The organism is Halobacteriovorax sp. DPLXC-1, assembly GCF_036903125.1.
GTDB lineage: Bacteria > Bdellovibrionota > Bacteriovoracia > Bacteriovoracales > Bacteriovoracaceae > Halobacteriovorax_A > Halobacteriovorax_A vibrionivorans.
In genome coordinates this window covers 865,074-922,744 of record NZ_JAYMCO010000001.1, presented here as the reverse complement: position 1 = coordinate 922,744, position 57,671 = coordinate 865,074, and the positions used below count along the sequence as shown (strand labels likewise).

The window sequence follows — 57,671 nt, the reverse complement described above, 5'->3', positions numbered from 1 at the left end:
AGCTCCTGCCCAAGGAACAATGGACTCTTATGGGGTAAAATGTCATTACAACCCTCAACCATATGAAAAACTTAAAATTAAATTATGTATTAGAAGTGAAAGCGGTACTTGTAGTTACCGAACTGTTACTTTCGGCGATATTGCCACTGATAAAGTTTCAAAGGTTAAAGAATTTTCAGGAAGCTATATTCCAAATACAGCAGGACCTGTTGTTATTGACGTTCTTGACGTTCAATGGGATTGGTCATGTCAATACTACCTAAATCAAGGCTACAGCAGTGATGATCCAGCTATTGCTGGATATTGCCAGATGTCTTCTGTTTGGCAAAATGATTGTGTTTCTTTTGATCTTCAGTTCTCAACTGATTACACAAAAGACTTCCCACCATCTGCACCTAGAATGTAATTCTAAATTTCTTAAAATAAATCAAGTGCGAGGTTTCTTTTCATAGCAGAAGAAACCTCCACCATTAGACCTGGACATGTCACATTAACTTCAGATAAACGATTTCCTAGAATATCAAAGGCGACTAAGTCTACTCCGTCATTCATAAGCTTCTTACAAACTTCTTCACACTCGTTCTTAACTTTTGGATCTAAGTCCACAGCAGAATACTTAGCACCTTGTGCAATATTGGCCAGGTACTCACCTTCTTGTGGAACCTTCAAGATTGTTCCTATCTCTTTTGCACGATAGAATATTGAGCGAATTTCGCCAGCGTAAACTGACTCATCAAATTGTTGCACAACAACTGGGCCTTTAAACTCATCGCATTTGGCCTTAAATTTAGCCTCTAGCTCGTTTACACTGATTTTTTCAACACCTATTCCCTGATAAAGATCAAGAGGCTTTAAAATCAATTCTCGTACGCCTTGCGCGCTAATTTTTTCAACGAAGCTCTTCACTCCATTTAATGACGTTCCAACATAGCTCTCAAGACTATTTTCTAATAAGTAAGCTTCTAGCTTTTCATTATGTTTCATAATTCCAATTGGATTATTTTTAACCTGAACAGCTGTCTTACTTTCTAAAAAGTCGAGCATCCATAAATATCGCTGATAGCGTGAATCATATGGTGGATCAATTCGCATATGAAGTATTACTTCATGAGATAGAGTTACCTTCTCTTTCTCATTTACTTGGAAGTTTTCAATGTAGAAGTTTTCATTGATGTCACCAGTGATTTTATAACAATCAAAGCTAACCTGACCTACATTTTTAATGTAGAAGTCATCTTCAAATAAAACAAAGACTTCGTTTCCTTTTTCTTGTGCCGTTAAGGCCATAAGAATAGTGGAATCTTTTTTTGTGACTAATTTCTCAATTGGATCGATAAAGAATATATGCTTCATAATTAGAAGATAGCATTTATTTCATTATTTGGAATTATTTTTAAATAGATACTCTTCAAAACTTAACTCAGTATCGATATCTTCAAACTTTTGATACTTTGCTTCAATATCGGTCAATAGCTTTCTAAGATCACCTTGAAATTTTTGAGCGTAGTCTTCAATATAGGACTGGCTCTTTTCATAAGTCATAAATGCTGCAAGAGATGCACTATTCCACTTCATTTTCTTTGGCCAGCACTTCTTGGCGTTAAGCTCTAGGCATAGCTCTTCTAACTCACGAGGCATCGTCTCATTTAGGTATTGGTCTTTCTTGGCCTGCCAATCTTCACTGCTACGAAGAATTTCTTTAAGTTTCTTAGCGTGTTCAGTAATTGAAGCCTTAAGTTTTGAATTCAGTTTGAGATTCTTTAAGTATTCATCTAGCTTTGGGTCATCTTTGTAATACTCAATAAGCATCTGTTTACCAAAGTAATTAGCGAGATTCTCATTGAGGTCCACTTCATTCTTAACAAAGAAGATTGTATGAAATAGTTCATGAAAAATAGTTTCAGTTAAACTATATCTTCCATACTCAAAGAATGAAGATAGTATTGGATCATCAAAGTTTCCTAAGGTTGAGTATGCCAGCACATCTCTCACATAGGTTTCGTAACCCGATTCTTCCAACTCACGTGCAAATTCTCTAGCAGAGCTTTCTTTGAAAAACCCCAGATAAGGAAAACATCCATAAAAAGTAAAACATTCTTTGCGAGGCTTAACTTCATTTGGTCTTGAAGCTATAACTAAATAAGTTACGGCACGAGTTTTAAGTAGAGTTGTTTGTGAATAGATCTCTGTTGGCTTTTTATCCCAGTAATTATAAAAATACTTTTTGTAAGTTTCGATTTTCTTGATTTTTTCTTTATACTCAGGCTTTACTTTGGGATCCAAAAGAACGTCTTTATTATCTCGTGCGCTCCATAAGATATCAACTTGTCCTATCCCCTGCTCTGTTAAATAGCTTATTTTTGCACATGATATAAAAGAGGTCGTAATCGTAAGAAGCAGTCCAAGTCTTAAAAAATCCATGAGATCCCAGCGTTATATGAGAGTTGATCTCGTGCTTCTTCAAATTCAAAGGCACGAAATACAGTTTTAACAGACCCTTTTAATGAAATGAATCGTGTTAATCTAAATTTTAACGCAAAGGCAGCAAACATGGCACTATATTTTGTCTTATCTTCCTGAGATTCAATTAGGTAATCAGTAGATGTATCAAGATCTGTAACAAGTGTTCTTGATTTTAAAGTATATTCTTGATGACTCCAGCCAAGAGATAAGAGAGGTTGTATAAAAGACTTTCGACTTGAAAAAGCCTGCCTTATCCCTATTCCATAACTACGAGTTTCGATATTAGTTGTCTCATTTTGAATAACAAGGCCTGAACTAACACCACTATTGTCATACTTTCCATAGATTTCATTCTCGGAATGGGCGATATTAAATTCTATTCCTGTATAGGTTAGAAAATAGAAAGTTAAAGAGCCTGCATAAGTTCTTGTTCGATCAAAGGACTCTCTATTTGAGCCCAAAATATTCTTATTATAATTGAAATCGAGATCAAGCTCAGTCATTCCAAAGGAAAGTGAAGTTATAAAGCTTAAAATAAAATACTTAATTAACGTCTTTTTAATCATAAAATATCCTCATAGATATCTTACAACTTTAAAGCTCACTAATAGTCATTTAGGCAAAGAACTCCAAACCCTTGTTATTTCGGGCTATTGTAAGCGTCTTCCTAAGTCTTGAAGAAGTTCACCCTGACATGAAAGAGCTGTTGTACTGATACATTTCACATCAACCCAGTGCCATTTTAGATTAAGATCTTCTGGTCCCTTGAAGTGAATCACGCGATTACAATTCGTTCTCCCCTTCCACTTAGTCTCACCTTTCATTGTATTTGCCCCTTCTACAAGAACACGATACGTCTTTCCAACCATTGTAGAGCGGATCTTTTCCTGGATAGAAAGTTGGAAGGCCTGAACTTCATGCAATCGAGATTTTCTAATTTCTTGTGTTAAGAAGTCTTCCATCTTAGCTGCACGAGTCTTACTTCTTTGAGAGTAGACATAAGAATAGATGAAATCAAATTGAGCTTTCTCAAGTAGATCTAGTGTTTCTTTATGTTCTTCATCTGTTTCATTTACAAATCCACAGATAATATCAGTAGAAAGAACGATTTCTGGCTGGGCCTTACGAAGTTTCTCTAATAGACCAAGGTAATGTTCTTTCGTGTACTCACGATTCATTCTTTGAAGTACGGTATTTGAACCTGATTGAACAGGCAGGTGTAAGTGTTTTGATAATTTCTTAGCTTCACCATGAGCAGCGATAAGATCATCACTTACATCATATGGGTGTGAAGTCGTATATCTTAGAATTTCTAGGCCATTAATTTGATCTAATTCCATAATTAGATCAGATATACGCTCTCCATTTTCTTTTCCAAACGAGTTTACGTTCTGACCAAGAAGCATAACCTCTTGAATTCCTTGATATTCAACGAGTCTTCTTACGTCCTCAACAATTTCGGCCTGCTTTCTAGAACGTTCGCGACCACGTGTATAAGGAACGATACAATAAGTACAATATTTGTCACAGCCTTTGATAATATTAACAAATGCCTGTGGTGTTCCGTGATTAATCTTTGTTTCAATTGAAAAATTAGAAGAGCGGTCCCAAGTATTAACGGAAAACTTATTATCTCCCGCATAAGTTCGGTAAACCATATCGTTAATTGTATCAATAGTGTCTGGACCAAAAGCAAAATTCAGGTGTTTGAATTTTTTTACAAGATCCTTTCCTTCAGTTTGGGCAACACAACCACCTACTCCAACAACTAATTCTTCACCTTTCTTCTTTTTTAAGTGTTTCAACTCACCTAATTGTGAATAAAACTTATTATTTGCAAGTTCTCTTACTGCACACGTATTAAAAAGTACTAAACTTGCTTCATCTAGATCTTCAGTATGTGAAAAATTGAGATTTTTTAAATGAGCAAGAATTCTTTCAGTGTCATGATAATTCATCTGACAACCGTAAGTTTTCATCCAAACTTTACGAGGTGGAAAATCCACATCACCTAATCGAATGATACGATCTCCAGTATTTTCGTCTAAGAATGATGTTGCTACGTGATTTTGCTTACTTACACCTAAACCACTTGGAGAATTTAATTCGTTAGTCTGATTTTCCATAAAAACCTCATTTGCCCAGAGACGCCGCTAGTAGTACGGGCCAAAAGTCCTGAACATTAGTATATAAATAGCTGAAATTACGATAAAACCTAGCGAAAAGCTATGAGATAATATCTCATAAACTACTGAAATCATTAGAATTTTATTACCGAATCAGCTATAAAATCTGGCGATAATATGGTCTTTTTTTAGATGTTTTTGAGTGAAATGTAAATGAGATAAGTAAAATTGACCCAGAAATGCAAAGGCCCGCTATAAATAGCGGGCCCTTTATGAATTAAGAATAAATGTTCTTATTTCTTTTTTGCAACTTTTTTCTTAGTAGCTTTCTTCTTAGTCGTTTTCTTCGCTACTTTTTTCTTTGTTGCTTTCTTTTTTGTAGCTTTTTTAGCAGCTTTCTTCTTAGTTGCTTTCTTTGCTACTTTTTTCTTAGTAGTTTTTTTCTTTGCTACTTTCTTCTTTGTTGCTTTTTTCTTAGTAGCTTTTTTAGCAGCTTTCTTCTTAGTTGCTTTTTTCTTAGCTACTTTCTTCTTAGTTGCTTTTTTCTTAGCTACTTTCTTCTTAGTTGCTTTTTTCTTAGCTACTTTCTTCTTAGTTGCTTTCTTTGCTACTTTTTTCTTTGTTGCTTTTTTCTTAGTTACTTTTTTCTTTGTAGCTTTTTTCTTAGTAACTTTCTTTTTTGTAGCTTTTTTCTTTGCTACTTTTTTCTTTGTAGCCTTTTTAGCTACTTTCTTTTTTGTAGCTTTTTTAGCTACCTTTTTCTTAGTTGTCTTTTTAGTAGTTTTCTTTTTAACTGCCATTGACATCCTCCTGGTTTTTTCAATACTTATATTTATGGTAAACATTATTTTATTTGTGTGCAAACAAAAAATAACATTTTGATTAGCATAAGTATCTTTTTTATTTCCCTATGTTCTTTTTTAACTTCGGATTAATTTGGAAATTACTTTAAATTATTTTTAAAGAAAACAGCGAAACAAGCCGACAGCACGGCTTTTTCAAAAAACATAAAAACTTGAAAAACAAGTTATAGACGTTAGTTACAACTTTGAGTTTATAAAAAAATTAACTGAATATTTTTTTCATTTTTTTTTCAAAAAAGAAGCAAAAACTGCCCTTTCAGGGCAGTTTCGCAATTTTTAAAAGTATGTATTTGGGAAGAATTTAATGATTAAAAAGATTAAAAAAGAAGTTTTAGCTCATCATCTTCAACAGTAACTTCAATCTTTCCACCTTGAGTAAGTTTACCGAATAAAACCTCTGTTGAAATTGGCTTCTTAAGCTTCTGATCGATGATTCGAGCAATTGGTCTTGCCCCCATTTTTTCATCAAAACCGTTTTCTGCAAGCCAGATTTTTGCTTTTTCTGTTAAAACGATCTCAATATTCTTAGCTGCTAACTTCATTTCGAGTTGAGAAACGAATTTTTCAACAATCTTAACAATGTACTCAGTAGAAAGTTTCTCAAAATGGACAATTCCATCTAAACGGTTACGAAATTCAGGGCTAAAAAAGTTCTTTATGGTCTGATCTCGCTTACCTGTATTCTTTGCAGAAGTCTTGGCAAGTCCGATTGCTCCACTGTCCATTTCCTTGGCCCCAGCGTTCGTAGTCATGATTATCACTGTGTTTGTGAAGTCAGTCGTTCTTCCTTGGGAGTCTGTTAATGACCCATGATCCATAACCTGAAGAAGGATATTATAGATATCAACATGTGCTTTCTCTATTTCATCAAGAAGTAACACAGAATGTGGGTTTTTCTTAACAGCATCTGTTAAAAGTCCACCTTGGTCATGGCCAACATAACCTGGAGGCGAACCAATTAGCTTACTGACTGAATGTTTTTCCATATATTCAGACATATCGAAGCGTTCTAGATGACAACCTAACTGATTTGCTAGTTGTTTTGCTAATTCAGTCTTACCAACACCAGTAGGTCCAGCAAAAAGGAAGCTTGAAATAGGCTTTCCTTCATCTCCTAAACCTGATTTTGCCATGTAAATTGCTTGTGATACTTCATCAACAGCATGATCTTGGCCAAAAATAAGCATTTTAAGGTTCTTATTTAGGTCTTTTAGCTTATCTTTTTCAGTTGTTTCAACTGTAAGCTTAGGGATATTTGCCATTTTTGCGACAACATCTTCGATATCTTTCTTAGTAATTGAAGATTTCTTCTTCTTTTCAGGACGAATTTGATTTAAAGCACCTGCTTCATCGATAGCATCGATTGATTTATCAGGGTTCTTCCTATCCATTAAGTAACGAGAAGTTAGAGCAACTGCTTCTTTTATGACATTATCAGAGATCTTTACACCATGATAAGTTTCAAACTTCGGCTTTAATCCCTTTAAAATTGCAATTGTGTCTTCATTTGATGGTTCATCAATATCAATTTTTTGGAATCTTCTATTAAAAGCAGGGTCTTTTTCAATGAATTTACGATGTTCGGCATATGTAGTTGATCCGATTACACGTACAACTCCACGACTTAAAGCAGGCTTTAATAAGTTTGATGCATCCATACTTCCGCCAGATGTTGCTCCGGCACCCATAACCGTATGCATTTCATCGATAAAAAGAATCGCTTTTTTGCCATCTTTATCTAGCTTTTCAAGGTCTTTAATAACACCTTTTACTCTTTGCTCGAAATCACCTCTAAATTTTGCACCAGCAACGAGTGCTGCCATATCTAAATTAAAGATTGTTGTTCCCTTTAACACTTCTGGAACATCTTCTTCAACAATTCTCTGAGCTAGGCCTTCAACAATGGCGGTCTTACCAACACCTGCTTCACCAACAAGAAGAGGGTTATTCTTACGTCGACGACATAGAATTTGAACAATTCTCAATGCCTCTTCTTCTCTTCCAACTAAAGGATCAATTCTGTTCTCACGTGCTTGCTCATTTAAATTAATTGTAAACTTTGCAAGAAATGAGTCTCCTTTCTTAGATCTTGATGAGACATCCTCACCTTCAACATATTCAATTCGAGGAATTTCTTCTCCACCTTCTTCATCATCTGAGCTCAATCCATGAGAAATCGCTTTCACGACATCAAATCTTTCAATTCCCTGCTTCTGAAGAGAGTAAAGAGCGAAGCTTTCTTTCTCTTGGAATAGTGAAACAAGAAGATTTATTCCTAAGATCTGGCTTTTCCCACTTGATTGAACATGGATAGCAGCTCTTTGAATAACTCTCTGTAGAGACATGGAGATCTCTGGTTGATATGTGATCCCATTTTCTCGTGCTAATTCTCTCAGTTCATCATTAACAAATTGTTGTTTTGATAAAGAATCGATTTGATCTTCCGTTAGAATACTAAAGTTTGATTCATCGTGAATAAACTCATTGAGTTCACTCTCCATTTCATCAAGATTACCACCACAATATTCGATGATCTCTCTCACATTTTCATCAGATAATAAGGAGAGAAGAACATTTTCTAATGTCAGATATTCATGCCTAAGAGTATTCGCCCTTTGGATCGATTCGTTAATGATGGTTTCAAGTTTTTTTGACATCATTTTCTTTGCTCCTGTGCCTATTCAGGCTCAACGGTACATAATAGTGGATGACCTTCTTTCTTGGCCTCCGAGAGCACCTTGTTCATCTTAGTCTCGGCCACTTCATAGGAATATGTGCCGCAAACTCCGCGGCCATTATTGTGAACATCAAGCATAATCTTCATCGCCTCTTCTTGGCTTCGATTGAAAATATGCATCAATATCCAAATAACAAATTCCATCGTCGTATAATCATCATTATGAAGTACGACATGATATTTTGATGGCTTTTTTACTCTAACTTTATCAGCTACAGCAATATCCCCATCCTCTTCAGTACTAAAGATGGGAGTAAAAATACTCATGTCAATATTAGCGTCTTTTTTAAAATTCAAATTATCTTCTCCACTTCATCAATGATTTTTCTTTCTTTTCTATTATCGCTTATGTGTGCTAATCTTTTCAAGGAGTATACGACTGAAAAATCACTAAAAAAGGTCACTTATGAACTTCTTCGACTTCTTTAAACAAAATAAGAAAACAGATTCAATTAATGATATTCACGACTTCCTCAATAGCACTTTTCCTCACATGGATGAAGAGCGCCTCGTCATTCTCTCTTGTTTCGCTGGACTACTTGCTCGTATTGCCTATACAGATTTCAATGTTTGCCAACGCGAAAAAAGCGAAATGGAAAAAATACTACGAGATGTAACAAATCTAACAGAAGACGAAGCAAAACACGTCACTGAATATTCAATAAAAATGATGAAACAACTTTCTGGTCTCGATACTAGAAGTTATTGTACACCACTTGTCGATATTCTCTCACAAAATGAAAGATATAAAGTATTAAAAGCCTTATTTGCAATTGCTGCTGCCGATGGTGAAGTTGATCGCGTTGAAAGTAACGAGATAAGCTATATTGCAAATTCTCTAGTTCTCGAAAAAAAATATTTCCTTAGCGCACAAGCTGACGTCAAAGAGTATTTAAAAACTTTGCAAGTTTAAAACTATTCTCTACACTTATATAAGTTACTAGAATAATTAAACAAGGAAGTTAAATGAAAGAGATGAATAATTCTTCAACAGAAGAATTTAAGGGGAATTTTAATTTTGCTAGCATCTTAGATAAGAACGAAAAGAAGATTGCAAAGAGTCCTATTTCTAATCTTCTTCAATCCACGACTCAAACTGTTATAGATCGTGAAGAAGAAAATACGGACAATTCTAATGGTAAAGATCAATTATATAAGAAAATAGAAGAATTAGAGCGCAGATTTGAAACAAAAGAAGTAAATGAGAAGTTTGAAAGACTAGAATCACTTCTTCAATCAATTATCATTAACCAAAAAAGTGTCAAAGAACAAATTGAGTACAAACCTCAAGAAGAGAACCTTCCAACGGCAAGAGACAACAAAAGTATTATCATTGCCAGTGGAATCTTATCAATTGCCATTATCCTTGGGGCGTTTATTTATACTCCTTCAAAAGAGATTAAGCCTGCGCCAAAACAAGCAATCAAAGAAGTCATAACTAAAAAAGAGTTCTTCACACCTATTAAATATTTAAACCTTAGAAGTATTCCAAGTACCAAGGGAACAAAGCTTCAAGTAGTAGCGCCAAATACTCGTGTTGAAGTCCTAAAAACTGATGGAGATTGGGTTCAAATTGAATACCGCGATTATTTAAAAAACACTCTTCATACAGGTTGGGTTTACGATCAAAAGAATTTAAAATCTATATAATTTCAACAAGATACAGGGGCTTAACGGCCCCTACCCTTGACACTCTCCCAACTGCTCCCATCTTTATGTTACACAATTAATAAATGAGGTAACATGTTTCCAATATTGCTATTATTATTTACTGTGGTTCCGGCCATTGAGATCTACCTACTATTTTCGATCGGTGGACAAATTGGTGGTGCCAATACATTTCTTGTTGTTGTACTAACAGGGATCATAGGTGCAGCACTAGCAAAGTCTCAAGGCGCAGCTCTTTTAGCAAAAATCCAAGGTGAGCTTTCTCAAGGTCGAGTTCCAGCTTCAAGCTTTATTCACGGACTACTTGTTTTTGGTGGTGGTCTACTTCTTTTAACTCCAGGTTTTTTAACAGATATTCTAGGCCTATCGATGGTTCTTCCTCTTACAAGACATCTTTGGGCCATGTATATGAGAAAGTTCTTTCTTAAATCAATTCAAACAGGAAATATGCAATTTTACTCCTTCAAAAATGGCGGTGGATTCTCATCATATAGTGGAAATGCTTACAATACTCGAGCTCGCTTTGAGGAACAGTTTGAAAAGGCCCAGGATAATCGTGAAGAAAGTCATGGAGCACGTCAAGTTGACGCAAACACCTTTGAAGTTGACTACGAAAAGAAGTAAGATTTCCTTATGACAGATAAATTAATTGTAGACCTAAATGATATTAAAGAGGCTCGTCTTAATATAGAAAATCGAATTATTAAGACTCCTTTAACCTATTCAACAACTTTAAGTGAGAAATTCAATTGTGAAGTTTATTTAAAACTAGAAAACTTACAATTAACTGGAGCATATAAAGTTAGAGGAGCACTTAATCGCCTCTCAAAACTTTCAGAAGAAGAAAGAGAAAAAGGTGTCATTGCATCTTCAGCAGGAAATCATGCTCAAGGGGTTGCTCTTGCGGCGAAACAGCTCGGTATAAAAGCGACAATTGTAATGCCGGAATCGACTCCACTTGCAAAGATACAAGGAACAAAGAAGTTTGGTGCTGAAGTAATTCTTCACGGTAATTTCTATGATGATGCCTATCAAAAAGCTTTAGAGATCCAAAGAGAAAATGGCCAAGTCTTTATTCATCCATTTAATGATAAGGATATTATTGCGGGACAAGGAACAATTGGGCTTGAGATCTTAGATGAACTAAGTGATGCCGATATTATTGCCGTTCCAATTGGTGGCGGAGGATTAATTTCAGGAATCGCCACTGCAATTAAAGAAAGTGGTTCAAAGTGTCACGTTGTTGGAGTTGAAGCATCTGAGATGCCGGCCATGAAACAATCTCAAGAAAAAGGCAACATCACAACAATTGAAAAGAAGAAAACGATTGCCGATGGAATCGCTGTAACAACCGTTCTTGAGAATACCTTTGATATTGTAAAAAAATATGTTGATGAGATAGTAACAGTCAAAGAAACTGAAATCTCTCATGCTATCGTTACTTTATTAGAATACGAGAAGATATTAACAGAAGGCGCTGGAGCCGCATCAGTGGCCTCTCTCCTCTATGATCAATTAAGTGATATAAAAGGAAAAAAAGTTGTTCTTGTAGTTAGTGGTGGAAATATAGACCTAAATATTCTTGATCGAATTATTGAAAGAGGACTTGTAACATCTGGGCGCTCTTGTTCAATTGTTGTTAATGTTCCCGATACACCGGGTACAATTGCACATATCGCAAGTATCATTGGTGGCAAAGAAGCCAATATTTTAGAAATTCACCACAATAGGGCCTTCACAACAAGTGTTCTTGGAGAAACAGAAGTTGAATTTACACTTGAAACGAGAGGACATTTGCATATTCGTGAAATTGTTGATGAACTGACGTCAAAAGGTTTCAGTGCAAAGCGTGTATAAAAGGATGGCCTGTGACAGAATTTAACTTTCTAAAAACAACAAGAGAAAATGAAGAGCACCTAGAAAAGAGCTCATTTGTAAAAAATGATATTCGTTTTGATATTCTTGATACAGGAATAATTAAAGCAATTCCTAAGCTTTCTTCAACAGAAGATGCTTTTATCATTTCCTGTGGGATTCACGGCAATGAAACGGCCCCAATTGAATTTACAAATGAAATTCTCAATAAACTGGTTGCAGGCTCTTTAAACTTAGTGGCTCCAACCCTATTTATATTTGGTAACCCAAAGGCCATGAATATAGGTAAAAGGTTTAGTGAATACAACCTCAACCGATGCTTTAACGGTGCATATAAGGACTTAGATGAATACTATGAAAAGTCACGAGCAGAAATTATTGAAAAGGTCTGTTTTGATTTTTATAAAGAGGTAAAAGATAAAGACCTTTTTCACTTCGACCTTCACTGCGCTCTAAAAAAGAGTATGATTGAAAGGTTTGCTCTTGTTCCTAAAAACGAAGAGCGTAGACGTGACGATGAATTCAACCTAATTTTAGCTAATATGGGAATCGAAGCGTCACTCTTTTCACACAAAGAATCAACCGTATTTAGCTCATTTTCATTTACTAACTTTAATGCATTTAGTGCAACTGTAGAGCTTGGCAAAGTCTATCCTTTTGGACAAAACCCACCTGGAAAGTTTCAAGCGGCACAAGAGACTATCGAAAAACTATTAAGTGGACATGAGTTAGAAAAGAAGAAAGCACCAAAGGCATTTACAATCTTTGAATCAATTAATAAAGAATTTGAAGACTTCAAATTTACTTTTGAGGAAGAAGAAAGTGCAAATTTCACCCCTTTTAAAAAAGGTGAGCATATATTTACACAAAATGAACAACCTTACCTTTGCCCGGAAGAAAATTTACGAATGATTTTTCCCAATTCAAAGGTGATACTAGGACAAAGAGCATTATTACTAATCAAGGAACTTGAATAACTGATCAGGAGAAAATATGAGTGATTTTTTAATCGTTGCTGCAAGTGACGGAATGAATTTAAAAATGGCAGAGACACTAGAAAGCCTGTCTAAAGATACGGATGAATCATTTGAAGTTGTAAAATTAAGTGACTTCAACCTTCCTCTTTATACGACTCAAGAAGAGGAAAATGGAATTCCAGAAGACGGGAAAAAGCTAACTGAGAAATTTATTGCTGCAAAGGGATTTGTTTTTCTGACACCAGAATATAATGGCTCTGTTTCACCATCTTTTGTCAATGCAATCGCATGGGTATCTCGTTCGGGTGGAGAATCTTGGAGAGAAGCGTTTGTTAATAAGCCAGCTTTAATCGGAACTCACTCCGGAGGTGGCGGCCAATACGTTCTAGGAGCTATGTTAAATCAACTTTCATTTATTGGTATGAATGTCCTAGGTCGTAAATTACTTACAAATTATGGCAAGCCATTAAATGAAGACGCAGCAAAAGGCGCACTAGAAGAATTAGTAAAAATTGCAAAATAAGAAATGAAAAAGGCTCCTTTTTGGAGCCTTTTTTATTTTTGACATGATTTTAATAAAACGAGTTTTTCAGGTGGTTCAATGACCATTGCACATCCCCCAACCTTCTGAGACTTAGAAGTTGTATTTAACATAAAAGTAATTCTATCTTTAACAACACTACTATTACCTTTTATATCAACCACATTTACCTGATAAGAAGCACGATATTGAAAAATCTCTTTATCAATTAATTCGACCTTCTCTATTTTGATATTCGATTTTGAATCTAGAATATATTCTAAGTTTTTAGGATCATCATAATCAGGATCATGATTGAAACGATATTCTTTAAACTCTTCTTTTAAACACTGTTTTTTTGCACCTGTAATAAGACGAATTCCACTCATTTCGATAGAAATTAAATCCTTTGCAACTGTCTTTGGATCTTTATTCTTTGGACAAAGATCACTTGCACTTACAGATATAAATAAAAAGGCCGCTATGAGTATTTTAGTAACCATCATTTAGCCTCCTTTCTCCAAAGCACTGATTAATACATTCTTCACCCTTGAGTTTACCATAGTCTTCATAATAACAGGCAGGGTTGCCAGAATCATGACGAAGAATACTAAAACGTCCACTTCTCATCTTTTGTGAAGAAGCTCTTCCCTGCACTAGTCTCGTACAGGCCGTTCTTGCTTGTGCCAGCAAATTATTGAACATTGTTGAACGCTTAGTTGCATGAATCTTAGCTGAGACTCTTGCTGGCCCATAATTATTTAGGGCACCACTGTGAATATATGTAAAATCAAAATCATTAATCGTTATCGAATTACAGCTATTTGATTCTGCGGCACCGCGAATCCCAAGAGGGTCAGGCCCTGCTGTATCCACCATAAGAACATGGCTTCCCTTTAAGTTTATAATATCACCTGACTGAATCGAATATGGAAGATCAAACTCCACAGGCTTTACACATGAATCTGAATTATCTGAAGCGTAATGAAGAGATGTCGTCGTCAGTGAATTAAAGTCACGATCTGATTTATTAAACTTTAGTCCTTCCGCTGCAAATGCGGCCGAAATAAACTCAGAACAATCGATACCAGAAGCTTGAACATTATTTTTTGCAACACCTTGACCTCTTGTAAAGAGATTGATTTCACGACTTCTTAGTCCCTTTCTTGAGCCATAGCCATAAACAGGAGGCCTCTGAGTTGTATCGATACATTTCTCCGAAGGAAACTCAGGATCTTTATCCAGCTGACTTAATATTGCGTGAGAGTTAACCATCGCATTTCGATTAGTGATAACTCTTTGTCTAAAATTACTTCCATCAGTCAAGGTTGCTGGACGAGTAGAAACTCCACTAAGCCTTGGTGTCGTTTCATCCATAACAAAATCAATTGCATCACAACTTTGATATATCGTTGCTAAGACTCGTCTGGCACCCATAGAGCCTCGAGTATAAAGAGTTCCATAGGCATAATCCTTATCAGCCTCTTCGATTCGACATTGACCATTAAAAGACAGGCTCTCATTAATATAATTATTAACCTCATTAGATGAAGGAAAGTTTGTATAATCATCAGTTAGATCTTCCATCGCCTCTTGTGATGATCTGTCTTTAATTGGCCTTCCATCCGGACCAATGACATCGTCAACAGCATCAAGAATATCTGATTCTTTATAGATACGTTCGGCCATCATCTGAGATTGACCATTTTGAATTTGGTCACCAGTCATCTGACATGACGTACTCACGGCCAAAATTATGAATATAGAAATAATGTGTTTTAAACTCATCTAAGTTCTCTCATCTCGGTAACTTATCGGTAAATTTCACCATAACTTTAAATGTGATATCAGCAACTTAGCTACATCACTCAATAGTATTCATGGGATGTAAGAACTTGTTACAAATTACTTATGACGCTACCCTGTACTTTTTACACATAACGTTGATAGAAGGATGCACGCACAAAAATAAGGAAAGAAAATGAATTTTAACTTCAATGTATTGCTCACTCTTACTCTACTTCTATCATCTGTTAACACTCTTGCTATTGATAAGGTTGTTTACGGTGAAGATAATCGACTAGATCAATACGAAGTAATGAATCAAACAAAGCTAGATCTTCAAAGATCAACTCTAGCAATGATTCCAAAAAACAAATTAAAGAAACAAAAAAATCAAGACTCAGATACATACAAGGCCATCGACTCTAAAATCAACCTTTGTGAAGGCGAAAGATTTAATAAACAAGTCGACGTTGCAGATTGTTCAGGCTTTCTAATTGAAAAAGATGGAAGACAATATGTTGCAACGGCTGGTCACTGTGCAACTTCAGTAACAGATTGTTACGACAATTATTGGGTTTTTGATTATTCAAAAAAAGATCCTCGCGACGATGCTAGAACAATTGAAGCAAAGAATGTTTATTCTTGTAAGAGAATTGTTGTACAAAAACTTAGCCGTTACACAGGTGAAGACTTCGCCCTAATTGAATTAGATAGAAGAGTTGAAGATCGTGCACCACTTGAATACCGAACGAAGAAATCTGAAAATATTAGAAAAGGTGAAAAAGTATTTGTTATTGGACACCCATCAGGTCTGCCTTCAAAAGTAGCTGCAGGAGCCTATGTACGTGATGATAGCGACTTCTATAGCTTCGAAACAAACCTAGATACATTCTCTGGAAACTCAGGTTCAGCAGTATTCAACGAAGAAACAGGAATCGTTGAAGGAATCCTAGTTCGTGGAGACGAAGACTACAAATACAATGCTCGTAAAGATTGTTACGAAGCAAATGTTTGTAAAATGGGTAGCTGTGGTGGTGAAGAAGTATTCAGAATGAATAGAATTCTCTACCTAGGAAGATAAACCTATAAAGAAAACTTACCTTCCAAGCAAGAGTTCACACGTTCTTTTGCTTGGTTGAGATCCTCATTAAAAACTGCTCCAACTTCAATCGATAGATTCTCAAGAAGCATTTCAAGGTATTTCGACTCTGCTGCGCCTTTGTCACTAATTTGTAGTAGCTGTTGAATATTAGTTACAAAAGTATCAATATCTTGTTTTTGGATATTAGACTTAAAGAAGTTAATACGATCCTTTTTAGAGTCAAACTCTAAAGGCTTACTCTCTTCAGTAATACGATCAAGAGTTTTACTTAATTCATTTTCAGAACTTAAAGGGCGAAAAGCATCTTCTTTTACCGTTGGAATCATTGTAGTTGAGCGACCTTCAGTAGACTCAATAATATAAAACTCTGCACCACTCATATCTTTAATTTCTGTTATAACACCAACACCAAAGTTTATTGATACTACTTCTTGTCCGATTTCTAATTTTGGCATAATTCCCCTTTCGTTAGATAATTATTATATCACACTTGAATTCGATTTTCTCTAAGGCATTTGATTCGTAACGAGACACGTCAAATGACACCATTAGCTTTCTAGATAATGAGTAAAGTGATATAAGCCTTTTAATATACATAAGTACAAGGGGTATTAAGAGTGAATAATAATTCTTTTCAACAGGCAATATTAGAAGGTATTCCTAAGGTTTTACCAAAATATAAGAAATATGAAGAAGATATTAACCACGCACCTAAGCGCAAGAAAATACTTAATCAAGAAGAAGAGAAGCTTGCCCTTAAAAATGCACTACGCTACTTCCCAAGTGATTTACATGCTGAACTAATTCCAGAGTTTAAGGAAGAGCTTGAAAAGTACGGTCGTATCTATATGTATCGCTATCGCCCTGATTATAAAATTCATGCGCGATCGATTGATGAGTACCCTCACAAGTCAAAACAAGCAGCGGCCATCATGCTAATGCTTTCAAATAACTTAGACTATGCTGTAGCTCAACACCCTCATGAGCTAATCACTTATGGTGGAAACGGTGCCGTTTTTCAAAACTGGGCCCAGTATCTTTTAACAATGCAATATCTTGCGACAATGACAGATGAGCAAACACTCGTTCTCTACTCTGGTCATCCAGCAGGATTATTTCCATCCCACAAAGATGCTCCAAGAGTTGTTGTGACTAATGGAATGATGATTCCAAATTACTCAAAGCCAGATGACTGGGAAAAATTCAATGCATTAGGAGTAACTCAATACGGACAAATGACAGCAGGTTCATTTATGTATATTGGGCCACAAGGAATTGTTCACGGAACAACTATCACTGTTTTAAATGCTCTAAGAAAAATTTCTAAAGAGGCCGTTACTGAAACAGCTGGTAAAGTTTTTGTTACTGCAGGACTTGGTGGAATGTCTGGAGCGCAACCGAAAGCCGCGGTTATCGCAGGTTGTATCGGTGTTGTTGCGGAAGTTAATCCAAAGGCCGTAAAGACTCGCCATGAGCAAGGATGGGTTGATGAAGTTTTCACTGATCTTGATGAGCTAATGGCAAGAATTAAAAAAGCACAAGATAATAAAGAAGCTGTCTCACTTGCTTACCAGGGAAATATCATTAACCTTTGGGAGAAAATTGCTGACAGTGATCTTCATATTGATATTGGCTCTGACCAAACTTCTCTTCATAATCCTTGGGCCGGAGGTTACTACCCTGCTGATCTTTCATTTGAAGAATCAAATGAGATGATGGCAAATAACCCAGAACAATTTAAAGTTGAAGTTAGGAAGAGTTTAATAAGACACGTAAACGCGGTTAATAAACTTGCAGATAAAGGAATGTACTTCTTTGACTACGGAAATGCATTCTTACTTGAAGCATCTCGCGCAGGTGCTGATATTATGAAAGAAGGATCTACTGAAGACTTCAAGTACCCTTCATACGTTCAAGATATCATGGGCCCAATGTGCTTTGACTATGGCTTTGGTCCATTTAGATGGGTTTGTACTTCTAGCACTCAAGAGGATCTTGATTTAACAGATCAACTTGCAACAGAAGTTCTTGAAAGACTAATGCAAGAGTCACCAAAAGAGATTACACAACAGATGCAAGATAATATTACTTGGATTAAAGGTGCTAAAGAGAACGATCTTGTGGTTGGCTCAAAAGCACGTATCCTTTATGCTGATAGTGATGGAAGAATTGAAATTGCTCTTGCCTTTAATAAGGCCCTTCGTGAAGGAAAGCTTAAGGCACCAGTAGTTCTAGGTCGTGACCACCACGATGTTTCAGGAACAGACTCTCCTTTTAGAGAGACATCAAATATTTATGACGGTTCTCGCTTTACAGCTGATATGGCCGTACAAAACTTCGTTGGTGACTCATTTAGAGGAGCAACTTGGATCTCTCTTCACAACGGCGGAGGTGTCGGTTGGGGTGAAGTTATGAACGGTGGTTTTGGAATGGTTCTCGATGGAAGCGAAGATTGTGATCGCCGTATTAAGTCGATGCTATTTTGGGATGTCAATAACGGAATTAACCGTAGAAGCTGGGCCCGTAATGAAGGTGCAACTTTTGCAATTAAGAGAGCGATGGAAAAAGAGCCTCTTTTAAAAGTCACTCTACCAAATCTCGTTGATGATAAGTTATTATAATAAAAAAGAGAGCTCCCATAAGGGAGCTCTACTTTTATTCTATGCCACAGCTCGATAGTTAAGGCTAAAGGGGTAATATATCTCCTGGGCATCTTTATTAATTATATCTTCGACCAAAGATATAAATTCAAATTCATCTAATCCATTTAAGGAAGCAGCAGTCCAGATTGGTGTTAATTTCTCTGAGAATAAATCGGCATTAAAATCACCATCAATCGTAGTTTCTAAATAGATACCTTGAACTTCATTTCTTGCTTCATTTAAAAATGTTTGCTTAAAATTATCTTTTTGCATTAAACGTCCCCTGAAAAAATAAGTAGCGTGTACTTCATTTCTACAAATCTATTTTGCTACAATTTTTAAATACTAATAATTTTTTTGGATACTCGTTTAATTTCAGGTACTTCTGAAAATGAACAATAAATGATCTTTGCTTTTGTCAAAAAAATTTCGTCACTTTTTCATGGCACCAAACAATTTCAGTTTAAGCCCTTTCAAAACTAACGATATCGTTAGGCTTTTGTCGCTCTTTTCCCATTGTTTTCTATTTCAATTCAATTTATATTGGCCCCATGAAAGGTATAATTCTTCTAAGTATTGCATGTGCGATTTGGGGTATGGGCTTTGCCGGAACTCGCTTTACTCTTGTTGACTATTCACCAGTATGGTCAAATTCTCTACGCTATATTTTTGCCGGTCTTTTCGCTTTATTAATCCTTCTCTTTAGAGGTGATTTTAAAAAGTTATCAAATAACAAAGATGAAGTTATCGGTGGATTAGTTTGCTCAGCGCTACTAATGACTGCTCTTCAACTGCAAACAGTTGGGATTGCACTAACAACAATGGCCAAATCAGGCTTCTTTACAGTCTTTTATGCCGTTATTACGCCAATTATTGCGGTTATCTTTCTTGGACAACGTGTTCGTAAAACCTTCTGGCTCCTTCTCATGACTTCAATGCTTGGGATTATGATGATGAATGGTATGGACTTTAATAATTTTAATATTGGTGATGGTTTTGTCATCGTATCAGCAGTCTTTTTCTCTCTTCATATTATAGCAACAGATCGCTATGCAAATAACGTGGATGCAATTCGTTTTAACTTTCTCCAATGTATCTTCATGGGGATTATGGGATTAGTTTTTGCTCTAATTTATGAAGGAGCAACAAGTCTTGAAGTTCTCTACTCTGCAAAGGCGCTAAGCTTCCCTTCTGCACTATGGGGATTCTTAATCGTCTCTATCTTTTCATCACTAATTGCTTTTTCTCTACAAATAGTTGCACAAAAAACAATCCCTGCTCATATTGTAGGTTTAGTCTTTTTAAGTGAATCAATTTTTGCGGCCTTATTTGGCTACCTATTCTTTAAAGAGACCCTGGACCCTACGGCCATGTTAGGAGCTTTTGTCATTGTAATCTCAGTAGCTCTTGTACCGCGTTTCACTAATATTAAAAAAGAAGATGATAATTCAGATGGTGTTTTTGATGAAATAGAAAATACCGGGGTATCGTCTGTTGTCAACGATACCCGAGTATTATGAAAGTAAAATACAGCAATTAAGCTGCAAGCGGTATATCGTCAGTGAATGGGAAAACGACGTTATCAAAGTGAGTTGGAATAATTTCAGAAACTAAAGTTGAAAACTCATCTTCAGTTAGTCCATTTATTTGGGCATCGGACCAAATAATCACTAATTTCTCATTAAAGACGTCACAGTTGAACTCGCCTTTAATTTTTGATTGAGAGACGATTGATTTAATTTCATCTCTTGCATGGGCAATAAAAGTCTCTCTAAAGTTTTCAATATTCATTTATAAACTCCTCTTCCTTCACTCATGATTGTTGAGCTATTAACTATTATGCGCAAGAAATGTCGAATTCTGAGATAATCTTTACTTTTATGTGATTACAGTACTCTATCTACTGCAACTGGGGATGAGTCGTAGTTAATTTATTTATTGAACATGATCGCGATTGCCTAGATCTTGCGCCACTGTCAATAAAAACATGAGCTTATATTCTCAACAATTTTAGATGAGACAAGATGTTAAACCCTTCTTCTTCAAGTATTTTTGATGATATTCTTCTGCCTTTACGTAATTTTTAAATGCTTCTAATTTAGTTACAACGGGATTTGGGAAGCGATTACTTTCATCAAGCTCTTTTATGGCCTTTTCACCTTGAACTCTCTGATCCTCATCCAAATAGAAGATTACACTTCGATATTGGCTACCTACATCTACTCCCTGACGATTAAGTGTCGTTGGATTATGGTTTTTAAAGAAGACATCCAAGAGATTTTCAAATTTGATGACATTAGGATTGTAGGTAATTTTAATGACTTCAGCATGGCCAGTTGTATCAGTACACACTTCTTCATATGTTGTTTGATCAGACTTACCACCAGCATAGCCAACTTCTGTTTCAACTACTCCAGCTAACGTTCGGAAGGTCTCTTCAACACCCCAAAAACACCCTGCGCCAAAAACAGCTATTTGATTTTCATTTGATGTCTCATTGCTCATTGCAAACCTCCGATTTATTTCGTAATTTATCCCAAGTATGAGCAAGAAAACAAGAAAATTCTTAGAAAAGAAATTAGAGAAAGAACTAGAGATAGCCAAAGAAAAAGCTGTTCACGGACAACATAAAATTATTATTGTCTTGGACCACTTAAAGGGTGGCTTCAACATAGGAAAGATCCTTAGGTCATGTGAAATATACAGTATTTATGAAGTCCATATTGTTGGAACGAAGTTCTTCGATGTCACAATTGCAAAGGGCGCTCTTAAAAGAGTGAAAACATTCTTTTTCGATGAGATTGAAGAATCAATTGAGCGAATAAATGAACTTGGTTACACTCCTCTCACTCTAGATTCAAAAGCAGAAACATTTCTAAATAAATGCGACCTTCCACAGAAGTCAGCATTTATCTTTGGTCACGAAGAATTTGGGCCACTGAAAGATATGCCAGGAATAAAAAGGTTAAAAATAAAACAATACGGTCTAACTGAATCTTTAAATGTTTCAATAGCGGCAAGTATTGTTATGTACGAATACACAAATCAACACGCAAGCGAGTAATTAAATATGATTGAAACAAATGGCCTCACAAAGAAATTTGTAAGTTACAAGAAAGAAGAAGGTTTTAAAGGTAGTGTAAAGTCTTTCTTTAATAGAAGCCCCATTACAAAATATGCAGTAAAAGACTTCAGCTTCAAAGTCGAAAAGGGTGAGATCAAAGGTCTCTTAGGTCCAAACGGTGCCGGTAAAACAACTCTTATGAAAATGTTAACTGGAATCATCGTTCCCTCTGATGGAGAGGTTTCAATTGCAGGTTATAAGCCGTGGCAAAGAGATAAAGAATTCCGTAAGAAAATAGCCCTTGTTATGGGGCAAAAGTCGCAACTATGGTGGGATATTCCGGCCATGGACTCATTTAAGTTACTTCAAAAATATTATGAAATACCAGATGATATGTTTAAGAAAAAACTTGGCTATATGGGAGAGCTTCTTGATGTAACGGAACTTTTTCATATTCACGTAAGAAAGCTTTCTCTCGGTGAGCGTATGAAGCTTGAACTAATGGCCTCTCTTTTACATGAACCAGAAGTTTTATTTCTCGATGAACCAACTATTGGACTTGATCTTGTGGCCCAAGAAAATATGAGAAACTTCTTAAAAGAATATCACGCAAAAAATGACCTATCGATTATTTTAACATCGCATTATATGGCCGATGTACAAGCTCTTTGTAAGGACCTTGTTCTTATTTCAAAGGGGCAGAAAGCATACGATGGGCCTCTAAAGAATTTGGAGAAAATTCTTGGTGATAAGAAGTCTGTTTACTTTAGCTTTGATAAGTCAATTGATAGCAATGAAGAGTTTTGGACTAAGCTAGATTGTGATTTCTTTGATCACAATACAAGTGTTGAATTGAGAGTAGATAAAGAGGAGCTATCACAATTATCCGCTGCAATTCTTTCTAAGTATCCAGTTATCGATTTTCATACAGAAAAGCTTCCTATTGAAAAAGTAATGAAAAAGATTATGGCAAATCCGGAGATCTTAAGTAATGTCTAATCTTATTAAGTGGTGGCAAACAATTAAAATTTCTGTAGTGAAGTATACGGCATACCGCCTAAACTTCTTTTTACAAATTATTGGACCTGCTATTGTCTTCCTATTTATTAAATACAATCTTTGGACGGCAATTTTTGAAAGTACAGGTCTTGATACTATTAAAGGCTATACTCTTAGTGCAATGTTAACTTACCATGTATGGGCCTTTGTTGTCTCACAACTTGCACAGGGCCACACTGCTCTAAACCTAGCACTTGATATTAGAATGGGAAGAATATCAACTTATCTCATCTACCCTTTTAACTTCTGGGAGTTCCACACGGCATCATTCATTGGATTTCAAATGATTCAATTATGTGTCACAGGTTTTGCAATATTCTTCTTTTCTCTTATTGGAATCCTACCAAATATAGACTTTATAACTCTTTTAAATGGAGTTGCAGTTTGCCTATTTGTAAGTCTATTTTGGTTTTCTCTACAATACCTAACTGGGGTTATGGCCTTCTGGCTTGAAGAGACATGGATCCTAAGGGTTATGCTTCAAATGATTACAGTGTTTTTATCCGGAGCAATTATTCCTTTAGAACTCTATCCAGACTTCTTTAGAGAGATTCTAATGTACACACCATTCCCTTATCTAACCTACTACCCGATTAAAGTCTTTATGGGAGAGCCAGTTAGTTACTCAACGTTCTTTAGCGTATTAAGTCCTTGGCTTATAGGTGTTAGCGTAATCTGTACATTAGTCTGGAAACGTGGAATTAAACTTTATACGGCAGCGGGGATGTAATGAGTTTTAAAAACGAATGTAAGCACTACTTAAGCGTTTATTCAAAGTTTGTCTCGACAAGTACTTCAGTAGCAATGAGCTTTCGTACTAGCTTTGTTCTCATGATCTTTATGGATCTCTTTTTCTTTGCTTCAGCATATTTCACACTAGACTTTATCTTTGATCACGTTGATCAAGTGAAGGGCTGGAACAGAAATGAGTTCATGTTATTTTTGACATATATGCTTTTAATGGATTGCTTTCATATGATTATCTTTAGTCAAAACTTTTGGCGCTTTAGTGATGATCTAAAATCTGGTCAGCTCGATTATACAATCCTGCGACCTCTCAACTCAATTTTCAGTGTCTTCTTTCGCTATGTACGCCCATCATCTCTTCCGACATTGATTCCAGCGATCTCTATATTTTGCTACTATGCTAATGCCAACGGTTTTACTTTAATACAATGGCTTCTTGTGCCCCCATTACTTATCCTATCATTAACATTACTAGCAGTTATTGAATTCGTTATAAGTTGTGCAATGTTTTGGCTTGTTGAGGGAGTTGGAATAAATTTCTTTAGAATGCAGATGCAACAATTATCACGTTGGCCAGATCTAATCTATGGAACAATGACAAAGAGAGTTTTTTCTTTCTTTATTCCAATTCTGCTAATTGGCTCTGCACCAGTACGCTTCCTACTAGATATGAATAAGTGGCACTACCTTCTGATCATGGTAGGAGCAACGATAATCTTTTGGTTTGTTTTAAAGATTCTTTGGGAAAAAGGCCTACAAGTCTATGATTCAGCCTCTTCGTGACAAAGGAAGAGTACTCATAAACTTGAGGCCAGATTATTTTAGGCAGCTTTGGGGGCCGCTTCATCGCCAAGTATGGCAGTTTCAATTTCATCAATTGATTTATTAACGTGAACAACTTCATTTAAAAGTTTTCCAGCAACTTTAGACGCTTCCTCAGCAATACCAGTATTAGATCTTGAAGACAGATCAATACTTGAGATAGAGCTTTGAAGCTCCTCAATACCTTTTGCTTGTTCAAAAGTAGCCGTTGAAATCTCGTTGATGGCCTTTGTAACATCATCAACACTTTCAACAATACTCTCTAGAATATCACCACATTCTCCCGCAACCTTAGTTCCAGAGTTAACACTATCTCTAACTTTTGAAACAAGTGAGTTAAGTGTTTCATTAGATTCAGTAATCATACGATTAACTTCCTTTACACTTGAACTAACCATTTCAGAGATATCAACAGAAGCGTGTCCACTCATCTCAGCAAGCTTACCGACTTCTTCGGCAACCACTGAGAAACCTTTACCAGACTCTCCTGCCCTTGCAGCTTCTACTGATGCATTAAAAGAAAGAAGTTTTGTTTGAAAAACGATATCATTAATAACCTGTGTTCTTTCTTCAATTTGTTCAATTAGACTAATAATCTGCTGCATCTTTTCTGTATTTGAGCCCAACTCTTCAACCATTTCGACAATATCGCTATCAATTCCATTCATTGAATCAATCATTTTCTTAACGATCTTCTGTCCAAAAGCAGCTTTATCTAAACTCTCTTTTGCAAGTTCAGTAGACTCTTGAGCATTATTTGAAGTCACCTTTATCATGGAACTTACTTGCTCGATTGCCGCAGAAGACTCTTGTAAAGAAAGGTCTTGGTTTCGAGAAGAAGATGTTAGATTATTTGACGTAAGTGAAATATTATTTGCACTTTTAGTCATAAAGTTTGAACTCTTTGTTAAACGCTCAAGAGTTTCTCTAATGCGTAAAGAAATCTTATTAGCGTAAACAACACCGGCACTAAGGCCTAGAATTACCCCAATAATTGATACAATGAGAAGTGTATAATTAAGAGAGCTTACAGTCTGATTAAATGCGGCCGCAGAAGTTACGACTTCTTGAGAAATCTCTTTAGTGTAAAGATCCAAGGCGACTTGATAGCTTTCAGCGGCCTCTGGACAATGTACATGAAAGATTTCTAATAATTCTTTTCTCGCTTTAACACTTCCGTCTTTTGCCAATTCAATAGCTCTAGCACCAACCGCTTTAAAATTAATCCACTCCTTTTCAAGATTATTAAAGATCTCTTTTTCTTTTTCATCGTGGATTTTTGACTTTAATTTCTTGGCGGCATTATCGTATTTTGCAATCATCTCAAGAGTAGAGTTGATCGCAGCCTCATTTTCTGAAGCGGTATTATTCTCAAGTCCTAATGTACGAACAGCAATTCTTGTTTTCTGATAGCTAACATCCATTTCGTTGAGAAGAATACTGCGTGGAATAATATCGCGACTAAATTCATGAGACTCATCGCTCAATTTTGAGATTCCAAAATAGGAAACAGTACTAATCGAAATACTAACAATTGATAAAAAGACACATAGTAAAATTAATTTAAACTTAAAACTTTTGTTCATTTATCACCCCTAGTTAACGCAACTATCGGGCAATAAGATCAGCAACTTAAGCTTTGTTTCTATAGTTAACCTTAATTCAACTGTTAACCCTTGTAAATTCAACTGTTAACCTTCTAAGTTAAATAATGGCCTTTTATAAATAAAAAAATCTAGTGAGATTCTATCTTGTCACAGGCCCCTTGATGCTTAATTGGAACACCCTTGCATCGAGCATTACATGAGCTACCATAAGTTTTTCCATCAACACCACAAACAGGTTTCCAAATCATAGGACATACACAAGTAGATGGTTTAGGCGGAGAAACATGAGAAGGCTTATTTTTCTTTTTTTCAACAACTTCACAAGCACCATTCTTTATATCAGTTGCTCCTGAAGACTCTGCCATACAAGCATTTGTATAAGTAACTCCATTGGCACAAACCGGAAGGTAATCTTTAGAACAAAGAAGAGCATATATTTGAAACTGAGATAAAATTAAAAGAAGAGATATTATTTTCATAAATAAATTATAACACAAAGGCTTCAAATGGCCTTAATCTTGGAATTTCATGCGCATCATGTTAATAATAGTGCCCTAAACGACTAGAAAAAGGATAAGTACATGGAAAACTTTATTGATCAAATTATCAAAAATTTAAGTGCCAATGGTTTCCCTCAAAAGAAGGTTTCTCTACCAACAGAGAAAATGTATGAAATCGCAGACTCAAAAGGTCTTAGTCTAAATAAAGTTCTCGACGAACTTCGTGAAAAAAAGATGATCGGTAGTGAAATTGGTCCAGAAAAAATCATCTTCTCAATGGAGAAGTTTGAGAATCAAGAAGATATGTATGCAAAGGCACAAGAGATGATGTCTCAAATGTCACCTGAAGAAATGCAGAAGATGCAAGAGATGGTTCAAAATATGACACCAGAGCAGCGTGAACAAATGATGGAGCAGGCCCGTAAGATGGGGATGCTCTAATAAAGTCATTCTTTAGCCTCCCACTTTCACAACTAGAGTCCTTTGTAATTGAGCATGGGTTTACAAAAGTCCATGCTCAAACAATTTATACTCAAGTTTATAAACACAGTAAGAAGTCGTTTCACGAAATTGAAGGCTTACCAAAGAAGCTCTACCCTCTTTTAGAAGATAACTTTATTTTTGATTTTCTTGAAATAGCAAAGGTTCAAGAGTCTATTGATGATAAGACCATTAAGTTACTTTTTAAGCTTAGCGATGGACGCACAGTTGAAACCGTTTGTGTCCCCTTTCAAAAGAAGTACACTCTATGCCTATCTTCTCAAGTTGGCTGTTCAATGAAGTGCTCATTCTGTTTTACAGGAACACAGGGCCTTACTCGCTCCCTTAAAGAAAAAGAGATCATTCTTCAATATATTCAAGCGTATAACTTCATTAAAGAAAAGTTTAATGGCCATCAAGCGGCTCCTAATATTGTCTTTATGGGCCAAGGTGAACCACTTCATAATATTGAAGAAGTAGCACAGGCAATTTCAATCCTGAGGATAAATGAAGGTATGGGCCTAGGTCCAAGACAAATCACTCTTTCAACAGCAGGCTATTTACCAGGGATAAAACGCTTTAAGGAATTAGGTAGTATCAACTTTGCTCTTAGCTTCCACTCACCATTTAATGATGAAAGAAGTGAACTTATTCCATTAAACAAGGCTTACCCTATTGAAAAACTAATTGAGGAATTAAAAGGCCTTAAACTTATGAAGCGCCAATACCTTACTTTCGAGTACCTTGTTATCAAGGACTTAAATCATAGTAAGAAGCACTTAGAAAAGATTGGAGAGCTTTTAAAAGGAATGCCTGTTATCTTCAATCTCATTCCATTTAATGAATTTCCTGGTGCCCCTTATAAAAGGCCACTGATGGAATCTGTTGAAGAATTTAAGGTTGGCCTAATGGAGCTTGGCTTTCATGCAAAAATAAGAACGACTAAAGGAGATGACATCCTGGCGGCATGTGGCCAGCTTACATCTGAAGAGCTAGAGGAAGCGCTCTGCTAAGTCAGCTTCAGGAATAGGACAGACATCAAGTTCTTCCCCAATAATATAACGATTCTTTGCTATAAACTGATAAATTCCATCACGAATGAAACGCGGGATAAAACGAAAGAGTTTAAAATATGTATGACCCAGCGTCACCATGATATTAATGGCCGCATCAGACTTCGTTGAAATCTTACCATCTTGATAGAAAACGACAGTTGATAAATTCTTAACGAAATCTTGTTCTAGATAATTTAGCGCCTTCTCATCTTGGAGATGACAGAATTTGATCCGTTTCTTACGATCAATTCGATAAATAAATTTGATGATGCCATTACAAATCAAGCACTTACCATCGAGAAAGACGATATTCATGGTTTATATCTTACACTAAAGTCATTCAATAATCTAAATTGTAAAAATTATATTGAGACACATACTGATACATAGTTCATCTTTCTTATGCTAGATTTTGGCCAACATTAATCAAATATTTGAGAGAGAATTTATGAAGAACGCCCTACTTCTAACAACACTTGTATTTACCTTAGCTGGTCTCACTTCTTGTGGTGATCGCTCTTCCCTATACGACAACACTGGCCCAACATTAAATAGCCAAGGCCTTGGTGGAGTCTCAATTGCATCAGCTCTAAATGAAGCACCTTTTGTATGTGATCGATATTCAAAAGATGGATGTATAGATGAAGTCTTACTGATGGGTAAATTAAATCGTGGGCGACTTCAAACATGTGCATCGTTCTTTGTTGGTGATAACTTAGTTGCTACAGCAAAGAAATGTCTTCCAAGACAAGAAAGAGATCAATCATTTGGAGACTGGATGGCATCTGCATGTAAGCAAATTGCTTTCAAGGATTTAAAAGGCTTCACTTACACATGTGACTCAATTGAAAACCAAAAATATTCTGAAATTGTTCTAGTTAATACAAAACAAAAAAGTAATGTTGGATTCCTAGAAACAACATTTGATGGTGTTAAGTTTGGAGATAAGAATAAAACTTTTGAAATAACTTCATTCTCAAGAGGTGGAACAACAAATTACGCACTCTCAGAAGGAAAGTACACTCGAGCAAAGAAAGAATGTAAAGGTATTACAAATTCACTACTTACTACAATTAACGGAACAAAAGATTCTAAGAACTTTGTTCTTTCTAATTGTGCAATCGACTGGAACTCAACAGGTGCTCCAGTAATTGTAGATGGTAAAGTAGCTGGTATGCTTCATGGAAAGATTGAAGGTGATGCTGATTTCGGTGCAAAAGTAAGTGAAAGAGACGGTGTTGCTCTTGCTGAAAACTTTGCATGTCAAACAAAGTTCAACCCTTCAACTCCAGCTGACTGTAACCTACACCATGATACTCACAAGCGAAATGCTCTAACTAACTTAATTCAAGAAGCGCTTGTAAATAATGGTTCAACTTTTGAATCTTCATCAAAAGATATTACAATTTTTAGAAAAGATGGAGATCTATTAGTTCTTGAAACTCAAAAGCCAGCTCTATGTTCTTCAGTTGGAGACACAGGTAGCTTCCAAGCATGTAAGGTTAAACTTCCAATGAAGAATAAATTCTTATCGATCATTGATATTGAAAATGTTGCTCTTGATTGTGAAAGTCCTGTAGCAATAAGTTGGAAAGCTGTTAATTATAATGATGAACTAACAAGAGCACTAAGCTTTGATGATTTAAGTCTAAATGGTTATCACACTGATTTAAACTTTAAGAAATTAAATTCATGTCTATAAGTAAAAAGGCCGTCAATAAGACGGCCTTTTTTATTTAAAGTGTATTTTGTAAAAACTCTCTCATCATCTCCCAAGATTCTTTATCCGCTTTTTCATTGTAAGCTAACGGTAAGTTAAACTTCTTTCCTTTTTCTGTCGCAGCAGGATTAGTAAAGGCATGAGTGGCACCTGGAAGGTTCACAAACTTCATGGAAAGTTTCGAATCTCTAATAACATTCTTAAAGCTCTTTATATCTTCTTTTGAAACAAGTGGGTCATCTGCACCATTAATTACAAGTAATTTAGCTGTTGATCCCTTTTTTACTGTCTTTATTCCACCTAGAGAACCATGAAATGAAACCACTGCTTTTAGATCTGCTCCTTGAGTTGCATTAAAAAGAACTACTGCCCCACCAAAGCAATATCCAATTGCACCTATTCTTTCAGGGTCGACACTTTCTTGCTTCTTTAAAAGTTCTACCGCAGCATTAAACTTTGCCTTTAACAATTTAGGGTTGCTAAAAGCCTGCTTTGAAAATTTCATCGCATCTTTTGGATGCTCAGCAGTTTTTCCATCACCATACATATCAAGAGCAATAGCATTATAGCCAAGATCAGCTAATTGATCGGCCCTCTTTCTGGCATAATCATTATGTCCCCACCATTCATGAACAACAACAATACCAGGGCGCTTATCATCAGCGCTTCCATTAAGTGCCATATAACCTTTGAAATTCTGTTCTCCTACTTGGTAGTCAACATCTTTCGTTGTGACTGATGAACAGCTTACAAAGCTGAATAAGAACAAAATAGGTAGTAAAATTCGCATTATTCCTCCTTAAAGATTGACTGGCCCAATGCAATTGGTTAATTATGCATTATGACAAAAGATAGCTTATATAATTTAACTTTAGAAAGTTTCCCATATGATGAAGCAAAAATCATGGGAAAGTGGGTCTATAAAAAGTTAAATTTCAACCCTGATACATGGGAGCATGCGCCAAGAGTGGTACGTGAAAAAGCTAAGGAATATGACCTTTCCTTACTCAAAGTATTATGGCAAGGACTGTCAAAAGATGGGACGAGAAAGTTTCTCCTAGGTCTTAAAGATAAGAATTCGATTGAAGCTGTTTTGATCGAAAGTGAAAATGACAAGCGACTACGATCAACTCTTTGTATCTCATCACAAGTTGGCTGTGCAATTGGCTGCACCTTTTGTCATACTGCCACCCAGGGCCTTACAAGACATCTGACGACAGCTGAAATTGTCGGTCAATACTTAACGGTATCAAGCTGGATGCGCGAGAATGTAGATAAAGATTATCAAATCTCAAATATTGTTTTTATGGGCCAAGGTGAGCCTCTTCATAATTTTGAAAATGTTAAAAAGGCCTGCTACCTCTTAACTGATCCTTTAGGAATTGCTCTTAGCAAGCACAAGGTAACTATCTCAACATCAGGATTAGTACCTAAGATTAAGCAATGGGAAGAGCTACCGGATGTGAATGTTGCCATTTCACTACATGCAATTAGAAATAACCTACGCTCTGAGCTTATGCCAATTAATAAGCGCTACCAAGTTGATGGCCTGCTTGAGGCATTGAAAACAATTCCTGTTAAAAACTCTCGACGTATCATGTACGAGTACTTACTCATTAAAGATCTAAATGATACCCAAGAAGATATTGATGGCCTCATTGAAAATCTACCTAAAAAAGAATCAAAAATTAATATTATCCCTTTTAATGAGTACCCAGAAAGTAAGTTCAAGAGACCAAGTGATGAACACATTGAATGGTTTCAAAGATCACTACAAGCAGCGGGACTAACTTGTACGGTACGAGAAACAAAGGGCGATGATATTTTAGCAGCTTGTGGACAATTAAAGACACAATACGAAAAGCTCAATCTTCCTAACTCAAACTAATTAACTAGTTTCGTTATTAACTTTTTATAGCTTATCCCAGCTGACTCTGCAGCCATCGCAAACTCATCTTTCATGGCGATATTTGGATTTGGATTGGCCTCAATAATATATGGGATTCCATTTTCATCAACACGTAAATCAATCCTAGCATAGCCATTTAACTCAAGGACTTTATATGTTCGCTTACAGATTTTTATTATTCGCTCTTTAACTTCTTTAGGAATATCTGCTAACTCAATATCGATACCTTTTGATTTGCGATACTTCATATTCCATTTGGCCTTCTCTGAATAGAGTTCAAGTTCAGGCTTATCAACTTTGTTAAAACGAAGTTCAAGAATTGGTAGAATCGTTAATCGTTTATTACCGATAACTCCCACAAAGAATTCACGACCTTCGATAAATTCTTCAACGATGACCTCTTCTTCGTATTTATCCATGAGATACTTAATACGTTCAAGTGCCTTCTCTTCACTTTTTACAATTGAAGCTCCACTAATTCCTAATGAAGCATCTTGGTATAAGCACTTAACGATTAGTGGGAACTTCAACTTCTTAGAAAGCTTCGTTTTTTTACGATTTTTAAAGACTTGAAATTGTGGTGTTTTTATTCGGTGATATGAAAGAAGCTTCTTGGCCATGGCCTTGTCACGTGCAATCATTAATCCTCTTGGATTATTACCTGTATACTTAACCTTAAGTAGCTCTAAGTAGGAAACCACATTTTGATCAAAGAGAACGTTACCATTGAATTCCTCAAGTAGATTAAAAACAATATTTGGTTTGAATTCATCGATGGCCTCTCTAAGAGGCATTAAGTCAGAATAAAGACCTACGACTTTTACGTTATGACCAAGACTCTTTAATGTCTTAATAACATTGTATTCAGTAATCCAAGGCTTATATTCAAACTCTTCCCGTGCTTCCTCCTCCTTAGAAATATCTTGAGGTGGAATTAGATCTGAATGGACAAGTACGAGAACTTTCTTTTTACTCACATGATAATCCTGTCGCGGCCCTCAGTGAAAAACTTTTTAGTATGACTTAGCAAAAGTTTCTCTAAGTTTTGAGTTCCTCTTTCATTTGGAATATATAGCTTCTTAACTGAAGTAATATTCTCCAAATCTTTAACAACAGAATCTATTTTATATTGATATGTATTAGTCTTCAAGGCGATGTTTCTAATTAACTTCTGACGATTATTTTTTAGAACAACTCTTAAATCTGTTCCAGTTGTTGAGTTATCATTTAAGTATGACTCAATATGCTTAAGACTTCGTCTTGTTAAAGACTGCTTACGTAGTCTCTTCTTCTTAAGCTGAAGATACTCTGCAACAGTTAATGTGCTCTCCTCTATCGAGTCGACTTCTTTATAACAAACGACATTTGGCTTCTTACCGCGTAAACTCTTCATTTGAGAATCAACGTATTTAAGCTTTGTTAGAGCTGGCCAGTTTTCATATATATTTCTCCAATTTGATCTTGGAGTTAGCCAGGTTGCAAATGTTTCTGCAAAGTCTTCCTCAGGATGGGCCTGAGCATAATGATCTTCTAAGTGATATACATAATTCTTAGAGAAAACTTTAGGAGTATATGAATTTGGATAACGTTTATCATGATCACCAAAGATACTCTTTCTTCTTTGCTCGTCTTTTAAAAAGTAGGCATTATCCATAACATGCCCACATTCGTGTCGCATAAGCTTCATAAACCAGTCACGAGTTTCACCTTCGACATGACCGATGTACTGTCTTTCTAATGCTATTAAACGTGGGTGCATTAGAGTAAATGGTATCGCAATTCCAGAGATAGAATCAGGACAAAACCAATCATCACTAAGCCAAACCTTTGGTCGAACTAATAAATTCTTATTTTCTAATTCCTGATTTAGCTGATCTAAACAATTTGAAAAAATACTCTTATCAAATGAGATATCGAGTTCCCATAATTGGGCCCCCAATATATCTCTTTGATTAGAATTTTCTAAGTTTAGTTTCTTCATTTGCTCTTCCAGTTAAGGGCCAATTATAGCTGTAACTGGAAGAAATTAAAGAAGAAAGGCCTTGGCATGAATTATTTATAAGTCATTAATACAGACTTGGCCGTTACGATTAATCTTGAGCTTAAAGTCGACTCCCTCGATCTTTGCTCGAATATGAGAGAGATGCGTATTTATCGTTTTATTCGTCACAACGACAGGTCCCCACGCTCCCATTACTAATTCTTCTAATTTATAAATTCTCTTTCCCCCTGAGATTAAAAAGTAGAGAACCTTATACTCTGTTTTTGTTAAAGCTACCTCATTATCTCCAACATAAACCTTCTTCTCTTTGTGGTTAATCCTCAGGTTTCTAAATCCTACCCAATCATTCTGGATAATAAATGTCATATTTTTAACTCCTCCCCCTTCAATAAATTAGGTTAATGGGAGGCGAAAAAATTAACAACTTATAGATAGGAAATGTCTAAACAATTATCCTAATCATAGAAATATTATTTCCTACAGATATGAAAAATGGCTATAAATTCAATACATTACAGATCGTGTAAGCAAATTTGGTTGTTGCGATTTATACGAATCCTGAAATCAACACCTTTTGTTTTATGTCTTAGGTGCGTGAGGTGGGTATTGACCGTTTTATTTGCCACATCTACATCTCCCCATATAAATTTAACTAGTTGCTCCCTCGGATAGACTCTTTTGCCACCATCGAGAAGAAAAAATAGGATCTTACACTCGGTTTTTGTCAGCTCTACCTTCCTTTCATCAACATAGGCCACTCGATTTTTTGGGTCCAAGGACAGATTTCGAAAAGATAGGGTCTGATTATTTGAATTATTAAGTGGTTCCATATTCATTTCTCCTCCAGAAGAATCATTGAGAAAATTTTATTCCATTGAACATGTCCATGTTTGTGAGGTAAAAATAAACCTATAGGGATTATTCACATATTAATTGGACTTAAGAGTAATTGATGAAAAATAAGAAAGTACTATTTTGGAGCGGTGGTTTAACCTCTCTTGCAACATTAAAGAAACTATTAGAATCACATAAAAAGGATGAAATTATTCTTCTTTGTCTTCTTAATAAAGAAGGTAATGAATTAGGTCATACAGGAATCCCCGAAGAAGTACTCCAGTTACAAGCTCGATACTTAGGTTTAAAATTAGTACGACTCTATCAAGATGAGTTAAGTAAAAAGGTCTTAGAGAAATTTGTCCAACAGGGATTTGAATTCTATTGTGGGTCTCGAGATGGCCACTTCATTGAAACAACCCCTCTACTGAATTCCCTAAAAGTTGAAACTCCTCTTAAAGGTATTGCATATACTGAGTTAATGGAACAAGACCAGTCGAGAACAATTCTAACTTCGGTACAAAACGAAGAGGATCAAAGATTACTAGGTAAAGAAATAAGTGATATTTCACAATATCTTCAACAGAGTAATCAGCGACTAGATACTTTTGTGATTTACGATCCACTTTTTCGAATCCGCATTCCATTTTCAAAAAATATTGTTGTTGAAAAAGATGGTTATTTTATCTGTAAGATAAGAAGCGTTTAGTATTCAAGAAGTTTTCTCTTAACTTGAATTTATTTTAACATTACCTCCATACTTGCTTGCCTCTTGGGTCATATAATCAATGGTGATCACTTTTGGAGGTTTTATGAAGTCAGAAAGTAAAAGAAGGAAGTTTCTCTTTGTTGGTGCTCGAATTGTTATGGGAACGGTTCTACTTCTAGGAGGAGTTACTCCAGGTCTAGGACTATTAACAGAGTCACAATTTACACCTGAGGCCCTTTCCTTTATTAATTCTCTGCAAGAAACTGGTTATCTTTACTACATGATTAAATCACTCGAAATTGTACTTGGGACAATGTTCCTATTAAATTTGTTCATTCCATTATCGGCCGTAATTGCAGCACCACTTGTAATTAATATCTTATTTTTTGAGTTATTCTTATGTAACTCATTTTTAATAGCGCCGATATTACTAATTGCCTGTGAGACAATCGTGTATCTAGAGCATCGTAAATTATTTAATTGGTTATTTAAGTATCAAGTTCATACACATACAAATGATTTAGATGCACCAGATATGATTATTCTCTCAGACTTAAAAGAGAAAGATCCTAAAACTTATAAAAATGTCGTCAATTCTCAGTACTATCACAATATATAATTTCTATCTTACGGCCCATTGTCTTCAAGCTCTTCTTGACAGACAATGAGCCTCCTGTGAAAATTCATGAATTGAAAAATTCAACAAGGTGAACTCTGTGAAATTCAGAGACTGTCCCGCAACGGTTAAAGTCCGATCCCTGTTTTTTTAACTTTATATCTCGGAGGAAGATCATAAAAACGCCACTTATTCTATTATCTATAGTTTCATTACCAATTCATGCTGACATTTTTATCAAGGCCTCAAAGCTTGAAACATTAAAAGAAAAAATAACTAGCGATGTGACTGTCATTACCGCCCAAGAAATTGAAGACTCTGGAGCAACGACCTTGCAAGAGCTTTTACAAGGTAGGTCATCGGTATTCATACCCCAAACAGGAGGACTTGGATCAATCGCAAGTTTTAACTTAAGAGGACTACCAACAGGTTTTTCTAAAGTTATTATCGATAATATCGAGCTTGTTGATCCAACTGATATAAATAACTCTTTTCAAGTGAATAATCTTTTACTCGAAAATATCGAAAGCATTGAGATCTTAAAAGGAAGTCAGTCGATACTCTATGGATCAAACGCTGTTGGTGGTGTTCTAAAGATTAATACAAAGAAAGGACATAAGAACAATTCATTAAATCTTGAATACGGAAGTTTAAATACAGTTAAAGCTGGCCTTCAGAGCAGCGGCAACTCTGATAAGCTCAATTATGGATTAAGTGCGAGTTACCTCTCAAGTGATGGCTACTCTGCTGTCAATGAAGATAGAATCGAAAATGCAGAAGATGATTCTTTTAAAAACTTAAACCTCAATCTTAATTTAAGCTATCTTTTAAACGAGCAATTAGAGTTTAATTATCAAGGTCAACTTCTTGACTCAGAAGTAGAAATTGATGGTTTTGAATCCTCTCCACCGTATGGTCCAATCGATGTCGTTGAAAACGATCTTAATGAATACCTTCAATCAAATCATTACCTAGGGTTTAATTATTTTTCTGAAGATGAAAAATTAACGATAACTCCAAGTATTCGTTATTCACATATTAAGAGAGAAGACCCTACGAATAGCTTTACGCCATTATATAAAGGTAATGAGACACAAGCTAAACTTGATATTAAGTATAAGCACACTCAAAACCTAAGCCTACTTTCTGGAGTTGAGTACACAAAGCAAGAAGACGAAGTTGAGAATTCTCAAAGTGAATTATACTCAGTTTACACTGCAGCAAACTTAAGTCTTGAGAAATGGTTCTACGATCTTGGACTGCGATTTGATGACTTCTCATCAATACAGTCTAATAACTCAAACGTAATAGGTAGCGCAGGTGCAGGTTATCGAATAAATAATGAGATCTCTTTAAAGGCACATATTTCACAAGGATTTAAACTTCCTACACTTTATCAACTGGCCAACCAAGTTGATGATTTAAAACCAACAGATAGTATAAATACAGAGTTTATCTTTAGCTACAATACGATAATGTCTCAATTTGAGGCCGCTATATTTAACTATGATCTTAAAAATCAAATTGATTACGATACTACTGCTTTTGGTTATGACAATATAGCAAAATCTCAAATTCAAGGGATTGAATTAAATCATTCAATAGAATTTAAAAATAGTTTCAATATAAAGACATCTCTAACTTTTCAAAGTGCAAAGAATGAAACAGATGATTCTGATTTATTAAGAACACCAAAACAATTAGGAAGCTTAATTCTTGGTTATCAAATAAGTAAAAATCAAAGACTGATTAATAATTGGCAATACGTTGGAAAGAGAAAAGATGTTGGTGGAGAGCTACCGTCCTATGTTGTAGGTAATTTCACTTATCATTATAAAAACTTTTCTTTTAAAGTTTTAAATATTCTTGATAAGGATTACGAAAACGTCGAGTACTATGGAACGATGCCTAGAAGCTATTATCTCTCTTATAAACTCTCATTTTGATGATATCTTTTAACAAGACTCATCGCTATGAAAAATGAAACCATAGAGCCAATATTTAAGAGATAAAAGAGGTAGAAAGCGTTGCCAGCACCAAAGCGCTCGGCGATTGCACCAAAGATAAAGTGCATAATTGCAATACCTACTCCAATATAACTCATGGTACTACCAAGAACGACATGATTCTTTTTTGGAAATGAATTTGAAATCCAATCGACAATGACAGGGAAACAAAACGACATAAACAGCCCTGTCATTGCATAAAATATTTGATGTATCTCACCTAAGCTAAAACAAATTAATGTCGAAACTAAAGAGATAATAATTAACTTTTTTGATTCTAATTCAATCCTAAAAAATGCGAATCCTAGTCGCCCAATCATAAGAAAGAGAAAGAAATAAGAAAGATAATTATTTGCTACGTATTCACTAAATCCATGGGCTTCAACAAGATAATACTTTATTCTAGAAGAAACCATAATCTCCGAGGCTACGTAACAACCAGCGAAAAGGCCAATTAAGAGATTCATGAAAAACGCATCCTTCATTGTACCGTGGTTTTCTTTTATATCTTGATGATGACTATCATGAGTAAAAAATGAATAAATCAAAACAATAGCACAAGGAATTGCTAAAAATTTAAAATAGTGAATCCAACTAAGATTAACATAAAGAAATAGTGATAATAATTGTGGGGCAAGGAGTGAAGAAAGCCCATAAGCTCCATGTAGCCCCGATAAGAATCGCCTTTTTTGAAAAGGTGGTGCTCCAGAATCAACCATAAAATTCATCGTGATACCAGTAATTCCAAATCCAAAACCAGCTAAGGCTCCAAAGACTAAACTTAAGTCGAAGTTTTGAAAGTCTCCTCCTGCACCAATACCATATGTTCCAATTGCCATCATGATCATAGCAACTCGAGTTGAGACAACAGGCCCTAGCCTAGGTAGCCAGAGAGAAGTTGATAGGTATGCTAGAACAGAGGTAATAGACATTAGAGAAAAGATTAATGAGCCCTTATCAGGCCCAATTGAAAAGAAGCGAAGTAGTTCTGGATAAACGGCCCCACGTCCATTATCAATAAAGCTTAGAGCGACTAAGGACATATAGCCTAGAATTACGTATCCAAAATTTTTCAAACTTCTTCCTCTATAGTCTCTTACTTAAGCAATAAGAGACTTATCTTTATATAGTAACCATAATTGGTGGATTGCACGTGTCGCTGCTAAATGTAGACGTTTACGAGCAGTGTTATCAATTGGATAATTTTCCTTATCGCAATCTGGAATGATGACATAATCAAATTCGAGTCCTCGGATTTGTTCTACTGTTGTGACTTCAATCCCAGGCTTCAGTGAGAAGTTCTCATCTAAAACAAGTCGAACACTTCCGACCTCTTCAATTTCTCGATACAGTTCTCGCGCCACACTCTCCTTAGCACAAATAATGGCAACAGAGGCCTTCGGTTCGCGATTCATTAGTTCAATAAGAGCACTACTCACTAGCATCGCCGCATGTTCCAAATGTTGAACGGATGTTTCAACAATTGGTCCACCATCTCGCTTTGAATCAGGTAATTGCTTAGGGGCAAGTGGACCTAGTACATGATGAGCGAAAGAGACGATCTCTTTTGGTGAACGGTAAGAAACATTGAGCTCTTCAACTTGAATATCATCGACATCTAATTCAAGGTTATGACAGACATCGTGCCATGAAGTGAATTCAAAAGTGCGATCAATCTGCTGAACACTATCTCCAGCGATTGTAAAATTTCCATCACGATGTTTAATTTGACCAAGTAGCTTAAGTTCACTTTGTGAAAGTTCTTGTGCTTCGTCTAAAAAGATATGCTTATAGAATTTAAATTCACGGCCAAAATACTTTAAATGTCCAAATTGTTTTACAATTAAATAATTATAAAGTGATAGATCGTACTTATCTACAAATCCGGTGACTTCACTATCTCGAGACTCTTTACTAACGTAATCACTATCAGAGTCCATTAACTGAATTTGTTTTGCAGTATAAAACTTTAAGTCCTTAAGCATATGTGACGTTACTTGACGATTAGTCATCTCAGGAAGTTTTTCCATTAGACTATAGTCTGAAAAGATATTTAATAACTCTTCTCGTATATTTTTAAAGCTCTTTAATAACTTTCTTAATTCTACTTTTAAGATCGAATCATGAGTCTTCTCACTAACTCTCTTAAGTTTTAAATAAAGAGGGCCATCTTGATTATCGAAAAATTCAAGGTCACGATCTTTAAGTTTTGCTCGAATTCCTTCTTCTTTCTTTTCAAGATATTCATCAATTAAACTAAGAAGCTTTGGATTTCTTTTTACAGTGGCAATTGAATCCATCGGATTATATTCAATCTTCTTAGGTATATTTCTTATATTTTGAAAAATAATCTTTTTAATAAGATCATCAAGAGTAGAGACTCTTACATTTTCAAGATTAGACTCAATTAGAAGCTTCTTTGAAAGCTTAACAAGTCCTTGGTTTGGAACAATAACCATTACATCTTGTTGGCGAATTCCATCTTCACGACAAAGTTTTGCAATCCTATAAAGAGCAACTGTAGTCTTACCACTACCTGCTCCCCCCGTAATTAGAAGTGGCTTATTCACACTTTGATTAACAAGGTCGTATTGAGTTTTATCTAGGAGTGAGATTACTTCTGGCCCATCAAATCCAGTACGCCCACTACCAAGGGACTGATTTGCACTCCCTTCTCCTCCAGCAAGTTTTTTAACTGTTTCATTTAGGGACATCCATTTATTATCACGATAAACAAATGAATCCCCTTCTCGGTCAACTCGTACCAGTTGTCCATCTCTAACAGTTAGGATGGCCTTCTCTAAAATACGTCCTTCGATAACTCGATCATCGAGATCAAAGTCAAAGTCATCACCTTGTCCATATTGATAGAAGATTCTCGCCATTGGTGATTTTTTCCAGTCAATAATCTTAAACTTTAGCTCTTTATGTGAAAATGGTACGTGTCCAATAAGGAAGTCTTTTAACTTTCCATTTTGCTCAATTTTAAAGTGACCAAAGAATGGAGATTCCAGGCTTGGCATACTTTGGTGCTGTTCGTAACGCTCGGCCAATTGATTCAATAAATTCATCTGCTGGATAATTCCAGGTAAATCATCTTCCTTACAATTTAGCGACTCGTCGCGCAAAGCCTTGATATTATCTGCAATATCGGCCAGTGCTGCGGCGTTCAAATCAGGTAAACGTTTTACCAATTGGATTGTTTCCTCAAGGAATCCATTGATTTTTTCGATGTATTTTACATTTTCTAATTCACTCATTCTTTATTTGCCTTCTATCAAATACATTGTTAGGCTGAGACTTTATACTCTTTTTTATTAATAAACACTAACAACATGAGGGCTTATTATGCCAAAAGTTATCGGATTTAACTACACATTAACGAACTCAAACAATGAAGTTTTAGATACTTCTTCTGAACATGGTCCACTTCTTTTTCTTGAAGGTGTTGGACAAATTATTCCAGGACTAGAAGAAAAGGTTATTGGAATGGCAGTTGGAGAAAAAGCAAAAATTGACGTAGCAGCAGCAGATGCTTACGGAAATAAGAATGACGAACTAATTATTAAAGTTCAAAAGTCACAATTTCCAGCTGACGCTCAATTAAATATTGGAGACGTATTCCAAGTAAACCAAGATCAAGGTCTACCTCCATTTACAATCGTCGAACTACAAGGTGAAGAGGTTACTCTTGACGGTAATCACCCTCTTGCAGGACAAGATCTAACTTTTGATATTGAAATCACTGAAGTTAGAGAGGCAACTGATGAAGAAGTTGCTCACGGTCACGCTCACGGTGTAGGTGGCGTACAGCACTAAGAATTTACTTTTCTTAAGTTAAAAAACCACACAAAACCCTTTTACTATTAAATTAGACTAATTTTAGTGAGGGTTTTGTGGGGTATATTCAAAAATATCTTTTTATAATATCCATTCTATTTACTCCTAAAATAATTCAGGCCAAAGACCTTGGTGGAAACTTTAGTCTATACGGAAAGCTTTCAATGGCCGCTATTGGCCAAGCGGGAGTTCAGTCGCTAAATAATAACTCCTCTCGTTTTGGGTTCAAATATGAGAGAGATGGCCTACTCGAGGGGTTCACCACTGGTCTTCGTGCTGAGTTTGGAATCAATACCAGCAATACGAGCCAAAGCGTTCAGGAAATTCCTAATACGACCGGTCGTTTTCAAGTAGATAATACTAGCGACCGGCCATTTTCAACAAGACTAACTTACCTCTCCCTATCCAAGGGAGACTTTGAGGCAACGATTGGAAAGAACTGGTCTGTCTGGTACGACATATCTGGCCTAACAGATATCTTTATGGTGACAGGTGCGTTTGCCTCTTCAACTTATACTTCAAATGGTGAAGTTATTGGAACGTCTCGTGGAGTCGATCTAGTCCAACTACGTTATAAGCTAGGAAATATTCACTTAGGGGCCCAAGCAAAACTAACAGGAGATGAGTCAACAGATATAACCGACTCTGCTGGCAATGTTATTGGCCAGCTCGTCTTAGAACATAGTATTGCAGCTTCTATTCGCTATATCACAAAGAATATCATTCTTGGTGCAGCTGCAATTAATCTCATTACAGATAGCACAGGAGAAGATGTTAGCGAGACATCGGTTTCAGTTGGAGCAAGATACATCTATAAAGAATTTTTTACGGCATTTAATTATGCTGATGCAAAGGATCTTGAGCTAGTGGATGGAAACTTTATTAGAACTGATGACTTTGAGGGATTAATTGGTTGGAATATCACAAAGAGACATCAATTAATGATCGGCTATAATTGGCAAAACTCTGATGAAGTTAATTATGAAGACTACGAAATGTCCTATTATCTTGCCTCTTATATTTACCGATATGATCAAGTTGAACTAGGTCTTGAATTTGTCTTTGATGATAGCACTGAGCCAAGTGGTGAGCGCCCAGAAAACCATCAAGTAATCCTAGGCGCAACATTGTATTTTTAGAAATTCTCAGGTGGAACTTTCTTAAACATAAACGCAGGGATTACACTTGCAACTAGTGTATAAATAACAAGCCCCGAAACGATCTCTAGTGGTATATCAAATCTTTCTCTTGAAATTTGGGCCATAACAAGACCAAAGATAAGAGTTGGAAGAAGTGACATAGTAATTTCCTTACGATCAGGCCAAAAGTCCTTCATAAAGAAATTCATATTTGAATATGTATTGATAATTCTCAATGGAATAAAGACTCCTAAGAAAACTAAACCAATGATTAATCCTTCAGTACTAAATAGGTCTTTTGTAAAACTAACCCCTGCTTTGAAGAAGTAGAATGGGATAAAGAATGAGAAGAACATTTGTAAGTTCTTAATAATTTCTTCTGACTTATCCGATTTTCCAAAGTGCTTAAACTCTGAAGCAATAAATCCAACGATAAATGCACCAACAAGATAATAAGTTCCAATTTTCTTTGTAATTACACCACAGATAAGAGCTGTAAGAATAAGGAAACCAACTTCTGAGTCTTTTGCATAAGGCGCTATATACTTGAAGAATAATTTATATGCTAATGGTAAGAAAACACTTAGTGCAATAAGAACCATTGTTGAACTTCCAAGGTTCACAAGGCTTTCAGACTGCAACGTAACAAAGAGTAATAAGATCGCTGCAATTTCTTTAGAGATGGCCTTTGAACGAATCCAATACTCTTGACCTTCTGAGAATCCATAATTTTTTAGAGAGTTTAAAATAAAACCTGTCGATGGCGTCATAATACCAAGAGCAATTAAAGTCGCAGGCCTAAAGGCAATTTCAAAGTAAAGAGAAATTCCAAAAGCAACTAAAAGCGTAATTGCTAACATTTGAGTTACTCCTAAAAATAACTCCTTCCAATTTTGCTTTAGCTCTTCTATTTCAACTTCAAAACCAGCAAAGAGAAACAAAGAAGTAATACCAAGACGAGAAAGCATAAGAAGAAGCTCATCTCCTCTAAACCACCCCAGTCCTAATCCAGCTCCGACACCCAAAGCAATCGAAGAAATCCCTATTGGGATCTGAAACCTCAGTAAAAGCTTTGGCAATATTAAGAGCACTGTAAATAGTATTAAATACTGTGCTTCAGAATTAACTAAGTGAATCATATTTAAATCCTTTCCAAATATTCTTTATAGTTCCCAGGAAAAATTCTTACTTCACCTTTATCGACTTCGTAAACCTGCTCGGCCAACTCACTCAAAAAGTGTCTATCATGGGAGACAAACATTATCGTCCCTTCATATCTCTTAAGAGCATCTAAGAGGACTTCTCTCGATTTAATATCTAAATGGTTTGTTGGCTCATCGAGAACCAGAAAATTATTATTTTGTGAAAGAAGAGTTGCAAGAACAAGTCGCGACTTCTCTCCTCCAGAGAGATACTTAACTTTCTTATCAACGTCTTGCCCGCGAAATAAGAATGCCGCAAGAAGGTTTCTAATATATCCATCACTAGCTGTTGGTAGATCCTTTCTTACTTCATCAAAAACTGATGATTCAGGATTTAATACCTCTAGTGAATATTGTGAAAAGTAGCCAAGTTTAATACTTGGGCCAATACTAACACTTCCTTTTGTTGCGTCTGTATGGCCAGTGATACATTTTAATAACGTTGACTTACCTGCACCATTAACACCCACAACTGCAATTTTATTTGTTCTTTTTACAGTTACTGAAAGGCCATCAAAGACATCGTGTTGCGCTCCTTCACTTAAAGGCCAAGACTTTGCAAGGTCCTTAATAATAACAACATCATCTCCACCTCGCGGAGGTGTTGGAAATTGAAAGCTTATGCTTTCTTCTTCAGCAGGAACTTCAATACGATCAATTTTATCTAATTTTTTTACACGAGATTGTACTTGTGCCGCATGAGAAGCGCGGGCCTTAAACTTTGCAATAAATTCTTCTTCTTTGGCCAACATATCAGCTTGCCTTGAAGCTTGAGCGATTAATTGCTCTCTTCTAATATCTCTTTCTTTTTCGTAGAACTCATAATTTCCCGAGTATGTGGTAATTCTCTTATGAGCGATCTCAATAATTTTATTACAAACATTATTCATGAAGTCGCGATCGTGGGTCGTCATAAAGATTCCCCCTTCAAAAGTCTTAAGCCAATCTTCAAGCCAAAGAATCGACTCCATATCAAGATAGTTTGTCGGCTCATCCATGATAATGAGATCAGGACTTATCACAAGAACTCGCGCAAGGGCGATTCTCATTTTCCAACCTCCGGAGAAGTCTTCAATCATCTTCCCGTGATCTTCTGGCATAATCCCCAGTCCTGTCAGAACTTCTTCAGCGCGAGTTTCGAGGTCATAGCCACCTCTTTTTTCAAACTCTGATTGAACATCACCCATTTTCATGAGGACATCATTCATTTCGTCATCACTCATATTGGCGCAATCGGCCAATTTATCTTCAAAAACCTTAAGTTTTTCACCTAATTTTGAAATTTTATCATCTCCGGACATAACAACTTCAAGAGCTGTTTGGCCCGCAAGCTCACCTACTTTTTGTGAAAAATAGGCCCAACGTAATTTATCGGGAAATGACACTTGTCCTTCATCTGGCTTTTCTTCTCCAATAATCATTCGAAATAGTGTTGTTTTACCAGCTCCATTTGGACCGACGAGACCAACTTTTTCACCTGGATTTATTTGAAAACTTCCTCCTGAATAGAGAGTTTCACTACTTTGAATTTTTGAAATATTGGAAACGTTAAGCATATGAACAAAAGTCCTTTATTTTTGATTACTTATAAATGATTTTCAGGTTGATTAATTTTATCACTATGTTATTAACTATGTCTTTAACATTTGCAATTTTGTGCAAATAGTTATTCTGGATTTATGGATTTGAGACTATAATTAAGCTTATGAAATTAGAGAATATTTTTATTAATGCAAATGGTGAAATTAAAAAGTCAGTATATTTAGTATTACTGATTATTCTTTTCTATTTTATTAATCACTTTGTCTCTTTTGTACTAAAGAAGACAAAGTCAGTTTCTACAGAGCAGAAAAGACGTTATGTTGTTAATACAAATATCTCTCTAACTATTTTATTTGCTTTTATTGCACTGTATATATATTCGGCAGAGATTAAGAACTTGGCCTTTTCACTCGCTGCTGTTCTTGTTGCTATCGTCCTTATTACAAAGGAATTCTCCCTTAATTTAATTGGTGGAATCTATAAAACTTTCTCTGGTGGCTTCATAATTGGTGATGCTATCGAAGTCGATGGAAGAAGAGGAAGTGTTATCGATCGCGATCTTTTTACAACGACTCTCTTAGAATTTGGGCCAAATAAGAACTCTCATAATTTTACGGGACGCTCCATCATTATCCCAAATTCAGTATTTCTAAGCTGTAAGGTAACAAATGAAACATTCTTAAAAAGCTATGTTCTCCATAGCTTTAATATAATATTAGACCCTCATGATGATTGGGAAAAAGCAGAGCAAATACTTCTTGAAAGAGCTGACTTCTATTGTTCAGAGTATTTTGAAGTGGCCCAAAGAGCTCTTAATAAGCTATTTACAAAGTCTCATCTTGAAACCCCTCTTTTAAAGCCAAGAGTTCAAATTACTTTTAATTCAAAGGAAGAAATTGAATTAAATGTAAGAATCACGGCGCCTTTTCGCACAAAAGGAACTGTTGAACAAAAGATTATTAAAGACTTTATGCGCGAGTTCTACAATTAATTAGTAGTGTCATTTTGTCTCTAGACAGCATCATTCCCCCGACGATATAGATTGTTCATATTTCGATAGGGGGAAATAAATGAAATCAATCTTTGGTATATTTCTTATCATGCTAATTTCTATTTCAAGCGCACAGGCAGGTATCTTTCCAACAAAACTTGCTCCTTTTGACCAAGCTGGATCTTACTTTGATGAAGACCAAGGTCTTATTATTGGAAGTGATGGATTAAAGTATTGGCATGTGGATAACTATGAAATGCGAAATGAAAAAGGTGTAATCTTTAAATTTGGACTATTCGCAATTAAATCATCAGATGGAAAGCGATATAAGAAAGCAAATAAAAGACATATAAAAGAGAATTGGGATGAGAGAAGATATCCCGTTAAATTAAGTATGCGAATGCTCACAATTAGAGAAGATGCCGATGTCGACTTTAAAGAGTTATCAAGAGCAGTTGAAAATGGAGAAAGCATTTATCTCTCTGAACAAGAAAGAACATCACTATCTGCTTATCTTACAATGAGACAACATGATCAAGACAGCTGGGATGGTAGTTTTCGCACAAGCAGAAGTTCGGGAAAAACTGAATGTACAACAATTGGAATGAATACTTTTTGTACGACAAGATCATATTAAAAAAAGCCTTCTAAGAAGGCTTTTTTTTTAATTTAAATCTTTCATCAATGCTTTAAATTCTTCACCAACTCTTATTACTTCTTTCTTATCAGACTCTTCGAAAGCCTTAACGATTTTATCTGTCGTTGTTAATCGATATGAATTAACATCAAGCTTTCCTTTAAACCACTTATCCATATGTTTCACATGCTTTAATCGATCATCTAAGAAGAAAATCGCTTTATACTTCTTTTTTAAATTAGGTCGATTAATAAGGTAAGTAAGCATCTCACCTTTGTTTAACCCTGACGTTAAGAAGACACCATCTGCATAACGAACCTTTCGCCCATTCAGCTTAGTAGAAAATGGCCATTTCGGTGCACTCCTCTTATCAAAATCAACGCCATTTCGATTCAGTTCACGAATTGTTGCTGGATGATTAACAGGTCCGCGTGATGTTAGAGCAACAACCCCATAATTAGCTTCCTGAAGGCTTCTTATAAGCGATGGGATTTCTTTTTCGACAAGTAACATACGTGACAAGAAAGTCGCATTATACGAGTACTGAAGCACTCCCCCAACAGATTTTGCGATACAGTGTTTTGGGCATCCTTTTTTTATCTGATCTTTTTGCCAGTTAAACCACTGATCACTAGCAAAACTCGTTTTAAAACGTAGTAAAGTATTATCAATATCGTAGATGACAAGAATGTCACTTGGAGCGACTTTATTCTTTAAAGCATAGTGAGTTACTTTCTTATAAAAGTTAGCGTGTGAAGAGATTTCTTCATAAGCAAAAGTATTAAAAATTAATAAAAATGAAATTAAGAATTTCATAAGGTCTCCTTTCTAAGGCGAGAAGCTTAGCAAGAAGAGCAACAAAAGACAAAGGCCTTCTTTTTTATTAGAAGGCCTTATTTTAGATATTAATTTTACTTAAGAAATAAGTTTAAGATGCCATATCATCAATATCAGACTCGTGCTCAAGCCAAGCACTTTCTGGATCAAGGATCTCGATATCTTTATGAGGCATCTTTTTGCGATTACGCATTTTCTCTTTTTTCTTTTGCACTTGCTTTTCAATTTTAGCAACTGCTAGGTCAATTGTTTTGTAGAGGTTTTCCGAATGAGCTTCAGCATGGAAGTCAAACCCTGGCCCTAGAACCTCAATTTCAGCATAGTGCTCGCGACCATCTCTTACTTCACAGCTCCACTTCAAATGGAGATTACCATCCAGATATTTTGCAATCTTCTCTGACTTTTCGTGGATTCTCTCATCAAGTGCTGGCGTATGCTCAAGGTGTCTAAAACTTACTGTAACTTTCATAAAATACATTCTCCTCTATGATATAAAGTATCTTGGAACTGACCTATCGGCTGTTTTTCCAAAATATCGAGCTATTTTACTTTTCTTTTTGACGACGACAAAATGCCAAGACTTTCTCGGTACTTAGCGACTGTACGTCTTGCTACTTTCATCTCCTCTTGACTCAAAAGGTCGGCAATCTTCTGATCTGATAGAGGCTTCTTTGGATTCTCATTGTCTACAAGCTCTTTAATTTTAAGCTTAACAACTTCACCTACGGCATCCACTCCACCTTTATCTCCACCAATTCCAGCGTTGAAAAAATACTTTAATTCAAACATTCCAATTGGTGTGTGCATATACTTATTTGAAGTAGCACGTGAAACTGTCGACTCATGAACTCCTAATTCATTGGCAACATCTTTTAGAACCATTGGCTTTAAATGCTTAGGTCCTTTTTTAAAGAACTGCTGCTGTTTTTTCACAATTGATTTTGCCACTTGGTCAATTGTTCTCTGTCTCTTATTTATAGACTTAATTAGCCATAAAGCCGACTTAAGTTTTTCTTCCACAAATTCTTTAGCTTCTTTATTCTGTAGGGATTCTGCTTGATTAAGCATATCCTGATACATTTTAGAAATTCTTAATCTTGGTACACCGTCGTCATTAACCTGAACAACGAATTCTCCACCGATTTCAACTACGTAAACATCAGGTGTGACATAATGAGTTTCACCCCCACCAACAAGTCTTCCTGGCTTTGGATGAAAATTATGAAGTAGTTTTGCTGTTTCAATAATCTGCTCTTCAGCAACACCAGTATCAGCTGTAATTTTCTTATAATCTCTATTTTTAAGATTCGTTAAATGAAAACGAATAAGTTTTTCTAGTAAAGGTGAACGCTCTTCTGCGATACGCGCCTGAGCAAGAAGACAATCAACTAGGTCTTGAGCACCACATCCTACAGGGTCAAGTCTTTGCACAAGCTCCAACATTCCCAAACACTCTTCACGCTCAAGGTTTGAAGTCTCAATTAGTTCATCAAACTTACATGAGAGATAACCATCATCATTAATATTTCCGATGATCTCAATTGCAAAATCAATTTCCACATCGTTAAGGTCTTCCATACGTAGCTGCCACTCTAAGTGCTCAGCTAGTGAAGCACCTTTGGAAACCATATTTTCATAATTAGGCATATCATCTGGACTAAGAGATGGTGTTGCCATATTTGGTTCATATGTAGTTGAGTTGTAACTATCGACATACTTTTGCCAGTCGATATCGTCACCACTACTCATCATGGCCTCTTCTTTAAAATCGTCGGCCTTTGCTTCTTTAGATTGATTCTCTAACTTATCTAGTTTGTAATCTCCCTCACCATGGGAAACTTCTTCTAGCATCGGATTTTCAACCATCTCCTTAGCAATAACATCTGTCATTTCTAAGTGACTTAATGTGAGTAGTTTAATCGCCTGCTGAAGTTGCGGCGTCATCACGAGTTGTTGAGACTGATTTAGACTTTGTGAAAGTTTAGTGGCCATAGTGGTTCCTTATTCATTTCGTAACCAGACCTCTACTTTAGTTTATTGGTCTAGCTACATTTTAAATTCTTCACCAAGATAGAACTTCCGTGCTCTTTCATCGTTTACAATATCTTCCGGTGTCCCACTTACAAGTAATTCTCCACTACTCATAATAAACGCGCGATCAACTACTCCAAGTGTTTCTCTAACGTTGTGGTCGGTAATGAGGACTCCAATATTCCTCGTTTTTAAGCTGTTAATAACAGTTTGAATGTCATTAACGGCTAACGGGTCAACTCCAGCGAAAGGTTCATCGAGAAGGACAAACTTTGGCTCTAATGCCAGTGTTCGTGCGATCTCAACTCTTCTTCTTTCCCCACCGGAAAGAGCTGAACCGAGAGACTTACGGATATGTCCAAGACCAAAGTCGCTTATCAAGTTATCAAGAAGTGTCTTCTTCTTGGCCCTTGGTAAGTCTCGGTTTTCAAGTACCGAGTAAATATTGGCCTCAACCGATAAATCTCTAAAGATGCTAGCTTCCTGAGGAAGATACCCAACACCTTTTAGTGCCCTAATATGAATTGGCTGCTCCGTTAAGTCTTCACCTGAGAGATCAATACTACCCTCATCTGCTTTAACGAGCCCAACCATCATGTAAAACGATGTTGTCTTTCCAGCACCGTTTGGGCCGAGTAAACCGACAACTTCTCCTTGCTTAACATCGATGCTTACGCCTTTAACGACTTCTCGTCCGCCGTAAACTTTCTTTAAACCATGAGCTGATAACTGTGCTATTTCTTCTGACATGCTATTACCTTATTTTAAAATTCGTATTAGCATCATCAACTTCAATGGTTTCGATGTCTCGCCTAAGAACAATTGTGTTACCTCTCAATAAGTCTTTCTTTTGATAAACCCTTGGAAGACCTAGCAGAACGATTTTTTCTTCTGCCATAAATCCCTCGAGTCTCTCACTGAAAGCCTTCCTTTTGAAAGGTGGCTGTCCTTTAGGAGAAACAGTTTCCTCAATAACCACATCGTCATAAAGTGCATAATACTTGAGCTTTTTGTTATAATTATCTAGGTAGATTTCGCCATTTCGAGCACTTGCAACTAGTTGAGATTTAAGAAATTTTACATTTCCACTCAAATTGGCATTGCGCTTGCTCTTATCGACGACAATCGAGTTGGCCTCAAATTTGATATCATCTTCATAGGCCCTCGTTCGACTTACCTTTCCTTTTACATTTCCATCATATCTAACTAACTCATTTGAGAGATTGTATGAAAGATTATCTGCGCCAACTTCAATTTCATAAGCAGCATCGAAATTCTTAGATGATGATTTTGCATTTCCTTGAAAATTTACCATTTGAGAATTATCAGAATATGTCATTGAGTCAGACTCGATACGAATATTTGGATCTCTTAAGATGACATTTCCTCTTAAAGAAAGATACTTCTTATTAACATTGATTACACCTGTGTAGGCATCGTAATACATCGGCTGCGACTGATAGTCGTTAATTAGAACCCCACTCGGCTCTGTAAGAATCAAAACATTGGTTGTTAAATTTTGTGAAACCTCAGCAGCATCTAAATGATAACGTCCTTGTTTATCAGACATTTTAAAGTACTTCACATTTTTAAAATATGAGTAGACGTCTTGATCAAGAAGCTCATTCATACTCTCATCAATACCTGTTGTATTGTAAGTAACAAAGAGTCCCATATATGTAGAAGCGAAGATGCCAAAGAGAAATAACCAAATTGACAACCTCTGTCCAACGCTTAGCAAAATAAATTCCTTAAAAATTGAGTAAATAATCAGCTATTTACGTCCTTCTATTTTACGACAAATATCCGCGTCATGCCAATTGTAAGTATTGGAGTCTTTTCCAATGGTTGCGTATTTGGTAGAGTTAATCGCTCAGGAATACACAACACATATGGGAAACAATAATATGACTTTAGAGATTGAGAAAATCGTGGCCGAAGGAGTAAAGCTAACTCCAATGATGGCCCAGTATCACGAGATCAAAACCCAATATCGCGACCACATGCTAATGTTTCGCATGGGTGACTTCTATGAAGTTTTCTTTGAAGATGCAATTAACGCTTCTAAGATTTTAAATATTGCTCTTACTCACCGAGGAAAACTTGGAGAGCACAAAATTCCAATGGCCGGTATTCCACATCACGCGGCCGCAACTTATATTGATCGCTTTTCAAAAGAAGGATTAAAAGTTGCAATATGTGAACAGGTCCAAGATCCAAAAGAAGCAAAGGGAATTGTTGAGCGTGCAGTAACTCAAGTTGTTTCTCCAGGGATGCCCTTTGATCTCGATAAGACCGATTCAAAAGAAGATCAATTCATTGTCGCTTGTAATGAAACAAATGGACGCTTTGAAATTATCACAATCGACTTCACAACAGGATTCTTCAAAGGTTTTATTCTTGAAACTTTTGAGGACTTTATTGAAAAGCTTCGTGTTCTTGCACCAAAAGAATTTCTTACATACCTAGGTCAATGGGATAAGTATGAAAACGTTGCGACTTTAAATGAACACAACGGGACTCTAGTTACTCACCTTTCAAAAGAATACTTTAAAGAAAAGTACTCGAGTGTCTATATTGAAAAATTAATTCCGACTTATAAGCGTGACCAAGTTATCAAAGAAAATGAAACGGTATTAGAACCAATTGGTGCCCTTTCATATTATATTTGTTCAACTCAAAACCACGAAGGATTCTCTCACCTTCATACTTTTAGCCTAAGTGATGAAACAGGCTCAATGAAAGTGACGATACCAACTCTAACAGGACTTGAGATACTGCCAAAGTCTCGTGAAACCTATAAAGAGTCTCTCCTTGGTTTTATGGATAAGACAAAGACTTCAATGGGTTCAAGAAAACTTAAAACGATTTTTACATCTCCACTTACGAGTAAGGCAGAAATTAAAAATCGTCTTGATACAATTGAGTACTTCTTAAAAAATGATGAACTTCTACAAGATACGCGTGAGTCATTAAACAACGTACGCGACTTAGAAAGAATTCTAGCAAAGGCCGCGACAAATCGTGCAAATGCCGGAGACCTTCTTAATATTGCAAGTGCTGTTGATGTCTATGAAGATCTATTAAACTCTCTTAAGAAGCTTCCTACAAATGTCTTTGGAACATTAAATAAAGAAGCAAAAGAAAGTCTTTTTGAACTTCGCAATGAAATTAAGTTAACGATCAATGATGAAATTGGTGCAAGCCTCGATAAAGGAAACTTAATTAAGGAAGGTGCAAATAAGACACGTGATCGCCTTGCTAAAGTTTCACAAAATACGGCCCAGGCCCTTGTTGAGCTTGAAAATCGATACCGTGAAGAGACAGGAATTCAAAAGCTAAGAATTAAATCAAATAATGTTGCTGGATACTTCATTGAAGTTTCAAAAACTCATACAGATAAAGTTCCTGCAAACTTTGTACGTAGGCAAACTCTCGTAAACTCTGAAAGATATGCAACAGAAGAACTAACTCAATTTGAGAAAGAAGTTGTGGTAGCTCGTGAGAAACTTGAAAAGTTAGAAAGAGAAATCTTTAAAAACCTAATTAAGCAAATCACAATGCTAAGTAATGCTATTCAAAACCTAGCAAATATTCTGTCCACAACAGATACTCTCCAATCACTTGCTTGGATTGCTCGTAATGAAGAATTTTCGAGACCGACAATTTCGGACAAGTCCCGTGACATGGATATTCACGGTGCATGGCATCCGTTAATTAAAGCTGCTATAAAAGATCAGTTTATTCCTCACGATCTCAAACTTAATGAAAAAACATACTTTGGTCTTATCACTGGTCCTAACATGGCCGGTAAGACAACAGTTATGCGTGAAATCGCAATCATTCAATTACTAACGCAAATTGGATCATACGTTCCTGCTGAAAATGCAAAAGTTAGTATCTGTGATTTCTTATTTAGTCGTCTTGGTGCAAGTGATGATATTTTAAAAGGTCAATCAACTTTCATGGTTGAAATGGCCGAAACAGCTGAGATTCTAAGGCATGCAACAGAGAACTCTCTTATCATTCTTGATGAAGTTGGACGAGGAACATCGACTTATGATGGCCTTTCTATTGCGTGGGCACTAGTAGAACATTTTATTGAAGAAACAAAAGCTCTATGTCTTTTTGCTACTCACTACCATGAATTAATTGATCTTGCTGATAGTTATCCACAAGCAAAGAACTTAACTGTAGAAACTCTAAATCATAAAGGAAATGTAAAATTCCTATATCGCTTAATAGAAAAAGCAGCTTCGCAGTCATTTGGTATCTACGTTGCTAAACTTGCTGGCCTTCCTCCTTCTGTTTTAAAACGTTCTCAAAATGTTTTAAAGAGCATGGAGAAAGAAACAAATATTTCAAAGGCCCTTTTAGGACAAGATGAGTCTGCATGTGGTGAGCAACTTGATTTCTTTAATATTGAAGTAACTCAAGAAGTACCTGACTATTTAAAACAAGTTGAAGATGATCTAACAAAAATGGATATTAACAACTTAACGCCAATTCAAGCACTTAATAAGCTTCATCAATTAGTCGACCAAATTACTTTTAGCTAGATAATTATAGAATAAGCAATATTTTCCAAGGACGTGTTCAACACGTCCTTTTTTTTATTCCCATGCCTAGATGCCGATACGTAGGGCATGAGCGCAAACCAGAAACTGACAGAAATTTACGATCATTATAAACAATCAAAAGCGGCCAAGAAGCTTCGAAATGATAGGCTTAGAAAAAGAGCATATGCATTTATTTGTGACCTCTACATTATTGTCTTTGCCAATAAGGCCCTTTCATTTGTTTGGCTATCTTTTATAAATAATTATGTTTCAAATATTTCAACGTCACCGAGAGTTTCGACGTTTACGTTTCAGGCCCACACAACAAACCTATCCCTGGCGATCATGTTCTTTAGCTATTTCTTTTTTTCTTATTACTTAGGAAATGGACAAACGCTTGGAAAAGCTTTCTTTAAGCTAAAGGTTGTTAGCTCACGAGATATGACAGAAGAATTAAGTGCCCTCGACTGCTTTGGCCGCTCTATCGGATATGTCTTTGCTAGCCTACTAGCGTATCTACCACTTGCCTTAAACTTTGTTAGGAAAGATCAAAAAGGTGTTCAAGACTTTATCTCTCACACTCATGTAGTATGTATGGATGATTTTGAATACGCCTTAGCACAAGCGGAAGTATCAACTCCTGAAGAAGCACAACAGATCGCTCTCTTTGAAGAAGTTTCTTAGTTCTTAGGGGCGCGGGTACCAATGGAACTTTCAATAGTTTAGCTCCTCATTTCCAATTGAAATCATCATAATTTTCTTTAAACTTACGTTTTAAATCGTTTTCACAAGATAAAATGATCATAAGAGACTTATATAGGGCAGCTTAAGCACTTATAAGTAAGCTAAGTACCTGAAACTTCCATTGGTACCCGCGCCCCTAAAAGTCTAAGTCAGAAAAGATTTCACTGGCGCGCCCAACAACGCGAGACTTTAATTTCTCATCAGATGTAGGTGCTTTTGATTCTTTATAAGGCTGCATCACAGACTTAGATGCGACTTTTGATTTATTATAGCCTTCACTATCACTCTTAAAGAGATCTCTCTGATCACTATCTTTAGAATCCCATGGCCTTTTTACATTGGCCTTTAACTCACCTTTTTGCTTACGACGTGAGCGCTCTTCTTTATGATCGAGAATAATCTCCAAAAGAGATTCATCTGAACTCTCAATACGTTTTTTAATTTTGGATTTTGAAGATTTTTCAAAAGTTTTATTTAAACTTAGGGCCATAATATTCTATTTTATCTGCCCCTATGATTTCGTGCAACAAAGATCTTACTATTTGTCGTAAAGCTCTTTAATACTGGCCTTAAGCTGGTCCATACTTTTTGTTTTAAGAATAACTTCATCACTATTTAAGAGAACCTGAACTTCTCGGTCTACAGTTCGTCCATTTTGCCTAACAATATTATCAAGTACTGTAATACTGCAATTATCTCTTCCTTCTATATAGTGATGTTTAACATTAGAGTCCTTTGTTTTCTCTGACATTCGTAGGTTTCGACTTGTTTGCCTCTCTAGAATCCATGCAATAGAAGCAGCATCGCAAAGTTTTGCAAGATCAAGTCTTGAAACATTCTCATAACAATCCTCTTCCAAAACACCTAATGCTTGTAGCTCTTCTTTTTCCATGAAGCCTAGAAGACCTTCATCCATAGCAATCTTTAAATAGTCTTTTGGATACTTCCCGTCTCCACATGGAACTTCTAAATTACCACCGAGTGCCTGATAATGAGACATCATATTTACATTATTAACAACTGCTCTTTCTTTGAGCTTTTTAATCATTTCTTCTTGTTCATAATTCATTTGAGGATATGAGCTTGCACCATTTGGTAGCATGGCACTACTTTCTTCCTTCCACTTATTAGTGTTTAGATAAACACCTTTTGCATACTCACAAGCGAGGTTATCGCCGAAGTTATTACGAAAAGACTCAGTAACATCAATATGTTTCTCAATTAGACCTGAAAGTGGTGTTGGTTTTCCACCTAAGGCCCTGGTCGTAATTTCATGTCTGATTAAATTCATCACTTTATCATTAGATAACTCCCCTTCTTCTAATGAGAGTTTCATTAATTTATAGTAACCATCAGTCAAATTGCCGCTACTATCCACACCAGTATACATAGCATATTGATTGGCCGCTTCGGCCAATTTCTCTCCGGAGAAATTATCTTTTAAGTATTTAACTAGACCGTCTACATCACCTTGATAACTAATATAAGCTTGAGCAAGTTCACGATCTTTATAGGACTCATCAGAAACAATATATCCCGTTGCCTGGCTTGATCTGATTAGACGATCGATATTTGGGCTAACGGTATAACGTCCAACTCCTGTTTTAGAATCAAATTCGTAGAAAGGAGTTGTCGAGCGACTAATTAAATCAGCAACAATTTCTTCGCGATCTTGTCGTCTTAACTCATTTTCAGGATCAACACTATTGAAGTATTCGTCCAGATTAATAGTATCTTTATCAGAATTGCCAATATGATATTGAAGTTGGTTCATTGCGAATTGCTTTGCAATCTCCTTCTTTTTCTTTGGAGTTAGCTCGTTAGTGATTCCAACGCCGTAACCCCCCATACCGCTTCCAAAAACTCCCCCACTCATACCGCCACCAGAAGTAGTTGGGAATCCTCCGCCAGAAAATCCTCCACTCGGATAGCCTCCTCCTTGGCCCTCACTTGCACCTTCCATAATGACACATTCTACACAGTCGGCCATCTCTGAAAGGTCTTCAAATAAACCATCAAAGGCAAGAGTATTTAATGAAAAAAGAATAAGAATCGATAGATTAAGTGCTTTCATACTGCGCTTTTCGACAAAATTCTTTGGTCAATTTAATAATTAGAAAAAAACTAAATAAAAAGGAAATATTAACCTTAGAAGAATGCAACGATGGCACAAAGGACGACAAAAGCGATCAGGTTTAAGATTGCACCAAATCCGATCATTTTCTTCATTGAAACGAGGCCTGTTCCATAAACGATAGCAT

The 57,671-nt window shown here is 36.0% G+C and carries 59 protein-coding genes, 1 pseudogene and 1 riboswitch (2 of these 61 cut by a window edge); of the genes and pseudogenes, 27 read left to right on the top strand and 33 right to left on the bottom strand.

Going from position 1 to position 57,671, the window contains the following annotated elements:
• Positions 1–406: the 3' end of a hypothetical protein gene (locus VCM44_RS04495; RefSeq protein ID WP_114705392.1), read on the top strand. It extends 413 nt beyond the left edge of the window; the window shows 406 of its 819 coding nt (coding positions 414–819); its start codon lies off the left edge, out of view; the stop codon is at positions 404–406.
• Positions 407–417: 11 nt separating this feature from the next.
• Here VCM44_RS04495 and VCM44_RS04490 read toward each other — a convergent pair whose 3' ends face one another.
• The 7 genes and pseudogenes from VCM44_RS04490 to clpS all read right to left on the bottom strand — a co-directional run bounded on the left by VCM44_RS04490 (position 418) and on the right by clpS (position 8,486).
• Entirely contained in the window at positions 418–1,353 is a 936-nt protein-coding gene (locus tag VCM44_RS04490) for a hypothetical protein (protein WP_334678116.1), read from the bottom strand.
• A gap of 24 nt (positions 1,354–1,377) precedes the next feature.
• Positions 1,378–2,421, bottom strand: coding sequence for an aminopeptidase (locus VCM44_RS04485; protein WP_334678115.1), 1,044 nt, complete (start codon positions 2,419–2,421; stop codon positions 1,378–1,380).
• Positions 2,409–3,029, bottom strand: a complete 621-nt coding sequence (locus tag VCM44_RS04480) for a hypothetical protein (RefSeq protein ID WP_114705395.1) — start codon at positions 3,027–3,029, stop codon at positions 2,409–2,411. The genes VCM44_RS04485 and VCM44_RS04480 overlap by 13 nt, the downstream gene beginning before the upstream one ends.
• An 84-nt stretch (positions 3,030–3,113) precedes the next feature.
• On the bottom strand, positions 3,114–4,589 hold the full coding sequence (gene miaB, locus VCM44_RS04475) for a tRNA (N6-isopentenyl adenosine(37)-C2)-methylthiotransferase MiaB (protein WP_334678114.1): 1,476 nt from the start codon (positions 4,587–4,589) through the stop codon (positions 3,114–3,116).
• 686 nt (positions 4,590–5,275) lie between these two features.
• Positions 5,276–5,353: pseudogene (locus VCM44_RS15135) on the bottom strand (histone protein); the annotation flags it as partial.
• Between the two features lie 416 nt (positions 5,354–5,769).
• On the bottom strand, positions 5,770–8,112 hold the full coding sequence (gene clpA, locus VCM44_RS04460; RefSeq protein WP_334678113.1) for an ATP-dependent Clp protease ATP-binding subunit ClpA: 2,343 nt from the start codon (positions 8,110–8,112) through the stop codon (positions 5,770–5,772).
• Between the two features lie 17 nt (positions 8,113–8,129).
• Complete coding sequence (clpS, locus tag VCM44_RS04455; protein WP_240406482.1) at positions 8,130–8,486, bottom strand: ATP-dependent Clp protease adapter ClpS; 357 nt, start codon at positions 8,484–8,486, stop codon at positions 8,130–8,132.
• Positions 8,487–8,595: 109 nt separating this feature from the next.
• On the opposite strand from clpS, the gene VCM44_RS04450 reads away from it, so the two are divergent.
• From VCM44_RS04450 to VCM44_RS04425, 6 genes are all read left to right on the top strand, one after another.
• Positions 8,596–9,102, top strand: coding sequence for a tellurite resistance TerB family protein (locus VCM44_RS04450; RefSeq protein WP_114705399.1), 507 nt, complete (start codon positions 8,596–8,598; stop codon positions 9,100–9,102).
• Positions 9,103–9,155: 53 nt separating this feature from the next.
• Positions 9,156–9,839, top strand: coding sequence for an SH3 domain-containing protein (locus VCM44_RS04445; protein WP_334678112.1), 684 nt, complete (start codon positions 9,156–9,158; stop codon positions 9,837–9,839).
• Between the two features lie 93 nt (positions 9,840–9,932).
• Positions 9,933–10,481, top strand: coding sequence for an FxsA family protein (locus tag VCM44_RS04440; RefSeq protein WP_114705401.1), 549 nt, complete (start codon positions 9,933–9,935; stop codon positions 10,479–10,481).
• Positions 10,482–10,490: 9 nt separating this feature from the next.
• Complete coding sequence (ilvA, locus tag VCM44_RS04435; RefSeq protein WP_334678111.1) at positions 10,491–11,714, top strand: threonine ammonia-lyase; 1,224 nt, start codon at positions 10,491–10,493, stop codon at positions 11,712–11,714.
• An 11-nt stretch (positions 11,715–11,725) separates the two neighbouring features.
• The gene (locus VCM44_RS04430) at positions 11,726–12,709 is read left to right on the top strand and encodes a succinylglutamate desuccinylase (RefSeq protein WP_334678110.1); all 984 of its coding nucleotides are present in this window, start codon (positions 11,726–11,728) and stop codon (positions 12,707–12,709) included.
• Positions 12,710–12,725: 16 nt separating this feature from the next.
• Positions 12,726–13,232, top strand: coding sequence for an NADPH-dependent FMN reductase (locus tag VCM44_RS04425; protein WP_114705403.1), 507 nt, complete (start codon positions 12,726–12,728; stop codon positions 13,230–13,232).
• A gap of 32 nt (positions 13,233–13,264) precedes the next feature.
• Here the strand turns inward: VCM44_RS04425 and VCM44_RS04420 are convergent, their stop codons facing one another.
• Positions 13,265–13,735 carry a hypothetical protein gene (locus VCM44_RS04420; RefSeq protein WP_334678109.1) on the bottom strand — a complete coding sequence of 157 codons (471 nt, stop codon included), beginning with the start codon at positions 13,733–13,735 and terminating at the stop codon, positions 13,265–13,267.
• On the bottom strand, positions 13,722–15,017 hold the full coding sequence (locus tag VCM44_RS04415) for a hypothetical protein (RefSeq protein WP_334678108.1): 1,296 nt from the start codon (positions 15,015–15,017) through the stop codon (positions 13,722–13,724). The genes VCM44_RS04420 and VCM44_RS04415 overlap by 14 nt, the downstream gene beginning before the upstream one ends.
• A 193-nt stretch (positions 15,018–15,210) precedes the next feature.
• Here VCM44_RS04415 and VCM44_RS04410 point away from each other — a divergent pair, with 193 nt between their 5' ends.
• Complete coding sequence (locus tag VCM44_RS04410; protein WP_114705406.1) at positions 15,211–16,095, top strand: trypsin-like serine peptidase; 885 nt, start codon at positions 15,211–15,213, stop codon at positions 16,093–16,095.
• Positions 16,096–16,097: 2 nt separating this feature from the next.
• On the opposite strand, the gene VCM44_RS04405 is transcribed toward VCM44_RS04410, so the two are convergent.
• Positions 16,098–16,571: a CarD family transcriptional regulator gene (locus VCM44_RS04405; protein WP_114705407.1), complete on the bottom strand. Its 474-nt coding sequence runs from the start codon at positions 16,569–16,571 to the stop codon at positions 16,098–16,100.
• A gap of 162 nt (positions 16,572–16,733) precedes the next feature.
• Here VCM44_RS04405 and VCM44_RS04400 point away from each other — a divergent pair, with 162 nt between their 5' ends.
• Positions 16,734–18,737 carry a urocanate hydratase gene (locus VCM44_RS04400; protein WP_114705408.1) on the top strand — a complete coding sequence of 668 codons (2,004 nt, stop codon included), beginning with the start codon at positions 16,734–16,736 and terminating at the stop codon, positions 18,735–18,737.
• Positions 18,738–18,776: 39 nt separating this feature from the next.
• Here VCM44_RS04400 and VCM44_RS04395 read toward each other — a convergent pair whose 3' ends face one another.
• The gene (locus VCM44_RS04395) at positions 18,777–19,031 is read right to left on the bottom strand and encodes a hypothetical protein (protein WP_114705409.1); all 255 of its coding nucleotides are present in this window, start codon (positions 19,029–19,031) and stop codon (positions 18,777–18,779) included.
• Positions 19,032–19,309: 278 nt separating this feature from the next.
• Between VCM44_RS04395 and VCM44_RS04390 the strand changes: the two genes are divergently transcribed.
• Positions 19,310–20,278 (top strand): DMT family transporter, encoded by a 969-nt coding sequence (locus tag VCM44_RS04390; protein ID WP_114705410.1) that lies wholly within the window; start codon positions 19,310–19,312, stop codon positions 20,276–20,278.
• 16 nt (positions 20,279–20,294) lie between these two features.
• Here the strand turns inward: VCM44_RS04390 and VCM44_RS04385 are convergent, their stop codons facing one another.
• Both VCM44_RS04385 and msrA read right to left on the bottom strand, forming a co-directional pair.
• Positions 20,295–20,549 (bottom strand): hypothetical protein, encoded by a 255-nt coding sequence (locus VCM44_RS04385; protein WP_334678107.1) that lies wholly within the window; start codon positions 20,547–20,549, stop codon positions 20,295–20,297.
• 219 nt (positions 20,550–20,768) lie between these two features.
• Positions 20,769–21,263 carry a peptide-methionine (S)-S-oxide reductase MsrA gene (msrA, locus tag VCM44_RS04380; protein ID WP_114705412.1) on the bottom strand — a complete coding sequence of 165 codons (495 nt, stop codon included), beginning with the start codon at positions 21,261–21,263 and terminating at the stop codon, positions 20,769–20,771.
• A 37-nt stretch (positions 21,264–21,300) separates the two neighbouring features.
• Between msrA and VCM44_RS04375 the strand changes: the two genes are divergently transcribed.
• The 4 genes from VCM44_RS04375 to VCM44_RS04360 are packed head-to-tail and all read left to right on the top strand — an operon-like array spanning position 21,301 to position 24,411.
• The gene (locus VCM44_RS04375) at positions 21,301–21,822 is read left to right on the top strand and encodes a TrmH family RNA methyltransferase (protein WP_334678106.1); all 522 of its coding nucleotides are present in this window, start codon (positions 21,301–21,303) and stop codon (positions 21,820–21,822) included.
• A gap of 6 nt (positions 21,823–21,828) precedes the next feature.
• On the top strand, positions 21,829–22,821 hold the full coding sequence (locus tag VCM44_RS04370; protein WP_334678105.1) for an ABC transporter ATP-binding protein: 993 nt from the start codon (positions 21,829–21,831) through the stop codon (positions 22,819–22,821).
• Positions 22,814–23,611 (top strand): ABC transporter permease, encoded by a 798-nt coding sequence (locus VCM44_RS04365; RefSeq protein ID WP_334678104.1) that lies wholly within the window; start codon positions 22,814–22,816, stop codon positions 23,609–23,611. The genes VCM44_RS04370 and VCM44_RS04365 overlap by 8 nt, the downstream gene beginning before the upstream one ends.
• A complete protein-coding gene (locus VCM44_RS04360) occupies positions 23,611–24,411 on the top strand; it encodes an ABC transporter permease (protein WP_334678103.1) in 801 nt (266 codons plus the stop codon). The genes VCM44_RS04365 and VCM44_RS04360 overlap by 1 nt, the downstream gene beginning before the upstream one ends.
• Before the next feature lie 38 nt (positions 24,412–24,449).
• Here the strand turns inward: VCM44_RS04360 and VCM44_RS04355 are convergent, their stop codons facing one another.
• A complete protein-coding gene (locus VCM44_RS04355; protein WP_334678102.1) occupies positions 24,450–26,036 on the bottom strand; it encodes a HAMP domain-containing methyl-accepting chemotaxis protein in 1,587 nt (528 codons plus the stop codon).
• A 149-nt stretch (positions 26,037–26,185) separates the two neighbouring features.
• Positions 26,186–26,536, bottom strand: coding sequence for a Kazal-type serine protease inhibitor family protein (locus VCM44_RS04350; RefSeq protein ID WP_114705418.1), 351 nt, complete (start codon positions 26,534–26,536; stop codon positions 26,186–26,188).
• A gap of 102 nt (positions 26,537–26,638) precedes the next feature.
• Between VCM44_RS04350 and VCM44_RS04345 the strand changes: the two genes are divergently transcribed.
• Both VCM44_RS04345 and rlmN (VCM44_RS04340) read left to right on the top strand, forming a co-directional pair.
• On the top strand, positions 26,639–26,998 hold the full coding sequence (locus VCM44_RS04345; protein WP_114705419.1) for a hypothetical protein: 360 nt from the start codon (positions 26,639–26,641) through the stop codon (positions 26,996–26,998).
• Positions 26,998–28,050: a 23S rRNA (adenine(2503)-C(2))-methyltransferase RlmN gene (rlmN, locus tag VCM44_RS04340; protein ID WP_334678514.1), complete on the top strand. Its 1,053-nt coding sequence runs from the start codon at positions 26,998–27,000 to the stop codon at positions 28,048–28,050. The genes VCM44_RS04345 and rlmN (VCM44_RS04340) overlap by 1 nt, the downstream gene beginning before the upstream one ends.
• On the opposite strand, the gene VCM44_RS04335 is transcribed toward rlmN (VCM44_RS04340), so the two are convergent.
• Positions 28,030–28,407, bottom strand: coding sequence for a thiol-disulfide oxidoreductase DCC family protein (locus VCM44_RS04335; RefSeq protein WP_114705421.1), 378 nt, complete (start codon positions 28,405–28,407; stop codon positions 28,030–28,032). The two genes, rlmN (VCM44_RS04340) and VCM44_RS04335, sit on opposite strands and share 21 nt — an antisense overlap.
• 133 nt (positions 28,408–28,540) lie before the next feature.
• On the opposite strand from VCM44_RS04335, the gene VCM44_RS04330 reads away from it, so the two are divergent.
• Positions 28,541–29,794, top strand: coding sequence for a hypothetical protein (locus VCM44_RS04330; RefSeq protein ID WP_334678101.1), 1,254 nt, complete (start codon positions 28,541–28,543; stop codon positions 29,792–29,794).
• A gap of 34 nt (positions 29,795–29,828) precedes the next feature.
• On the opposite strand, the gene VCM44_RS04325 is transcribed toward VCM44_RS04330, so the two are convergent.
• Entirely contained in the window at positions 29,829–30,602 is a 774-nt protein-coding gene (locus VCM44_RS04325) for a dienelactone hydrolase family protein (protein WP_114705423.1), read from the bottom strand.
• A 51-nt stretch (positions 30,603–30,653) separates the two neighbouring features.
• Here VCM44_RS04325 and rlmN (VCM44_RS04320) point away from each other — a divergent pair, with 51 nt between their 5' ends.
• The gene (gene rlmN / locus VCM44_RS04320; protein ID WP_114705424.1) at positions 30,654–31,700 is read left to right on the top strand and encodes a 23S rRNA (adenine(2503)-C(2))-methyltransferase RlmN; all 1,047 of its coding nucleotides are present in this window, start codon (positions 30,654–30,656) and stop codon (positions 31,698–31,700) included.
• Here rlmN (VCM44_RS04320) and VCM44_RS04315 read toward each other — a convergent pair.
• The 4 genes from VCM44_RS04315 to VCM44_RS15130 form a co-directional block, all read right to left on the bottom strand.
• Positions 31,697–32,698, bottom strand: coding sequence for a D-alanine--D-alanine ligase family protein (locus tag VCM44_RS04315; RefSeq protein ID WP_120405281.1), 1,002 nt, complete (start codon positions 32,696–32,698; stop codon positions 31,697–31,699). The two genes, rlmN (VCM44_RS04320) and VCM44_RS04315, sit on opposite strands and share 4 nt — an antisense overlap.
• Positions 32,695–33,702 (bottom strand): putative zinc-binding metallopeptidase, encoded by a 1,008-nt coding sequence (locus tag VCM44_RS04310; protein WP_334678100.1) that lies wholly within the window; start codon positions 33,700–33,702, stop codon positions 32,695–32,697. The genes VCM44_RS04315 and VCM44_RS04310 overlap by 4 nt, the downstream gene beginning before the upstream one ends.
• Before the next feature lie 75 nt (positions 33,703–33,777).
• Entirely contained in the window at positions 33,778–34,089 is a 312-nt protein-coding gene (locus VCM44_RS04305; RefSeq protein ID WP_334678099.1) for a winged helix-turn-helix domain-containing protein, read from the bottom strand.
• A 146-nt stretch (positions 34,090–34,235) separates the two neighbouring features.
• A complete protein-coding gene (locus VCM44_RS15130) occupies positions 34,236–34,553 on the bottom strand; it encodes a winged helix-turn-helix domain-containing protein (RefSeq protein ID WP_158536734.1) in 318 nt (105 codons plus the stop codon).
• Between the two features lie 122 nt (positions 34,554–34,675).
• On the opposite strand from VCM44_RS15130, the gene VCM44_RS04300 reads away from it, so the two are divergent.
• The 3 genes from VCM44_RS04300 to VCM44_RS04290 all read left to right on the top strand — a co-directional run bounded on the left by VCM44_RS04300 (position 34,676) and on the right by VCM44_RS04290 (position 37,828).
• Positions 34,676–35,266, top strand: a complete 591-nt coding sequence (locus VCM44_RS04300) for a hypothetical protein (RefSeq protein WP_114705429.1) — start codon at positions 34,676–34,678, stop codon at positions 35,264–35,266.
• Positions 35,267–35,369: 103 nt separating this feature from the next.
• Positions 35,370–35,885 carry a hypothetical protein gene (locus tag VCM44_RS04295; RefSeq protein WP_114705430.1) on the top strand — a complete coding sequence of 172 codons (516 nt, stop codon included), beginning with the start codon at positions 35,370–35,372 and terminating at the stop codon, positions 35,883–35,885.
• Positions 35,886–35,956: 71 nt separating this feature from the next.
• A riboswitch (adenosylcobalamin-variant (AdoCbl-variant) riboswitch) is annotated at positions 35,957–36,033 on the top strand.
• A gap of 7 nt (positions 36,034–36,040) precedes the next feature.
• Positions 36,041–37,828 carry a TonB-dependent receptor plug domain-containing protein gene (locus VCM44_RS04290; protein ID WP_442905005.1) on the top strand — a complete coding sequence of 596 codons (1,788 nt, stop codon included), beginning with the start codon at positions 36,041–36,043 and terminating at the stop codon, positions 37,826–37,828.
• Here VCM44_RS04290 and VCM44_RS04285 read toward each other — a convergent pair.
• Both VCM44_RS04285 and VCM44_RS04280 read right to left on the bottom strand, forming a co-directional pair.
• On the bottom strand, positions 37,810–38,964 hold the full coding sequence (locus tag VCM44_RS04285) for an MFS transporter (RefSeq protein ID WP_334678098.1): 1,155 nt from the start codon (positions 38,962–38,964) through the stop codon (positions 37,810–37,812). The genes VCM44_RS04290 and VCM44_RS04285 overlap by 19 nt on opposite strands.
• A gap of 24 nt (positions 38,965–38,988) precedes the next feature.
• Entirely contained in the window at positions 38,989–41,148 is a 2,160-nt protein-coding gene (locus VCM44_RS04280) for a UvrD-helicase domain-containing protein (protein WP_334678097.1), read from the bottom strand.
• An 88-nt stretch (positions 41,149–41,236) separates the two neighbouring features.
• On the opposite strand from VCM44_RS04280, the gene VCM44_RS04275 reads away from it, so the two are divergent.
• Both VCM44_RS04275 and VCM44_RS04270 read left to right on the top strand, forming a co-directional pair.
• Entirely contained in the window at positions 41,237–41,707 is a 471-nt protein-coding gene (locus VCM44_RS04275; RefSeq protein ID WP_199506598.1) for an FKBP-type peptidyl-prolyl cis-trans isomerase, read from the top strand.
• Between the two features lie 77 nt (positions 41,708–41,784).
• Entirely contained in the window at positions 41,785–42,867 is a 1,083-nt protein-coding gene (locus VCM44_RS04270; protein WP_334678096.1) for a porin, read from the top strand.
• Here VCM44_RS04270 and VCM44_RS04265 read toward each other — a convergent pair.
• Both VCM44_RS04265 and VCM44_RS04260 read right to left on the bottom strand, forming a co-directional pair.
• On the bottom strand, positions 42,864–44,006 hold the full coding sequence (locus VCM44_RS04265) for a cation:proton antiporter (protein ID WP_334678095.1): 1,143 nt from the start codon (positions 44,004–44,006) through the stop codon (positions 42,864–42,866). The two genes, VCM44_RS04270 and VCM44_RS04265, sit on opposite strands and share 4 nt — an antisense overlap.
• 2 nt (positions 44,007–44,008) lie before the next feature.
• Positions 44,009–45,625, bottom strand: coding sequence for an ABC-F family ATP-binding cassette domain-containing protein (locus VCM44_RS04260; protein ID WP_334678094.1), 1,617 nt, complete (start codon positions 45,623–45,625; stop codon positions 44,009–44,011).
• A gap of 149 nt (positions 45,626–45,774) precedes the next feature.
• Between VCM44_RS04260 and VCM44_RS04255 the strand changes: the two genes are divergently transcribed.
• Both VCM44_RS04255 and VCM44_RS04250 read left to right on the top strand, forming a co-directional pair.
• Positions 45,775–46,602 (top strand): mechanosensitive ion channel family protein, encoded by an 828-nt coding sequence (locus VCM44_RS04255; RefSeq protein WP_114705437.1) that lies wholly within the window; start codon positions 45,775–45,777, stop codon positions 46,600–46,602.
• Positions 46,603–46,681: 79 nt separating this feature from the next.
• A complete protein-coding gene (locus VCM44_RS04250) occupies positions 46,682–47,239 on the top strand; it encodes a hypothetical protein (RefSeq protein ID WP_334678093.1) in 558 nt (185 codons plus the stop codon).
• Positions 47,240–47,266: 27 nt separating this feature from the next.
• Here VCM44_RS04250 and VCM44_RS04245 read toward each other — a convergent pair whose 3' ends face one another.
• The 5 genes from VCM44_RS04245 to VCM44_RS04225 all read right to left on the bottom strand — a co-directional run bounded on the left by VCM44_RS04245 (position 47,267) and on the right by VCM44_RS04225 (position 51,827).
• A complete protein-coding gene (locus VCM44_RS04245; protein ID WP_334678092.1) occupies positions 47,267–48,055 on the bottom strand; it encodes a DUF2608 domain-containing protein in 789 nt (262 codons plus the stop codon).
• Between the two features lie 112 nt (positions 48,056–48,167).
• Positions 48,168–48,545 (bottom strand): ribosome hibernation-promoting factor, HPF/YfiA family, encoded by a 378-nt coding sequence (gene hpf / locus VCM44_RS04240; protein WP_334678091.1) that lies wholly within the window; start codon positions 48,543–48,545, stop codon positions 48,168–48,170.
• A 71-nt stretch (positions 48,546–48,616) separates the two neighbouring features.
• The gene (gene rpoN / locus VCM44_RS04235; protein ID WP_114705441.1) at positions 48,617–50,068 is read right to left on the bottom strand and encodes an RNA polymerase factor sigma-54; all 1,452 of its coding nucleotides are present in this window, start codon (positions 50,066–50,068) and stop codon (positions 48,617–48,619) included.
• Positions 50,069–50,122: 54 nt separating this feature from the next.
• A complete protein-coding gene (gene lptB / locus VCM44_RS04230) occupies positions 50,123–50,857 on the bottom strand; it encodes an LPS export ABC transporter ATP-binding protein (protein WP_114705442.1) in 735 nt (244 codons plus the stop codon).
• Between the two features lie 4 nt (positions 50,858–50,861).
• Positions 50,862–51,827 carry an LptA/OstA family protein gene (locus VCM44_RS04225; RefSeq protein ID WP_114705443.1) on the bottom strand — a complete coding sequence of 322 codons (966 nt, stop codon included), beginning with the start codon at positions 51,825–51,827 and terminating at the stop codon, positions 50,862–50,864.
• Positions 51,828–51,951: 124 nt separating this feature from the next.
• On the opposite strand from VCM44_RS04225, the gene mutS reads away from it, so the two are divergent.
• Both mutS and VCM44_RS04215 read left to right on the top strand, forming a co-directional pair.
• Entirely contained in the window at positions 51,952–54,666 is a 2,715-nt protein-coding gene (mutS, locus tag VCM44_RS04220) for a DNA mismatch repair protein MutS (RefSeq protein WP_334678090.1), read from the top strand.
• 87 nt (positions 54,667–54,753) lie between these two features.
• Positions 54,754–55,350, top strand: a complete 597-nt coding sequence (locus VCM44_RS04215; RefSeq protein ID WP_114705445.1) for an RDD family protein — start codon at positions 54,754–54,756, stop codon at positions 55,348–55,350.
• Between the two features lie 196 nt (positions 55,351–55,546).
• Here the strand turns inward: VCM44_RS04215 and VCM44_RS04210 are convergent, their stop codons facing one another.
• The 3 genes from VCM44_RS04210 to VCM44_RS04200 all read right to left on the bottom strand — a co-directional run.
• Entirely contained in the window at positions 55,547–55,900 is a 354-nt protein-coding gene (locus tag VCM44_RS04210; RefSeq protein WP_114705446.1) for a hypothetical protein, read from the bottom strand.
• Positions 55,901–55,948: 48 nt separating this feature from the next.
• The gene (locus VCM44_RS04205) at positions 55,949–57,484 is read right to left on the bottom strand and encodes a hypothetical protein (RefSeq protein ID WP_334678089.1); all 1,536 of its coding nucleotides are present in this window, start codon (positions 57,482–57,484) and stop codon (positions 55,949–55,951) included.
• A gap of 74 nt (positions 57,485–57,558) precedes the next feature.
• Positions 57,559–57,671: the 3' portion of an SLC13 family permease gene (locus tag VCM44_RS04200; RefSeq protein ID WP_114705447.1), read on the bottom strand. Its footprint extends 1,348 nt past the window's final position; only the last 113 of its 1,461 coding nucleotides appear in the window; the start codon falls outside the window, past its right edge; it ends in the stop codon at positions 57,559–57,561.

Excerpts from the sequence above, each read along its gene's own strand:
- VCM44_RS04370 (WP_334678105.1), top strand. The coding sequence starts at position 21,829 with ATGATTGAAACAAATGGCCTCACAAAGAAATTTGTAAGTTACAAGAAA.
- VCM44_RS04350 (WP_114705418.1), bottom strand. The coding sequence starts at position 26,536 with ATGAAAATAATATCTCTTCTTTTAATTTTATCTCAGTTTCAAATATAT.
- VCM44_RS04330 (WP_334678101.1), top strand. The coding sequence starts at position 28,541 with ATGAAGAACGCCCTACTTCTAACAACACTTGTATTTACCTTAGCTGGT.
- VCM44_RS04265 (WP_334678095.1), bottom strand. The coding sequence starts at position 44,006 with ATGATTCACTTAGTTAATTCTGAAGCACAGTATTTAATACTATTTACA.
- mutS (WP_334678090.1), top strand. The coding sequence starts at position 51,952 with ATGGTTGCGTATTTGGTAGAGTTAATCGCTCAGGAATACACAACACAT.
- VCM44_RS04245 (WP_334678092.1), bottom strand. The coding sequence starts at position 48,055 with ATGAAATTCTTAATTTCATTTTTATTAATTTTTAATACTTTTGCTTAT.
- VCM44_RS04275 (WP_199506598.1), top strand. The coding sequence starts at position 41,237 with ATGCCAAAAGTTATCGGATTTAACTACACATTAACGAACTCAAACAAT.
- VCM44_RS04440 (WP_114705401.1), top strand. The coding sequence starts at position 9,933 with ATGTTTCCAATATTGCTATTATTATTTACTGTGGTTCCGGCCATTGAG.
- VCM44_RS04260 (WP_334678094.1), bottom strand. The coding sequence starts at position 45,625 with ATGCTTAACGTTTCCAATATTTCAAAAATTCAAAGTAGTGAAACTCTC.
- VCM44_RS04415 (WP_334678108.1), bottom strand. The coding sequence starts at position 15,017 with ATGAGTTTAAAACACATTATTTCTATATTCATAATTTTGGCCGTGAGT.
- VCM44_RS04390 (WP_114705410.1), top strand. The coding sequence starts at position 19,310 with ATGAAAGGTATAATTCTTCTAAGTATTGCATGTGCGATTTGGGGTATG.
- VCM44_RS04345 (WP_114705419.1), top strand. The coding sequence starts at position 26,639 with ATGGAAAACTTTATTGATCAAATTATCAAAAATTTAAGTGCCAATGGT.
- VCM44_RS04490 (WP_334678116.1), bottom strand. The coding sequence starts at position 1,353 with ATGAAGCATATATTCTTTATCGATCCAATTGAGAAATTAGTCACAAAA.
- VCM44_RS04425 (WP_114705403.1), top strand. The coding sequence starts at position 12,726 with ATGAGTGATTTTTTAATCGTTGCTGCAAGTGACGGAATGAATTTAAAA.
- hpf (WP_334678091.1), bottom strand. The coding sequence starts at position 48,545 with ATGAAAGTTACAGTAAGTTTTAGACACCTTGAGCATACGCCAGCACTT.
- VCM44_RS04250 (WP_334678093.1), top strand. The coding sequence starts at position 46,682 with ATGAAATCAATCTTTGGTATATTTCTTATCATGCTAATTTCTATTTCA.
- VCM44_RS04450 (WP_114705399.1), top strand. The coding sequence starts at position 8,596 with ATGAACTTCTTCGACTTCTTTAAACAAAATAAGAAAACAGATTCAATT.
- VCM44_RS04405 (WP_114705407.1), bottom strand. The coding sequence starts at position 16,571 with ATGCCAAAATTAGAAATCGGACAAGAAGTAGTATCAATAAACTTTGGT.
- VCM44_RS04205 (WP_334678089.1), bottom strand. The coding sequence starts at position 57,484 with ATGAAAGCACTTAATCTATCGATTCTTATTCTTTTTTCATTAAATACT.
- VCM44_RS04215 (WP_114705445.1), top strand. The coding sequence starts at position 54,754 with ATGAGCGCAAACCAGAAACTGACAGAAATTTACGATCATTATAAACAA.
- VCM44_RS04335 (WP_114705421.1), bottom strand. The coding sequence starts at position 28,407 with ATGAATATCGTCTTTCTCGATGGTAAGTGCTTGATTTGTAATGGCATC.
- lptB (WP_114705442.1), bottom strand. The coding sequence starts at position 50,857 with ATGTCAGAAGAAATAGCACAGTTATCAGCTCATGGTTTAAAGAAAGTT.
- VCM44_RS04300 (WP_114705429.1), top strand. The coding sequence starts at position 34,676 with ATGAAAAATAAGAAAGTACTATTTTGGAGCGGTGGTTTAACCTCTCTT.
- VCM44_RS04375 (WP_334678106.1), top strand. The coding sequence starts at position 21,301 with ATGAGCAAGAAAACAAGAAAATTCTTAGAAAAGAAATTAGAGAAAGAA.
- clpA (WP_334678113.1), bottom strand. The coding sequence starts at position 8,112 with ATGATGTCAAAAAAACTTGAAACCATCATTAACGAATCGATCCAAAGG.
- VCM44_RS04325 (WP_114705423.1), bottom strand. The coding sequence starts at position 30,602 with ATGCGAATTTTACTACCTATTTTGTTCTTATTCAGCTTTGTAAGCTGT.
- VCM44_RS04355 (WP_334678102.1), bottom strand. The coding sequence starts at position 26,036 with ATGAACAAAAGTTTTAAGTTTAAATTAATTTTACTATGTGTCTTTTTA.
- VCM44_RS04295 (WP_114705430.1), top strand. The coding sequence starts at position 35,370 with ATGAAGTCAGAAAGTAAAAGAAGGAAGTTTCTCTTTGTTGGTGCTCGA.
- miaB (WP_334678114.1), bottom strand. The coding sequence starts at position 4,589 with ATGGAAAATCAGACTAACGAATTAAATTCTCCAAGTGGTTTAGGTGTA.
- VCM44_RS04480 (WP_114705395.1), bottom strand. The coding sequence starts at position 3,029 with ATGATTAAAAAGACGTTAATTAAGTATTTTATTTTAAGCTTTATAACT.
- ilvA (WP_334678111.1), top strand. The coding sequence starts at position 10,491 with ATGACAGATAAATTAATTGTAGACCTAAATGATATTAAAGAGGCTCGT.
- VCM44_RS04485 (WP_334678115.1), bottom strand. The coding sequence starts at position 2,421 with ATGGATTTTTTAAGACTTGGACTGCTTCTTACGATTACGACCTCTTTT.
- VCM44_RS04365 (WP_334678104.1), top strand. The coding sequence starts at position 22,814 with ATGTCTAATCTTATTAAGTGGTGGCAAACAATTAAAATTTCTGTAGTG.
- VCM44_RS04310 (WP_334678100.1), bottom strand. The coding sequence starts at position 33,702 with ATGAAGAAACTAAACTTAGAAAATTCTAATCAAAGAGATATATTGGGG.
- VCM44_RS04360 (WP_334678103.1), top strand. The coding sequence starts at position 23,611 with ATGAGTTTTAAAAACGAATGTAAGCACTACTTAAGCGTTTATTCAAAG.
- VCM44_RS04420 (WP_334678109.1), bottom strand. The coding sequence starts at position 13,735 with ATGATGGTTACTAAAATACTCATAGCGGCCTTTTTATTTATATCTGTA.
- VCM44_RS04445 (WP_334678112.1), top strand. The coding sequence starts at position 9,156 with ATGAAAGAGATGAATAATTCTTCAACAGAAGAATTTAAGGGGAATTTT.
- rlmN (WP_114705424.1), top strand. The coding sequence starts at position 30,654 with ATGACAAAAGATAGCTTATATAATTTAACTTTAGAAAGTTTCCCATAT.
- VCM44_RS04410 (WP_114705406.1), top strand. The coding sequence starts at position 15,211 with ATGAATTTTAACTTCAATGTATTGCTCACTCTTACTCTACTTCTATCA.
- VCM44_RS04305 (WP_334678099.1), bottom strand. The coding sequence starts at position 34,089 with ATGACATTTATTATCCAGAATGATTGGGTAGGATTTAGAAACCTGAGG.
- VCM44_RS04395 (WP_114705409.1), bottom strand. The coding sequence starts at position 19,031 with ATGCAAAAAGATAATTTTAAGCAAACATTTTTAAATGAAGCAAGAAAT.
- VCM44_RS04210 (WP_114705446.1), bottom strand. The coding sequence starts at position 55,900 with ATGGCCCTAAGTTTAAATAAAACTTTTGAAAAATCTTCAAAATCCAAA.
- VCM44_RS04280 (WP_334678097.1), bottom strand. The coding sequence starts at position 41,148 with ATGAGTGAATTAGAAAATGTAAAATACATCGAAAAAATCAATGGATTC.
- VCM44_RS04385 (WP_334678107.1), bottom strand. The coding sequence starts at position 20,549 with ATGAATATTGAAAACTTTAGAGAGACTTTTATTGCCCATGCAAGAGAT.
- rpoN (WP_114705441.1), bottom strand. The coding sequence starts at position 50,068 with ATGGCCACTAAACTTTCACAAAGTCTAAATCAGTCTCAACAACTCGTG.
- VCM44_RS15130 (WP_158536734.1), bottom strand. The coding sequence starts at position 34,553 with ATGGAACCACTTAATAATTCAAATAATCAGACCCTATCTTTTCGAAAT.
- msrA (WP_114705412.1), bottom strand. The coding sequence starts at position 21,263 with ATGAGCAATGAGACATCAAATGAAAATCAAATAGCTGTTTTTGGCGCA.
- VCM44_RS04255 (WP_114705437.1), top strand. The coding sequence starts at position 45,775 with ATGAAATTAGAGAATATTTTTATTAATGCAAATGGTGAAATTAAAAAG.